This window comes from Paraburkholderia franconis (assembly GCF_009362735.1).
Lineage (GTDB): Bacteria > Pseudomonadota > Gammaproteobacteria > Burkholderiales > Burkholderiaceae > Paraburkholderia > Paraburkholderia franconis.
Window position 1 is genome coordinate 1 of the sequence record NZ_WHNP01000039.1, and the last position, 55,929, is coordinate 55,929.

Sequence of the window (55,929 nt, forward strand, 5' to 3'; positions counted from 1 at the left end):
ACCGACACGATCGCGATCCAGTTGGCCCATGCGCTGATGAAGCCCACCAGCGCGCCATGCGAATAGCGCGCGTAGCGCACCATGCCACCCGACTCGGGGAACATCGACCCCAGCTCCGCATACGTCAGCGCGATCGCGAGAATCACCACCGCGCCAATCACCCACGCGCAGATCGCCGCGGGACCTGCGATCTTGGCCGCCTTCCAGGCGCCGAACAGCCAGCCCGATCCGATGATCGAGCCAAGCCCCGTCAGCATCAGCGCGAATGGGCCGATGTGCCGTTGAATAGAACTATTCACGTCTTCTCCTGTGTCGACGGGAGTTAGGCTTTAGCGCTTGCTCCCGTCCCATGCAAGATGGTTACCTATCTGAAAGCACGCCGCTGCCGCGTGCCACGAGAGACGGCTGAAGGTCATCCAAAAGACTAGGGCATACGGCGGGCGGGCGCGAGTCCGGGTTCCGGGTTATGCCAGGTGCAACCGGTCGCGCGCGGGGCGTAGTTTAACGGTTGCACCGCCCGATTGGAGTCAAAAAGCGTATGCGACCTACAAAAAAATCAAGAACATAGCAAGCTTTGTAAGACAAGCCGTGCGGCGCTGATACCCCCGTCCTATATGGGGATTTAAAAGATTGCGGTTGACCTTCTCTCGAAATGCCCGTATAAAGAACACGCAGGATTTCAAGCGGCGAGTGAATTGGTCTTTCGTAGTTCGCCCATCAACGGTACTCCGGTTGGTCCCATTACCCTTCCTTGATTTTCATGCACCCTCGGGCTACGGCCTTTTTTTTGGCTTCGGCCTTGTTCACCATTTTTAGGAAAAAGTAATATGGAAACCGGTACCGTCAAGTGGTTCAACGACGCAAAGGGCTTTGGCTTCATCACGCCGGACGCCGGCGGTGAAGATCTGTTCGCGCATTTCTCGGAAATCCGCGTCGAAGGCTTCAAGACGCTGCAGGAAAACCAAAAGGTTACCTACGACGTCAAGACGGGCCCGAAGGGCAAGCAAGCCGCTAACATCAAGCCGGCTTAAGCTTCGCCTCCTTCTGGAACGCAAAAAACCCCGCCTCGGCGGGGTTTTTTGTTTATTGCCCGACGCGATTATCGGCGCGCGATTTGAAATCTTTATCTGAATACGCGTCGCGCGTGAATGCCCAAACCTGTTGCGACGCTGGCGAGCCGGTCGCCGAAAACGGGACGCGCATCGGGAAACGCCGCCGCCAGCGCGCCCGACAGAAATGCGAGCCCCGTCGATCCGCCCGTGAAATACAGCGCGTCGACGTCGCGCGGCGCGACGCCCGCCCGTTGCACCGTTTCGCGCGCAGCCTGCACGATGCGCTGCGTCTCGTCCTTGCCGGCCGTAATCAGTTGCGCTTCGTCGAAGGCAAGGCGCAAGTCCTCCTCGACGATCTCCAGATCGATCAGCGTCTCGCCGCCCGCTGCGACGCCGATCTTCGCTTCCTCCGCGTGCGCCGCGAGCGCATGGCCAAAGCGCTGCTCGACGACGCGCATCAGCCGGTCGTGATGACGCGTGTCCGAGTAAAGGTGCCGCATCAGCCCCAGTTCCGACACGCGTTTCGGCGTGTAAATCGTGTTGATCAGATGCCACGTCGCGAGGTCGAAATAGACGCGGTTCGGCACTTCGCGGCCTTCGGGATCGAGCGACTGATAGCCGAGCTCGCGCAGAATCGTCGCTAGCTCGACGCGCCGGTCGAAATCCGTTCCGGCGACGTGCACGCCGTGGTGCGCCAGCACATCGTCCTTGCGATCCAGGCGCTTCATCCGATCCGGGCCGACGCGCACCAGCGAGAAGTCCGAGGTGCCGCCGCCGATATCCGCGACCAGCACGAGCCCTTCCTGTGTCAGATGCGCCTCGTAGTCGAACGCGGCCGCGATCGGCTCGTACTGGAAGTGAATCTCCTGCAGCCCGACCGAACGCGCCGCCGCTTCCAGTTGCTGTTGCGCGAGCAGGTCGGCGCGCGGATCGTCGTCGACGAAAAAGACTGGACGCCCAAGCACTGCGCGGCTGATCGGCGTGCCCGCCGCCTGCTCCGCGCAGCGCTTCAGATGCGTGATGAAGATCGCGATGACGTCGGTGTACCTGATCGCGCTGCCGTCGCCGAGATCGGTCGTGGTCTCGGCGAGCGGCGAGCCGAGAATGCTCTTCATCGAGCGCATCAGGCGGCCGTCGAAGCCGTCGATATACGCGTCGAGCGCCGCGCGGCCGTACTCGCGAGTGTTTTCGTCGGTGTTGAAGAAGACGGCGGTGGGCAGCGTCGTGTACGCGGCTTCGACGGGCGCCAGCTTCAATACAGCCTGCTCAGCCGACGGGCCGCCGACAGGGACGGCAACTGCCGAGTTAGACGTGCCGAAGTCAATCGCGCAATAGGTCATGGCAGGAAACGCCGCTCGCGCTGGCGCGCACAGAAAGAGGACGGGCTTTGTAACATGAAAGCGGTGACACCATCAACCGACTGCAACCCCGACAGCGCCCCATCGCGCGCTCACCTTGCCGGCGCCGCGGAACGCAATTTGCTCCATCGAAGGGTCGCGCTGCGCACGGATGAATCCAACAGGATACCCCGTCAGATTGCCAGCTTGCAGAACCTTCCGACCACTCAACGACTCACATTCGAATATTCAGGAGACTCGATGGAGGAATCCTCCGCCGCCACGGTTCGCACCGACTCGACGACCATCGTCGAGACCGATCTGCCATCCCGGCTCGACCGCTTGCCCTGGGGACGCTTTCATACGCTGATCGTCGTCGCGCTCGGCGTGACCTGGCTGCTCGACGGGCTGGAGGTGACGCTCGCGGGCTCGGTGGCGAGCGCGCTGAAGTCGAGCACAGTGCTGCGCTTCTCGAACGCGGACGTCGGCCTCGCGGGCAGCGCGTATATTGCCGGCGCGGTGCTTGGCGCGCTCGGCTTCGGCTGGCTGACCGACCGGCTCGGGCGGCGCAAGCTGTTTTTCATCACGCTCGCGCTGTATCTGGCGGCCACTGCGGCGACGGCTTTTTCGTGGAATCTCGCGAGTTTTCTCGTCTTTCGCTTTCTGACGGGCGCGGGCATCGGCGGCGAATACACGGCGATCAACTCGACGATCCAGGAGTTCACGCCCGCCCGCGTGCGCGGCCACACCGATCTCGCGATCAACGGCACGTTCTGGATCGGCGCGGCGCTGGGCGCGTTCGGCTCGCTGGTCCTGCTCGATCCGCATCTGCTGCCCGGCGACTGGGGCTGGCGCGCGTGCTTTTTCATCGGCGCGGCGCTCGCGCTGGCGATTCTGCCGATGCGCGCCTGGATACCCGAAAGCCCGCGCTGGCTGCTGACGCACGGCGCAGAAAAACATGCGCGCTCGGTTGTCGAAGGCATCGAAGCACGCTTTCGCGCGGACAATCACACGCTCGCCGACGACGGCCTGAACCGCCTGCGTCTGCGGGCTCGCGAGCGCACGACGCTGCGCGAGGTTTTCCACACGCTGTTCATGCTGCACCGGCGTCGCGCGCTGGTCGGGCTGTCATTGATGACGGCGCAGGCGTTCTTCTACAACGCGATCTTCTTCACCTACGCGCTCGTGCTGACCGACTTCTATCACGTGCCGGGCGAGCACATCGGCTGGTACATCCTGCCGTTCGCGTTCGGCAATTTCGCGGGGCCGCTGTTGATCGGCAGGCTGTTCGACGTGATCGGGCGACGCAAGATGATCGCCGCGACGTACGCGCTGTCGGGAATCCTGCTGACCGTCAGCGGCTATATGTTCGAAAAGGAAATGCTGTCCGTGACGACACAGACGATCTCGTGGATGGTGATTTTCTTTTTCGCTTCGGCGGCCGCGAGCTCGGCGTATCTGACCGTCAGCGAATCGTTCCCGCTCGAAATCCGCGCGCTCGCGATCGCAGTGTTCTACGCGTTCGGAACGGCGCTCGGCGGCATCGCAGGGCCCGCCTTCTTTGGCCGGCTGATCGACACGCACCAGCGCAGCGAAGTCTTTTCGGGCTATCTGGTCGGCTCCGCGCTGATGCTCGCCGCCGCGCTGATCGCCGCGATCTGGGGCGTCGACGCAGAACGGCGGTCGCTCGAAACCGTCGCGACGCCGCTGTCCGCCGTCGACAACGAGTAATCGCGCGCCCATGAAAAACGCGGCCATCGGGCCGCGTCGGGTCGTCATGAGAACGCGGCTCGCGGATCGATCAGAAAGCCTTGTTCCACGCGCCCGCATAGGCGACGTCGCCGAGCGGCAGACGCGCGCGCGCCGACTTCTCGCGCTCACGCAGCACAGGGTCGAGCTTGTCGATATCGCCGTAGTGCGCAAGCGAAATCATCGCGATCACTTCGACGTCGTCGGGCACCGTGAACGCCTTGCGGAATGCGTTCACGTCGAAGCCGCTCATCTGGTGCGCGGCGAGTCCGAGCGCGTGCGCCTGCAAGACCAGCGACATCGCCGCCGCACCCGCGTCGTACGGCGCGCAGCGGTTCACGTCGCCCTTCGACGTCAGCGTGTGCGTCGTCACGCAGATCAGCACCGGCGCATTCGCGTTCCAGGCCTGATTGAACGGCACGAGCGTGTCGAATGCTTTCTTGAAGGCCACTTCGTCCGTCGAGCGATCGAACACGACAAAGCGCCACGGCTGCATGTTGTACGACGAAGGCGCCCAGCGCGCCGCTTCGAGCACCGCGCGCAGATGCTCGCGGCTCACAGGCTCGCTTGAATACGCGCGCGGGCTCCAGCGGCCGGCGATCAGTTCATGAATGGGAACGTCGGTGGGTGCGGGTTTGTTGGTCATGCGCATCTCTCGGTCGAAATTCATGAATGGCGGGCCGCAGCCCGAGGGCCCACTAGGATAACCGACGTGTCCCGATCCCGCTTCGCTCTTCGCTCTTCGCGCGTCGCGCGTGCACATGAGGAAAGCGCGCCGCGGCTCTTCGGCCGCGACGCGCTGTGGCGTGGCTCGAAACGGTTGCTTCTGCATCGAAACGCGGCGCCTAAAGGGAGGACGCAAACGGACGCAGCAACGCAACCGTCAGGCGGCGGCCTGGCTCGCCACGCGGCGTTCGCCGCGATTGATCCGCAGCACGATGATCGACGCGACGAGGCACAAGCCGCCCGAGATCATCGACGCAACCGTGTACGTGCCGAGGCTCGCGCGCAGCATGCCCGCGCCGAGCGCCGCGAACGCCGCGCCGAGCTGGTGCCCCGCAACGACCCAGCCGAACACGACGGGCGCCGACTCCTTGCCGTACACATCGGTGGCGAGACGCACGGTCGGCGGAACGGTGGCGATCCAGTCGAGGCCGTAGAACACCGCGAAAAGCGGCAAGCCGAAGAAGTCGATTCCGAACGCGTGCGGCAGATAGATCAGCGACAGGCCGCGCAGCCCGTAGTACCAGAACAGCAGCACGCGAGCGTTGAAGCGGTCCGACAGCCAGCCCGACAGCGTCGTGCCGAACAGATCGAAGATGCCCATTGCCGCGAGCAGCGATGCGCCCTGCACTTCCGTCATCCCGTAGTCGCCGCACATCGCGATCAGGTGCGTGCCGACATAACCGTTCGTGCTCGCGCCGCAAATGAAGAAGCTGAAGAACAGCAGCCAAAAGTCGCGCGTCTTGCTTGCGGAGGCCAGCGTGCCGAATGTGATCGTAAGCGGGTTTTGCTTACTCATGTCGGACCGGATGGGCGCGTCGGCGGGTGAGCCGTACGGACGCAGCGCCATGTCGGCTGGACGCTCCGGCAACAGAAACGCGACGAGCGGCAGCACGACGGCCGCGGCCACTGCGACCGTCCACACGACGGGCCGCCAGCCCTGATGCTGCGCGATCGCCGCAAGCAGCGGCAGGAACACGAGCTGGCCCGTCGCCGAGCTGGCGGTAAGTATGCCCATCACGAGACCGCGATGCGTCGTGAACCAGCGGTTGACGACCGTCGCCGACAGTGTCAGCGCCGCCACGCCCGTCGCGCCGCCGACCATCACGCCCCACACGAGGATCATCTGCCACGGGTGCGTCATCAGCGACGACAAGCCGACGCCCGCCGCCATCGTGCCGAGCGCCGTCAGAATAGTCGGGCGCACGCCGAAGCGCTGCATCGCCGCCGCCGCGAATGGGCCCATCAGCCCATACAGCGCGATATTCACCGAAATCGCCAGCGAGATCGTCGCCCGGCTCCAACCGAAATCATGTTCGAGCGGCACCATCATCACGCTCGGCGTCGCGCGCGTTCCGGCCGCGGCGAGCAACACCAGAAAGACCACCGCCACGGCCAGCCAGCCGTAGTGGAAACGCCCACCTATTATTCTTGCTGCCCAGTTCATCGGTTCTCCAATGGGTTCGCCGTACTTGATGTTTCGCTTCACGGATTCTTACCAACTTCGTAAAGGCCTTGTGACTGATCTGTCACAATCGGTCTTGCGATGTTAGTTACCGATCGGTAACATGTCAAGGCGTCTTACTCATGGATCACAAGACCATGGCCAATTCCGACACCACCAAATCCGCGCCGAGCCGCCGCACGCAGACGGCCGGTTCCGAAGCGCAGCGGCATCTGCTACGCGCCGCCGCCGATCTGTTCTACCGCGAAGGCGTGCGTGCGGTGGGCGTCGATGCTGTCGTCGAGCGCGCGGGCGTCAACAAGATGAGCCTGTATCGCCAGTTCTCGTCAAAGGACGATCTGGTCGTCGCATACCTCGAACAGTCGGACCGGCATTTTTTCAAACGCTTCGACGAGAGCATCGCGAAACATCCCGGCGAGCCGAAGAAGCAGATCGCGCAATATTTCGAAGATCTGTCCGGACGCGCGTCGAAAGACGACTACCGCGGCTGCCCGTTCGTCAACGTGTCGGCGGAATTTCCGGACCCTTCGCATCCGGCCCGGCTATGCGTGCTCAACAACAAAACCAGGCTGATGCAGCGGTTGAACGCGCTTTGCACCGCTGCGGGCGCGCGCGATCCGGGCGAACTCGCGAACGCGCTTGCGCTGCTGATCGAAGGCGTTTATGCGTCGAGCCAGACATATGGCCCGGGCTGTGGGCCGATCAAGGTCGCGCCGCTCGTCGCTGCGCAGCTTGTCGCACTGGCATGCAGAGAGGCGCCCGTAAAATAGCGGTTTGAATTCCGCATTTGCCGCCCGCCTCACACCATGTCTTCGACGCCCACCGAATCGCACAACACCAGCCACGACGCCATTCTCGACGCCACCCGCCACTGGCTGACACGGGCCGTCATTGGGCTGAATCTGTGCCCGTTCGCGAAAGCAGTACACGTGAAGAACCAGATTCGCTACGCGATCAGCGAAGCAACCGACATGGAAGGCGTGCTCGCCGATCTGGAAACGGAACTGCGCACGCTGGCGGAATCCGATCCCGCCGATATCGACACGACGCTGCTGATCATCCCGCACGCGCTCGCCGAATTTCTCGAGTACAACGATTGCCTGTTCTTCGCGGACCGGATGCTGAAACAGTTGCGGCTGGCAGGCACGCTGCAGATCGCGAGCTTTCATCCGCATTATCAGTTCGAGGGCAGCGGCCCCGACGATATCGAGAACTACACGAACCGTTCGCCGTGGCCGATCCTGCATCTGCTGCGTGAAGCGAGCATCGCGCGCGCGGTCGACGCCTTTCCGGACGCCGCCGACATTTACGAACGCAACGAGGAAACCATGCGACGCCTCGGCCCGGAGGGCTGGCTCAAGTGGATGAGCGGGCCCGCCAAAGACTGACGGGCTATAACGCCCGCCGCATCTCAGGCCTCGACGTAGAAACGCTCTCGCAACTCGCCGATGCCGAGCGTTTCCATCACTTCATTGAGCCGTTCCGTCGGACGACGGCGCGGCAAGTCCTTATAGGTCGCGATGATGAGCTCGTTCTTCATCGAGTGCTCCCAGCCGACCAGTTCCGTCACGTTGACCTGATAGCCGTGCGCTTCCAGTTGCAGGCAGCGCAGCACATTGGTGATCTGGCTGCCGAACTCGCGCGTGTGCAGCGGATGCCGCCAGATCTCCGTCAGCGCATTGCCGAGCGATTTGCCCTTGTTCTTGCGCAGCACGCCCGCCACTTCCGCCTGGCAGCACGGCACGACGACGATGTACTTCGCGTGCTTTTCCAGCGCGAAGCGGATCGCGTCGTCCGTGGCCGTGTTGCACGCGTGCAAGGCCGTGACAATGTCGACGTTCGCCGGCAGTTTGTCCGAAACGATCGACTCCGCTACGGAAAGATTCAGAAACGACATCCCCTTGAAACCAAGGCGCGCGGCAAGCTCTTCGGATTTCGTGACCAGTTCCTCGCGCGTCTCAATGCCGTAAATGTGCGAGTTATCCCGCAGTTCCTTGACGAACAGGTCGTAGAGAATAAACCCAAGGTAGGACTTGCCTGCGCCATGATCGACGAGGGTGAGTTCCCCCTTCGTCTCCTTCACGTCCTGGAGCAGCGGCTCGATGAACTGGAACAGGTGATAGACCTGCTTGAGCTTGCGGCGGCTGTCCTGGTTCATCTTGCCGTCGCGCGTCAGGATATGGAGTTCTTTCAGCAGTTCGATCGACTGGTTTGGACGGACTTCGTAAGTTTTGCTGGACATCGAATGAGCACGCCACCGATTGCATCGCGAACGTGCGTCAGGTGACGGAAAAAGGGAAAAGTGTCTGTCAGTTTACCCAAAGCGCGGTGGACGGTCCCGGTTCTTCCGCGTCGACGGCGATACCGCGCCCTGCCAGGAACAGTTCGTGCAGCAAAGTGCTGACGCCGGACGTGCTGGGCAAAGCGTGTCGCGATGCAGGAACCGTCTGTCGCGGGCCCGAGGCAAGCCGTATGGTGCGCCTGACGGCCGCGGGACGCATGACAAGAGACAAGCGACCGGCCGCTGCGGCGTCGAAAAAACGCCGGTACGCGTGGGGAGGGTCGAACGGCAAGATGGTTCGAACGTTACGTAACCTGAAGTGCGCCGGGACTGCAACGAAGCGCGCTCGGATCTGATGAGGCGGCAAATGGATACGACACCCAACGGAAACGCCGAGCGCAAGTTTCAGGAGCTCATGGCGAAACTGCTGGCCACGCCCGAATGGACGGAAAAGCAGCAGCTGGAACTCGAAATGGCGCGTGACATCTCGGTCGAGATGTTGCATCTCGCGGAAGCCATGCGCGACGGCAGCGTCGATCTCGAGACGTGCCTGACGCTACTCAAATATGCGAAAGTGCTGGACTTCGTGATGACGACACTCGCGTCGCGTCGCGACATCAAGCCTCAGACGCTGCGCGTGATCTTCAAACTCGCGGGACTCAAGGTCGACGAAGCCTATCCGGGCTGAGGCCGTCACCGGCTGCGCGGTGCGTCGCGCAGCCGCTTGCTTCTTGCCTGTGACCTGCTTGTGGCCGCACGTGCCTCTCGCCAGGTCGGCGCAGTGATCTGAACGCCGCGCCTAAGCTCACGCATACGCTATGCAGCGGCGGCAGGTGCGCCGAGCGGCGGCGTGCCATCGTGGAACAACGACTTCAATTGCTCGCGCAGCTCTGGCGTATCGCTGTGCTTGTGCGCCTGGACTGCATGTCCGACGGCGGCTTCGAGCAGTTCGCTTTCCGAATCGGCGGATAGCGCGACTGTGCAGTTGATGTCGCTCGGGAATTCGCGGCAATCGATGTATTTGCGACCCATGACAGTCTCCTCAGACCAAAAATATCGCGCGCAACGCGTGCGCTGGCGCGGCCTCGCCGTATCGATTGGCGAAGCTGAGGGCAGCGGCGAATGCGTGAGTCGCGCGCGACAGGACGGCGCGGAGTGCGCCGGAACGGAAGGGATGTGAGAAAAGTATAGGTCGCGTGTGCCGCCGCGTGAGCCCGGTGCGAGCCCGCTGCGCGTTTGCCGCGGGTTTGCCGCACTTCCAGGCCGGTGGGACAATACCGGCCTTCGCACCGCGCGCTTTGCCCCGCTTCTCCATTCACGCCTTCACTGCCCCAAGCCGATGTCGAACTCGCCCGATCATGTCCAGGATCACGTCCGCGTTGCCGTTATCGGCGGCGGCCCAGCGGGGCTGATGGCCGCCGAAGCGCTGGCGCGCGGCGGCGTGCGCGCCGATGTGTACGACGCGATGCCGTCCGTCGGCCGCAAGTTTCTGATGGCGGGCAAAGGCGGCATGAACATCACGCACTCGGAGCCGATCGAGCCGTTTCTCGATCGCTACGGCAAGCGCCGCGCGGACATCGCGCCGCTGCTCGACGCGTTCGGACCGCATGCGCTGCGCGCGTGGCTCGATGGTCTGGGCGTCGAGACGTTCGTCGGCAGTTCGGGACGCGTGTTTCCGACCGACATGAAAGCCGCGCCGATGCTGCGCGCGTGGCTGCATCGGCTGAGGGAATCGGGCGTGCGCTTTCATATGCGGCACAAGTGGACCGGTTGGTCGTCGTCCGATGACGCGCACAGCGTGCGCTTCTCGACACCCGCAGGCGAGCTGGACATCGCTGCCGACGCCGTGCTGCTCGCGCTGGGCGGCGGCAGCTGGGCGCGCCTCGGCTCCGATGCCGCGTGGGTCGCGCTGATGGAAGAGCGCGATGTCCCCGTCGCACCGCTGTTGCCCGCGAACTGCGGCTTCGACGCCGACTGGAGCGACTACTTCCGCGAGCGCTACGCGGGCCAGCCGGTGAAGCCCGTGTCGATGAGCGTCGAAGGCGTTGTCCAGCATCGACAAGGTGAGTTCGTCGTGACGTCGACGGGAATCGAAGGGAGTCTCGTGTATGCGCTTTCCTCGACGATTCGCGACCGCCTGCTCGCCGAAGGCGAAGCGACGATACAGCTCGATCTCGCGCCTGGCTTGACGGCGCAGCGCGTGATCGACGAAGTGACGCGGCCGCGCGGCTCACGCTCGATGTCGAGTCATCTGCATAGCCGCATCGGGATTGCGGGCGTGAAGCTCGGCTTGCTGCACGAATGCCTGTCGAAGGAAGACTTCGCCGATGCGGCAAAGCTCGCCCACGCGATCAAGTCCCTGCCGCTGCGGCTTGCGCGCCCCCGCCCGATCGACGAAGCGATTAGCAGCGCAGGGGGCGTTCCGTTCGAAGCGCTCGATCGCGCGCTGATGGTCAGGCAGTTGCCCGGAGTGTTCTGCGCGGGCGAGATGCTCGACTGGGAGGCGCCCACAGGCGGCTATCTGTTGACGGCCTGTTTAGCTAGCGGCCTCGTTGCGGGGCGCGGCGCGCTGGATTACGTCGAGGCGTCGAAGCGCTGAGTCGTGGCTCGCTTTTGCCCGTTCGCGCCCGTTTGCGCATTCCGCGCTTCATTTGCCCTTGAGCCGCCACAGCGATGTGACTTCGGCGACGCGCGCCGTGTGCAACGGGTCCGTCGCGTCCGTCGCCTTCGGATGACGCGGCTTGATATCCTCGCGCCCAGCGACGGTGAGACCCGCGTTGTCGATTGCGGCCAGTAGCCAGTCGCGCGTGCGCATGCCGAGATGCTCCGCGAAATCGGACAGAATCAGCCAGCCTTCGCCGTCCGGCTCGAGATGATCGGCGAGGCCGCTCAGAAAACCGAGCAGCATCCGATTCTCATAGTCGTACACCGCGTTCTCGATCGGCGATGCCGGACGCGCCGGCACCCACGGCGGATTGCAGACGACGAGCGGCGCGCGTCCCTCCGGAAACAGATCGGCTGCGATGATTTCGACCTGTCTGTCATAACCGAGACGCGTCAGGTTTTCTTTCGCGCATGCCAGCGCGCGAGGGTCCTGATCGGTCGCGACGATACGCTTGACGCCGCGCTTCGCGAGAACGGCCGACAGCACGCCCGTGCCGACACCGATATCGAACGCCTTTTCGAGCGACGGCAATGGCGTCCGCGCGACGAGATCCACATACTCGCCGCGTACCGGCGAGAACACGCCGTAGTGCGGGTGAATGCGTTCCGGAAGCGCGGGAATCTCGACGCCCTTCTTGCGCCATTCGTGCGCGCCGATCAGGCCAAGCAGTTCGCGCAACGAAACGATTGACGCCTCCTGCGTCGGCGGTCCGTAGACTTCTTCGCACGCCTCTTGAACACTGGGCGCACGGCGCAACGGGATCGTGTAGTCGCCTTCGAGTGGAATCAGTAGCATGCCGAGCGTGCGTGCGCGCTGCGACTGTGCTTGCCGGTGGAGATTGAACGCATCGAGCGGACTGGCGGCCTGCTTGCGAGGCTTGCGCTCCAGACGGCGAGTCATCGCCTGCAGCAGTTGGCGCGCGTTCTGGAAATCGCCGCGCCACAACAGCGCGGTGCCCTCGCAGGCGAGGCGATAGGCAGCGTCGGCCGTCGTGCGATCGTCGGCGATCACGACGCGCTTGGCGGGCGGGACGGCGGCTTCGGAGCGCCAACGCGCGGAATGCGGGCCGTCAGCTTCGGGCCAGGTCAAGGTGGGGAAATCGGTCATAGAGGTGGTTTGTGGCGCGGGAGACGATGCAAGCACTTATGCGCCGCGTGCTCTCGTTTCGACGCCCGTATTGTATTGAACGTTCCGGCGAAGCCGCGCGCTTTCGCCGTCGATGTCGCGACCACGCGTGCAGCACTGCGAAGACAAAGGGCCACGCGATCGACCGCAATCCGACGCGCGCGTGATGTCAGCACAACATCGACTCCAGTCCGGGGCGCCATGCCAGCGCCGTCGGTTCGAGCCAGTTACGCTGTCTGACGGTAACGGTCCACTGGCCGACTGGCGGCGCGAATTCGATTGGGCTCTCCTCTTCGGATCGATGGTGCTGGAGCCGTCCGTCGCATAGCGTTCCAGCATCGACGTCGAGAACCGACTGATCCGCAGCGCCCCACCGGTTGCGCACGTCACGGGCAGTTGCAGCAGCTGCAATGTCAGCGGATGGGTCATTGCCGGGCGAAACGCGGCAGGCAAATATTCGCCGCGTTATTGCGAGTTGCCGAAATCTACTGGGTCTGGAGGGTCTGAAAATAGAAAAGGGGTTGCAGACAAAATGTCTGCAACCCCTTGGTCATACTGGTGCCGGCTGCAGGACTCGAACCCGCCACCTGATGATTACAAATCAACTGCTCTACCAGATGAGCTAAGCCGGCATAAGACCGCGATTCTACTTCATTTCACGACTTTGAGGTGGCCTCTTCCGCCGCCCTTGGTTCCATCGTCGTCGGGACGCGGTTCTTCATCGGTTTCGCTGACTTTTTCCGCCGCCGCGGTCGCTTCCGGCTCATCGGCGATCACGGTTTCGTCGTCCGCGGAATCCGTCGCCTCGCCACCCGCCGATTCGACCGGGAACGCCATACCCTGCCCGTTCTCCCGCGCGTAGATGGCGAGCACGTTCGCGACAGGCACCTCGATCTTGTGCGACTTGCCCGAAAAGCGCGCGTGGAACTCGATCCACTCGTTGCCCATCTGCAGCTGGCTCGTCGCCTCGAAGCTGATGTTCAACACGATCTCGTTGTCGCGCACGAACTGGCGCGGCACGCGCGTCTGGTTATCGACACGCACCGCGATATGCGGCGTATAGCCGTTGTCGGTGCACCATTCGTACAGCGCGCGCAGCAGGTACGGCTTCGTGGAAATCTCTTGCATCAACTGTCCTCGTGCCGGGCAGACGCGTGGACCGAACCACCGCCACACGCCTCACCCGAAGCCAATCTCAAACTCAGCGGCGCATCACCTTTTCCGACGGCGTCAGCGCTTCGATATAGGCCGGACGGCTGAAAATACGCTCGGCGTACTTCATCAGCGGCGCGGCGTTCTTCGACAGTTCGATGCCGTAGTGATCCAGACGCCACAGCAGCGGCGCGATCGCGACGTCGAGCATCGAGAACTCTTCGCCGAGCATGTACTTGTTCTTCAGGAAAATCGGCGCAAGTTGCGTCAGGCGGTCGCGGATCGCGAGGCGTGCCTTCTCGTGATTCTTCTCTGCAGCCTTGCCCTTCTCGTTTTCGAGCGTGCCGACGTGGACGAACAGCTCCTTCTCGAAGTTCAGCAAGAACAGGCGCGCGCGGGCACGCTGGACGGGGTCCGCGGGCATCAGCTGCGGATGCGGGAAGCGCTCGTCGATATACTCGTTGATGATGTTCGATTCATAGAGGATCAGGTCCCGTTCGACGAGAATCGGCACCTGACCATACGGATTCATCACGGCGATGTCTTCCGGTTTATTGAACAGGTCGACGTCGCGGATTTCGAAGTCCATGCCCTTTTCGAACAACACCAGCCGGCAGCGCTGGGAGAACGGGCAAGTAGTGCCGGAATACAGAACCATCATGTTTGCGTTTCCTCAAAAAACTTAAAGGGCCAGCGAGCGGGAAAACCGTCCTGCAGGTCTTCCCTTGCGCCGGCCCCACACCCGTCACGGTGTGACTATTTGATATCTTTCCAGTACGCGGCGTTCAGTCGCCAGGCGAAAAAGCTCAGAACGCCGAGGAACAGCAGCACCCACACGCCAAGCTGACGACGGGTTTTCTGCGTCGGTTCGGACATCCATGAAAGGTACGACACGAGGTCGGCCACAGCAGAATCATAATCCACCGGTGACATCGTCCCCGGCGTGACCTGCTGGAAGCCCACGAATTTCTTGACCTTTTCCTTCGTCTCTTCGTCGACTTCGTCTTCGAACTTCGCCGTTCGTTGCCCCTGAAGCTGCCACAGCACGTGAGGCATGCTCACGTTTTCGTACACGATATTGTTCCAGCCTGTCGGCCGTGTGTCATCGCGGTAGAAACCGCGCAAATACGTGTACAGCCAGTCACGGTTCTTTGCGCGCGCTTCCACGGACAGATCCGGCGGCGTCGCGCCAAACCACGCTTTCGCGTCGTCGGGGCGCATTGCGACCGTCATCGTGTTGCCGACTTTATCTGTCGTGAACAACAGGTTTTTTTCAATTTCCTTCTGCGAAATGCCGATATCCTGCAATCGGCTGTAACGCATCAGGCTCGCGCTGTGGCAATTCAGGCAGTAGTTTACAAACAATTGGGCGCCGTGCTGCAACGAGGCAATATTTTCGGTGTTGTCGGGCGCGCGGTCGAGCGGGATTTCGTCCGCGCGAACGGGTGCCGTGGACAGCGCCAGCGCCGTTGCGCCGAGCAGCGCGAGCGTCGAAAGCAGTTTTTTCATCTTCGTTTTCTCCTGGCTCGCGGTTAGTGGGGTTTGAACCGCACTCGTTCTGGCGGCTGCTTGAACTTGCCAAGCGGCGTCCAGAACGGCATGCCAAGGAAGAACGCGAAGTAGATCAGTGCGCAAATCTGCGCGATCAGCGTCGCGGCCGGCGACGGCGGCTTCGTTCCGAGGAACGCCAGCGTCAGGAAGGCCAGCACGAAGATCGCGTAAAACACCTTGTGGAAGAACGGCCGGTAACGGATCGACTTCACAGGCGACCGGTCGAGCCACGGCAGGAAGAACAGCGACACCACCGCGCTGCCCATCACCACCACGCCCCAGAACTTCGACTCGGTGAACGCCATCGCCAGAATCACGAGAACTGCGAGCACGGGCAGACCGAACTTCCACTTACCGCGTGCACGCACCAGCGCAAACAGGCCCAACAGGCCGATCACGATCATCAGCACGATCTTGAACGGGTCCGTGGTCGCGCGCAGCATCGCGTAGAACGCGGTGAAGTACCAGACGGGAGCGATTTCAGGCGGCGTCTGCAGCGGATTCGCCGGAATGAAATTGTTCGCTTCGAGGAAGTACCCGCCCATCTCTGGCGCGAAGAAGATGATCGCCGCGAACACCATCAGGAAGATGCACACGCCCATGAAGTCGTGCACCGAGTAGTACGGATGGAACGGAATGCCGTCGAGAGGAATGCCCTTCGAATCCTTCTTCGCCTTGATCTCGATGCCGTCGGGATTGTTCGACCCCACTTCGTGCAGCGCGACGATGTGCACGAACACGAGCAGCAGCAGCACCAGCGGAATCGCGATCACATGGAACGCGAAGAAGCGGTTCAGCGTGACGTCCGACACGACGTAGTCGCCGCGAATCCACAGCGACAGGTCCGGGCCGATGAACGGAATCGCCGAGAACAGGTTCACGATCACCTGCGCGCCCCAGAAGGACATCTGGCCCCACGGCAGCAGATAGCCGAAGAACGCTTCCGCCATCAGGCTAAGGAAGATCGCGCAGCCGAAGATCCACACGAGCTCGCGCGGCTTGCGGTACGAACCGTACAGCAGCCCGCGGAACATGTGCAGATACACGACGACGAAGAACATCGATGCGCCCGTCGAGTGCATGTAGCGGATCAGCCAGCCCCACGGCACTTCGCGCATGATGTACTCGACCGATGCGAACGCCGTCATCGAGTCGGGCTTGTAGTTCATCGTCAGGAAGATGCCGGTGACGATCTGATTCACCAGCACCAGCAGCGCGAGCGAGCCGAAGAAGTACCAGAAGTTGAAGTTCTTCGGCGCGTAGTACTCGGAGACGTGCGCTTTCCACGTCGCCGTCATTGGAAAACGGCGATCGATCCAGCCCGTCAGCCCCGTCGTTTCCAACTCTTTTTCGGTTGTCGCCATTACGCTTCTCCTTTCTCGTCCTTGCCGATCACGAGCGTGGTGCCGGTGATCATATAAGGCGGGATATCGAGGTTTTGCGGCGCAGGTTTGTTCTTGAAGACGCGGCCGGCCATGTCATAGGTCGAGCCGTGGCACGGGCAGAGGAAGCCGCCGGGCCAGTCGTCGGGCAGGTTTGGCTGCGCGCCTTCCTGGAAGCGGGGTGTCGGCGTGCAGCCAAGGTGGGTGCACACCGCGACGGCAACGAAAAGGTTCTTATGATCGGCACGCGAGCGGAACTCGTTCTTGCAGTAATCGGGCTCGGGCAGCGAAAAAGGGTTCTTGGTTTCGGGGTCAGCGACTTCTTTGTCTGCCTTCTGGACGTCGGCCAGCATCTTGTCGGTGCGGTTGATGATCCACACAGGCTTGCCGCGCCATGCGACGGTCAGCATGTCGCCGGGCTTCAGGTTGGAGATATCGACTTCGACGGGGGCTCCCGCCGCCTTGGCCTTTTCGGATGGTGCAAATGAACTAACAAAGGGTACGACGGTGGCGACTCCTCCGATGCCACCTGCTACGGTCGTCGCAATCAGCCAGCTACGGCGGCTGCCATCGACGCGTTCATCTTCCTTGTCTCGCATCACACGCCCCACTTCTGAGTTGGATTTTTCCTTCACGTCGGCTCTACCGCCGCTAGTTTGCTCGAATGGAGTCAGCATTTACAAGGGCCGATTGCCAAAAACCGTGCGAAGTCATTGATAAATCAGGGTTTTCCCGCACGGATCTCAAACATTTTTGCGGCCTTTATTAAGCACGTCCTCCGTTTTTAAAGCTTTTTTGTCGCGTAATCGGATCGTTATTCAGACCGGATTATGAATATCGATAAAGAGGTGTTCGATTTCGAACTGTTCGGACAGATGCGCGCCGAGCGCCTGCACGCCGTAGCGCTCGGTGGCGTGGTGGCCGGCGGCGAGAAAGGCGACGCCGCTTTCCGCCGACATATGCGTGATCGGCTCAGAAATCTCGCCCGTCAGATAGACGTCCGCGCCCGCTTCGATCGCGGCCTCGAAATAGCCTTGCGCGGCGCCCGTGCACCATGCAACACGCCGTAATTCCTGGTCGGGATCGCCGAGCACCAGGGGAGCCCGAGCAAGCGTATGCTCAACTTGTGCGGCAAAGTGAGCGAGCGTGACCGGCATCGGCAGCGTGGTCATCCAGCCGATGTCGTTCTCGCCGAAGTGCGATTCACCGATCAGTCCAAGCTTCGCGCCAAGTTGCGCGTTGTTGCCGTAGACGGGGTGATCGTCGAGTGGCAAATGGAAGGCAAACAGACTCAGATCGTTGGCGATCAGCGCCTTGAGCCGCTGGTATTTCCGGCCGGTGATCTGCGGCGGCTCGTTGCGCCAGAAGTAGCCGTGATGGACCAGCACGGCATCGGCGCCCCACTCCAGCGCGGCCTCCAGAAAGGCCAACGACGCGGTCACACCTGTCGCAATCTTGTCGATCTTGCGCCGCCCTTCGACCTGCAGGCCGTTCGGGCAATAGTCCTTGAAGCGCGAAGTTTCAAGGAGATTGTTCAAGTACAATTCGAGTTCGATCCGATCCATATATCCCTCTAATTTTTCAGATGCTCAGACGCTTTTGGCTGTTCTTCGCCCAAGCGGTGACCGTGCTGCTGGCGCTGATGTTCATCATTGCGACGCTCAAACCACAATGGCTGCAACGTCAAGGGCAGTTCGGCAAGCAACTGGCCGAGCCGATCGTCGCGTTGCGCGAGGTAGCACCCGGGATCGGCAACGGCGGCGCTGTGCAAAATTCCTATGCCGACGCGGCGCAAAAGGCAATGCCCGCCGTCGTCAACGTGTTCTCTAGCAAGGACGGATCGCTTCCGCCCGATCCGCGCGCCAAAGACCCTCTCTTTCGCTACTTCTTCGGCGACCGGAACCGCAAGCAGCAGGAGCAACCCGCAGCCAACCTGGGCTCGGGAGTTATCGTGAGTTCGGAAGGTTACATTCTAACGAACCAGCACGTCGTGGACGGCGCGGATCAGATCGAAATCGCGCTCGCTGACGGCCGCACGACGGACGCGAAGGTGATCGGCGTCGATCCCGAAACCGATCTCGCCGTGCTCAAGGTCAACATGACCAATCTGCCGACCATCACGCTCGGCCGCATGGACCAGACGCGCGTGGGCGACGTCGTGCTCGCGATCGGCAATCCGTTCGGCGTCGGGCAGACGGTCACGATGGGCATCGTCAGCGCGCTCGGCCGCAATCACCTCGGCATCAACACGTTCGAGAACTTCATCCAGACCGACGCGCCGATCAATCCCGGCAACTCGGGCGGCGCGCTCGTCGACGTGAACGGCAATCTGCTCGGCATCAATACGGCCATCTACTCGCGCTCGGGCGGCTCGCTCGGCATCGGTTTCGCCATTCCCGTGTCGACGGCGCGCAGCGTGCTGGAGAGCATCATTACGACGGGCACCGTAACGCGCGGCTGGATCGGCGTCGAACCGCAGGACGTGACGCCTGAGATCGCCGAATCGTTCGGGCTCGACCAGAAATCGGGCGCGATCGTTGCGGGCGTGCTGAAGGGCGGCCCCGCCGACAAGGCGGGCATCAAGCCCGGCGACATCCTGGTATCGGTCAACGGCCAGGACATCACCGACACGACGCGCCTGCTAAACGTCATCGCGCAGATCAAGCCCGGTACGGGCGCGAAAGTGCATCTGGTGCGAAAGAACAAGGAAATGGATCTGACGGTGATGATCGGCAAGCGCCCGCCGCCACCGAAGCAGCCGTCCGACGAAGGCGACGATCAGGGCGACGACGGCGGCTAGAGCCTGCTGAACCAAAACCACCAGCCGCGGCGATGTGACGCGCCTCACAAGCGCGAAACCGGCTGCAACGCAAAGAAAAAGGGCAGTCTCCGATGGAGCACTGCCCTTTTTGCTGTCCGCTGCTTTGTCGGCTTACTGTGTCAACTGCCACTCGGCCCGGGAGCCTTCGCCAGTATGACCGGCCGGGCCGTCAGCTCGCCGCCTTCTCTTCGTTCTCCGCGGTCACCGGCTTGCTTACGAAGAGGCGCGCCGCGATGATCCCCGCTTCGTAGAGCACGATCAGCGGAATCGCGAGAATCAGCTGCGAGAACACGTCCGGCGGCGTCACCACGGCCGATATGACGAACGCGCCGACGATCACATACGGCCGGATCTCCTTGAGCTTTTTCACCGTCAGCACGCCCATCCGCACGAGCAGCACGACGACGATCGGCACTTCGAACGTCACGCCGAAGGCAATGAACATCGTCAGCACGAAGCTCAGATAGTTGTCGATGTCCGTCGTCATTTCCGCGCCGAGCGGCGCGTTGTAATGCGCCATCACGCGAAAGATGGTCGGAAACACCACGAAGTACGCGAACGCCATGCCGCACAGAAACAGCGTGTAGCTGCTGCCGACGAGCGGCCCGACCAGCTTCTTCTCATGCTGATAGAGACCGGGCGCGACGAACGCCCAGATCTGATACAGCACGAACGGCAATGCGATCACGAAGGCGACGAGCATCGTCACTTTCATCGGCACGAAGAACGAGCCGGTGACGTCGGTGACGATCATCTTGCCGTCCTTCGGCAGATTGTTCATCAGCGGACGGGCAAGCAGCCGGAAGATGTCCGGCGCCCAATACACGAGCCCGACGAACACGACGATCACCGAAATGCCGGCGCGAATGATGCGGTCGCGCAGCTCGACGAGATGCGAGATGAAGGTCTCTTCAGCGCCTTCGTTCTGATTTTGGGGGTCGCTCACACCGGCCCTCGGTTGGAGATTGATGCGCGGGACATCGGAAGATCAGAAGAAACGTGTCGGCCGGCGCAGACTAACGGGCGTATGCCGTGCAACGCGCGCCGCCCCCGATTGGACACGCGTGCGCCGCAACGTGGCGCGTTTGTACCAGGTCGGCGCGGCTGTCTGCTTGACGCGCCAGTTCTTGCGTTTGGCTGCGGACGCGCTGTTGCTGTGCCAGGACGTGCCGTCCGACGCGGCGGACGAATCCGCCGTGGCCAACGCCTCGCTTTCCACCGCGCCGCCTGCAATGCTCGGCGACACCGACGTGCCCTGCGCCCACGCCTCGTTCAGTTCGGCTTCATGCTTGCGCAGATTCTCGTGAATCGTCGACTGGACGTTTTGCGCCGCCGATTCGAAGTCCGTCTTCATGCGGCGCAATTCGTCGAGTTCGATTTCGCGTGTGACTTCGGCCTTCACGTCATTGATATAGCGCTGCGCGCGGCCGAACAGCGCGCCGGCCGTGCGCGCGACGCGCGGCAGCCGCTCCGGCCCGAGCACGACCAGCGCGACAACGCCGATCAACGCCATCTTGGTCAAACCGAGGTCCAGCATGGATTGGGCTTCCCCTCAGTGCGCGCCTCGTCAGCGCGAGCGTGCGGCTTACGCCGGATTAGCGGGAATCGCCGGAATGCGGCGCCTTTTCCTTTGCGTCGACATCGACGGTATTCGAGCGCGACAGCTGGTCACGCTGCTGCGCCTCAGACGATTCGCTTTCCTTCATCCCTTCCTTGAAGCCCTTCACCGCGCCGCCCAGATCGCTGCCGATATTGCGCAGCTTCTTGGTGCCGAACACCAGTGCGACGATCAGCAGAACGATCAGCCAGTGCCAAATACTCAATGAACCCATGAAAAATCTCCTTAACCCCCGCCGTCGTGCCTGGCGACGGCAATCGTGTGCCTTGCGGCGTGAATCGAAGCGCGGCGTTCCGAATGCGCCCCGTGTGTAAAACCTGCCGACCAGGCGGAATTCGTGTCGGCGCCCGTTAGCCTGGACCCTCGCTCATTATGAGCATGTCTGCGGGTCGCTGTCGTTACATCCCTACATAGAACAGCGACTTCGGCTATGGGTTTCGCCATTGTGCGCAGTCAAAATGCCTGGGCGGCGAATTAATGCTGTCTGGGTCAGCGCCGAACGGGCGGCAGCACAAGCGCCCTGCGGCCGGCACGCGTTCAGCCCATCCGCAGCCACGGACGCGGCCCCGCCAGCAGATGGGCGTGCAGGTGGTAGACCTCCTGCCCGCCGCCCGGCCCCGTGTTGATGACCGTGCGGAAGCCCGTCTGGCCGCCCTTGTATGCGACGCCCAGCTGTTCGGCGAGACGCGCAACCAATATCAACATTTTACCAAGCAGAGCGGCATCGCCTTCGGTGCAATTCGACAGCGTTTCGATGTGCTTGCGCGGTATCACGAGCACATGCGTCTCCGCCGCGGGGCGGATGTCGCGGAACGCGACAAACTCGTCGTCCTCGTGGACTTTCGTCGACGGAATCTCGCCCGCGGCGATCTTGCAGAAAAGGCAGTTCGGATCGTGGCTCATGGTCTCGATGGACGCCAAACGCAGCGCGCAGCACTCGGCGAGTGTCAGAACCAGCTGCGCGGATTCGCCAGCGGCTTGTTGTCGTACAGGAACAGCCAGCCTTTGATGATACGGTACAACGTCCATATCGCGACAGCCCACAAGATGGGCACGCCGATCAGCACGATAAAGAGCGCGACGCCGATCAGATGCCCGATCAGCCCCATCCAGAACGTGCGGATCTGCCAGTCGAAGTGCGCTTCGTACGGCGTGCCGATTGTCTCCGGCCGCTTGATGTAGTTGAGGATGATCGCGATCAGCACCGAAATCCCGCCCGTCAGCCAATAGACGGCGTAGAGCGCGTAGATGATATGCGTCAGCGTGCGCAGGCTGCGCTGCCGGTCGATTTCGATTGCGCTCTGATACGACGGTGGCGGATATCCGCCCTGCGACTGTTCCATGTATGCGTCCTCCTCGAGGGTGCGACTGGATACTGTTGCTGTGCCGGTGCTGCGTCGCCTTGTCTCGCCGATCCTGAACCCGAGCCTGCTATTGCTTGAATCGGACGAGTTCAGTCGCCGTTGCGCTCGCGTTCGCGGCTCTTGCGCAAGGCCTTTTCCTCGATGCCCGACAGGCCTTCGCGGCGCTCCAGCTCGGCGAGCACGTCGGCGGGATTCAGGTCGAAGTGCGACAGCATCACGAGGCAGTGAAACCACAAGTCGGCGACTTCGCCGACGAGCGCCTTGCGTTCCGCGCCCAGACGCACGTCCTTCGCGGCGAGCACGACTTCCGTGGCCTCTTCGCCGATCTTCTTAAGCACCGCGTCGTCGCCTTTATGGAAGAGGCGCGACACGTACGAAACGTCGGGATCGCCACCCTTGCGGCTGTCGATGACGGCCGCGAGACGCTGAAGCGTGTCGCCCGTCGATTGCGAGTTTTGCGTCATTTGTAGATGTGTTCGGGGTCTTTCAGTACGGGATCGACGGCAACCCAGTTGCCGGAATCGGCCGAGCCTTCGAATTTCTGGAAAAAGCACGAGTGCCGGCCGGTATGGCACGCGATGCCCGATATCTGCTCGACCTTCAGCAGCACGACGTCTTCGTCGCAGTCTAGGCGCACTTCGCGCACATGCTGCACGTGGCCCGACTCTTCGCCCTTGAACCACAGGCGCTGCCGCGAGCGCGAAAAATAGACCGCGCGGCCCGTTTCGATCGTCTTCGACAGCGCTTCGCGGTTCATCCACGCGAACATCAGCACGTCGTTAGTCGACGCTTCCTGCGCGATCGCCGGCACGAGACCATTCGCGTCCCACTTCACCTTGTCGAGCCAGCTGACTTCAGACGGATTGACCACGTTACAACCTCACCGAAATGCCTTGATCGGCCATGAAGCGCTTGCACTCGCCGACCGTGTGCTCGCCATAGTGGAAGATGCTCGCGGCCAGCACGGCATCCGCGCGGCCTTGCTTGATGCCGTCGGCGAGATGCTGCAGCGAGCCGACGCCGCCCGACGCGATCACGGGGACGGGCACCGCGTCCGACACGGCGCGCGTCAGCGCAATGTCGAAGCCGCTCTTCGTGCCGTCGCGGTCCATGCTGGTCAGCAGGATTTCGCCAGCGCCGAATTCGGCCATCTTGCGCGCCCACTCCACTGCGTCGAGGCCCGTATTCTTGCGGCCGCCGTGCGTGAACACTTCCCAGCGCGGCGTCTCGCCGTCCGCCGACACGCGCTTCGCGTCGATCGCGACGACGATGCACTGCGAACCGTATTTGTCCGTCGCGTCGCGCACGAGCTGCGGATTCGCCACTGCCGACGAATTCATGCTGACCTTGTCGGCGCCCGCGTTCAAGAGGCGCCGCACGTCTTCGACGGCGCGCACGCCGCCGCCGACCGTCAGCGGAATGAACACCTGCGAGGCCACCGCTTCGATGATCGGCAGGATCAGGTCGCGCTGGTCAGACGTAGCCGTAATGTCGAGGAACGTGAGTTCGTCTGCGCCCTGCTCGTCGTAGCGGCGCGCGATTTCGACGGGATCGCCCGCGTCGCGCAGCTCGACGAAATTGACACCCTTGACCACGCGGCCAGCCGTGACGTCCAGACAGGGGATGATGCGTTTAGCTAAAGCCATGATCTTGCGAGTTCTTGCCAATACCGCTGGTGAGGGCGCTCATCCATTCGCGATTCGCAGGAGAGCGGAAAAAGTCCGACTTCGGGCCGGCACACGGGCCGCCGCGCAACGTGCGCTCACACATATCGGGCGTAGCCGTTTGCGCAAAACGCCCGACGCTCAGGCGTCATCCGATTCGCGCAAACGGTCCGCGCGCGTCTGCGCCGCGGCAAAGTCGAGGTCGCCCGAATAGATCGCGCGGCCGCAGATCACGCCTTCGATCCCTTCGGCTTCCACTTCGCACAGCGCTTCGATATCGCCCATGTTCGACAGGCCGCCGCTCGCGATCACAGGGATCTTCACCGCGCGCGCGAGGCGCACCGTCGCTTCGATGTTGATGCCCTGGAGCATGCCGTCGCGGCCGATGTCCGTGTAGATGATCGATTCGCAGCCGTAGTCCTCGAACTTGCGCGCGAGATCGGCTACTTCGTGACCCGTCAGCTTGCTCCAGCCGTCGGTGGCCACCTTGCCGTCCTTCGCGTCGAGGCCGACGATGATATGTCCGCCAAACGCCGTGCACGCTTCGAGCAGGAAGCCCGGATTCTTCACCGCCGCCGTGCCGATGATCACGTACTCGAGGCCGTCGTCCAGATAGCGCTCGATCGTGTTCAGATCGCGGATGCCGCCGCCGAGCTGCACGGGAATCTCGCCACCGACTTCCTCGATGATCGCTCTGATCGCGTCTTCGTTCTTCGGCTTGCCGGCAAACGCGCCATTCAGGTCGACGAGGTGCAGGCGCCGCGCGCCACGATCGACCCAATGCCGGGCCATCACCTGCGGTTCCTCGTGGAAAATCGTCGCCTGGTCCATATCGCCCTGTTTGAGGCGTACACACTGACCGTCTTTCAGGTCGATGGCGGGGATCAGCAGCATAGCAATCGGGTGGTATCTGGGAAGAAAGTTGAAGTTCGGCTGGCGGGAAATCCGGCTGTGGCCCGCGCCAGGCCGTTCCGCTAGTTTAGTACATGTCTTTCGGCGAGCTTGCCAACGGGCAGCGTATGCATATGCATCTGAGCAAGGCAGTCGGACCGGAAGGGAAACATGGACGGTTCAAGATGCTGACGACAGGGATCAGGGATTCCAGTGTACGAAGTTGCGATACACGCGCAAACCCGCGTCGGCGCTCTTTTCCGGATGGAATTGGGTCGCAAAAATGTTATCCCGCGCCACCGCCGAGGTAAAGGGCACGCCGTACACCGTCTCGCCCGACGTGTGCGACGCGTTCTCGGGCACGACGTAATAACTGTGCACGAAATAGAAGAACGCGTTGTCGGGGACGCCATCCCACAGCGGGTGCTGCACGACCTGACGGACGCGGTTCCAGCCCATTTGCGGCACCTTGAAGCGCGAGCCGTCGTCCTGCAGCTGGCCGTCCAGCTCGAAGCGCACGACCTTGCCCGGCAGCAGGCCGAGGCCCTTCGTGTCGCCTTCCGCGCTCCAGTCGAACAGCATCTGCTCGCCGACGCACACGCCCATCAGCGGCTTGGTACGCGACGCTTCGACGACGGCATCCTGCAAGCCGGATTCGCCGAGCGAGCGCATGCAGTCGGGCATCGCGCCCTGGCCCGGCAGCACCACTCGGTCTGCCGAACGGATGGCTTCAGGCTTGTCGACGATCGCCACGTCCGCTTCCGGCGCAGCTTTCTTCAACGCCTGCGCGACCGAGCGCAGGTTGCCCATTCCGTAATCTACAATCGCAATCGAAGTTTTCATTTCAAGTTAGGCAGCAACGCCTTCAATCCGTCGACGATGAACTCCACCGCCAGCGCCGACAACATCAAACCCATCAACCGCGTGCCGATATTGATGCCCGTCCGGCCGACCCAGCGGGCGATCGGTTCGGCAAGACTCAGCGACCCGAAACAGAGCGCCGCAATCACGGCACCGATGACGATCAGACTAACGCGGTCGTACCAATGATGAAAGCTGGCCGAATAGACAATGACCGTACTGATCGAGCCCGGGCCCGTCAGCAGCGGAATCGCGAGCGGCACGACGGCGACGTTGTCCTTCAGTTCGGCTTCGTGACGCTCTTCGGGCGTCGAGCGGGCATTGCCGATCTGCGCGTTCAGCATGTTGATCGACATCAGCAACATGATGATGCCGCCGCCAACTTCAAGCGATCCGACCGAAATGCCGAAGAAGCTGATGATCTGCTGCCCCAGCAGCGTCGTCACGGCGATTACGCAGAACACAGAAATCGATGCGATCCGGATCGTGCGGCGCTGCTCGGCGGCCGATTGCTGCGACGTCAGACTCAGAAAGAACGGTATCGCGCCGACGGGATTGATCAGCGCCAGCAGCGAAATAAACGACTTGAGGATATCCATCGCAAGCCGGACGCGCGCGGCGCGGCCGGTCCGGTTCTGTCGCTCAGAGGCTGCCCTTGGTCGACGGAATCTGCCCCGCCGCGCGTTCGTCCAGTTCGACGGCCATGCGCAGCGCGCGGCCGAACGCCTTGAACACCGTTTCCATCTGGTGATGCGCGTTCAGTCCGCGCAGGTTGTCGATATGCAGCGTCACGCCCGCATGATTCACGAAGCCGCGGAAAAACTCGATGGAAAGATCGACGTCGAACGTGCCGATGCGCGCGCGCGTGAACGGCACATGGAATTCGAGCCCCGGACGGCCGGAAAAGTCGATCACGACGCGCGACAGCGCTTCGTCCAGCGGCACGTACGAATGGCCGTAGCGGCGAATGCCCTTCTTGTCGCCGACCGCTTTCGCAATGGCCTGGCCCAGCGTGATGCCGACGTCTTCGACGGTATGGTGGTCGTCGATATGCGTATCGCCATGCGCTTCGATGTCCAGATCGATCAGCCCGTGACGGGCGATCTGGTCGAGCATGTGATCGAGGAACGGCACGCCCGTGGCCAGCTTCTGCTGACCGGTGCCGTCCAGGTTGATCTTCACACGGATCTGCGTTTCGCTGGTGTTGCGAACGACTTCCGCAAGGCGCATGGCAATTCCTCGAATCTGACTTTTGAAAGTATGGGGTTGAGAAGTGCTGAAGTGAGAGATCAGTTCAGCACGAGTTTCAGCGCCGCGAGCATTTGCGCGTTTTCTTCCGGAGAACCGACTGTCAAACGCACACAATTCGCGAGCAATGGATGCATTTTACTCACGTTTTTGATCAAAACCCGCGATGTGAGCAGGGTTTCGAAGGTCGCCGACGCGTCCGGCACGCGCACGAGCAGGAAATTGCCCGCGCTCGGGAACACTTCGGCGCCCGGCAACGCGGCCACGGCCTGCGCGAGCTTCGCGCGTTCGTCGCGCAGTTGCGTGGCCTGTGCGTCGAGCACTTCGATGTGATCGAGCAGGAAATCAGCCGTCGCCTGCGTCAGCACGTTGACGTTGTACGGCGGGCGCACCTTGTCGAACTCGTTGATCCATTCCGTGCGGCCCGCCATATAGCCGAGCCGGATGCCAGCCAGACCGAGCTTCGACACGGTGCGCATCACGACGACGTTGTCGAACTCGCCCGCGCGCGGCATCCAGCTGTGCTGCGCAAACGGCTGATACGCCTCGTCGATCACGACGAGGCTCTTGTTCGCCGCAGCGATGATGCGCTCCATATCGGCGGCGTCGTACAGCGTGCCCGTCGGGTTGTTCGGATACGCGAGATAAATGACGGCGGGCCGATGCTCGGCGATCGCGGCAAGCATCGCATCCGTGTCGAGCGTGAAATCGGCATTGAGCGGCACGCCGACGAACTCCATATGCGCAAGCTTCGCCGACAGCGCGTACATCACGAAGCCCGGCACAGGCGCGAGCACCTTTGCGCCCGGCGTCGAGCACGCGACGGAAATCATGCTGATCAATTCGTCCGAACCGTTGCCGAGCAGCACCTCGCAGTTCGCCGGCACGTTCATCACGCGCTTGAGCTTGTCGAGCAGCGCCTCTGGGCGCGGCGCGGGGTAGCGGTTCAGCGCGACGCCCGCCAGGTGCTCGCCGAGTTCCGCAGCGAGCGCTTCCGGCAGCAGAAACGGATTTTCCATCGCGTCGAGCTTCACGAGGCCCGTTGCGTCGGGAACGGGATAGCTCGTCATCGCGAGCACGTCGCGGCGAATGATGTCTTGAGGTGTCGTCATGGCGTTGAGCGCGGCCGCCCTCTCCGGCAGGCCAAAGCGCAAATGGGGCGGCTCGCCGGCCGCCCGGGTTGAGTTTTCTGTAGTTCTCTATCGATCTCGCAACGGCGTCTGCGTTGGATAGAGCACGCGTGATGCCCGTCCGACGCAGCAAACTCGCCGCCGGTTCAGCCCATGTTCTTCATCCGGTATTCGGCGCTGCGCGCATGCGCCTGCAGGCCTTCGCCGTATGCGAGTTCGGCGGCGATTTCACCGAGCGTCTGCGCGCCGTCCGCGCTCACTTCGATCAGGCTCGAACGCTTGAAGAAATCATAGACGCCGAGTGGCGACGAGAAACGTGCGGTACGAGACGTAGGCAGCACGTGGTTGGGCCCTGCGCAGTAGTCGCCGAGGCTTTCGCTCGTATAGCGGCCGAGGAAGATCGCGCCCGCGTGGCGAATCTGCCGCGCCCACTGCTGCGGCTCCAGCGCGGAAATTTCTAGGTGCTCCGGCGCGATGTCGTTGGCGATCGCGCAGGCTTGCTCCATGTCGCGCACCTTCACCAGCGCGCCGCGCCCTTCGAGCGAAGCCCGGATCACGTCGCGGCGCGGCATCGCCGGCAGCAGTTCGTCGATCGCCTCTTCGACGCGCGCGATGAAGCCGTCGTCCGGGCACAGCAAAATGGATTGCGCGAGCTCGTCGTGCTCGGCCTGCGAGAACAGGTCCATCGCGACCCAGCGCGGATCGGTCGTGCCGTCGCACAGCACGAGGATTTCCGACGGCCCCGCGATCATGTCGATACCGACCGTGCCGAACACGCGGCGCTTCGCCGACGCGACATACGCATTGCCCGGCCCGCAGATCTTGTCGACAGGGGGAATGGTCTGCGTACCATACGCGAGCGCGCCGACGGCCTGCGCGCCGCCGATCGTGAACACGCGATCGACGCCGCCCAAGAGCGCAGCAGCCAGCACGAGCGGGTTCTTCACGCCGTCCGGCGTCGGCACGACCATGACGATTTCGCGCACGCCGGCGACGCGCGCGGGAATCGCATTCATCAGCACCGACGACGGATACGCCGCCTTGCCGCCCGGCACATAGATGCCTGCGCGATCGAGCGGCGTCACCTTCTGGCCGAGCACGGTGCCGTCGGCTTCCGTGTACTGCCAGCTATGGCTGCCGCATTCGATCTTCTGCTTCTCGTGATACCCGCGCACGCGCGCCGCCGCCGCTTCGAGTGCCGCGCGGCGCTTCGGCTCGAGCCCTTCCAGTGCTGCTTCCAGTTCGGTCATCGGCAGTTCGAGCGCGGCCACATCCCGCGCGTTCAGGCGGTCGAAACGGTTCGTGTATTCGAGGACGGCGGCATCGCCGCGCGCCTTCACGTCGCCCAGGATCTGCGCGACCGAGCGCTCGATCGCTTCGTCTTCGCTCGCTTCGAACGCGAGCACCGCATGCAGCGACTTCTGGAAATCTTCAGTGCTGGAATCGAGTTTGCGAATCTTGATAGACATGCTGGTATCCGTTTCGGTAAGGCGCGCGAGTGAGCCGCGAATCGAGAGCTTTCGTCAGGCCGATGCGTCGGTGCGTTGCGACGCGCGTTCGAACGCGTCGAGGATCGGGGCCAGCACGGCTCGCTTGAGCTTCAGCGCCGCCTGGTTCACGACGAGGCGCGACGAGATCTGCATGATCTCTTCGACCTCGACTAGATTGTTGGCGCGCAGCGTGCCACCCGAGCTGACCAGGTCGACGATCGCGTCGGCGAGGCCGACCAGCGGCGCGAGTTCCATCGAGCCGTACAGCTTGATCAGATCGACGTGCACGCCCTTGGCCGCGAAGTGCTCGCGCGCGGTTTCCACATACTTCGTGGCGACGCGCACGCGCGCGCCCTGGCGCACCGCGTTCGCGTAGTCGAAGCCCGCCGCGACGGCCACCGACATCCGGCAGCGCGCGATGTCCAGATCGATTGGCTGATAGAGGCCGCTGCCGCCGTGCTCGATCAGCACGTCCTTGCCCGCGACGCCGAAATCGGCGGCGCCGTATTCGACGTACGTGGGCACGTCCGTCGCGCGCACGATGATCACGCGCAGGTTCGGATCGGTGGTCGGCAGAATCAGCTTGCGCGACGTTTCCGGGTCTTCCGTCACTTCGATGCCCGCAGCCGCGAGCAGCGGCACCGTTTCCTCGAAGATGCGGCCCTTCGACAGCGCGAGCGTCAGCGGCTTGCCCACTGCTGGCGACAACGACGTTTGCGGCAATTCGCTCATGCCTGATTACCCTTGATGCGGCGCACCTTCGCGCCGACTGCGGTGAGTTTCGATTCCATCCGGTCGTAGCCGCGATCGAGGTGGTAGATGCGGTCGATCAGCGTTTCGCCGTCCGCGCACAGGCCCGCGATCACGAGGCTCGCCGACGCGCGCAGGTCGGTCGCCATCACCTTCGCACCCGACAGTTTCTCGACGCCATTGACGAGCGCCGTATTGCCGTCGATCGTGATGTGCGCGCCGAGACGGTTCAGCTCCTGCACGTGCATGAAGCGGTTTTCGAAGATCGTCTCGACGACTTGCGACGTGCCGTCCGCCAGCGCGTTGAGCGCCATGAACTGCGCCTGCATGTCGGTCGGGAACGCCGGGTACTCGGACGTGCGGAACGACACGGCCTTCGGACGCTGGTTCATGCGCACGCGCATCCAGTCGTCGCCTTCCTCGATCGTGACGCCTGCGTCGCGCAGCTTGTCCGTCACAGCTTCGAGAATCTGCGGACGCACATGGCGCAATGTGACATCGCCGCCAGCTGCCGCGACCGCGCACAGGAACGTGCCCGCTTCGATGCGGTCCGGCACGACCGCGTGCTGCGCGCCGTGAAGCTTGTCGACGCCTTGAATGACAAGGCGGTCGGTGCCGATGCCGTCGATCTTCGCGCCCATCGCGACGAGCAGATTCGCCAGATCGCCGACTTCCGGCTCGCGCGCCGCGTTTTCGATGACCGTTTCGCCTTCCGCGAGAACCGCCGCCATCAGCAGGTTTTCAGTGCCCGTGACGGTGATCATATCGGTGATGATGCGCGCGCCCTTCAGACGCTTCGCGCGCGCTTCGATGAAGCCGTGCTCGATGTTGATCTCGGCGCCCATCGCCTGCAGCCCCTTGATGTGCTGGTCGACGGGACGCGCGCCGATCGCGCAGCCGCCCGGCAGCGACACCTTCGCCTCGCCGAAACGCGCGACGAGCGGACCGAGCACGAGTATCGACGCGCGCATCGTCTTCACGAGCTCGTACGGCGCGACGAGGTTGTCGACCTTCGACGCATCGAGCGACACCTTGCCGTCGCCGCTTTCCGCGCGCACGCCCATCTGGCCAAGCAGCTTCAGCGTGGTGCGCACGTCCTGCAGATCGGGCACGTTATCGAGGTGAACCGGCTCCGCGCTCAACAAGCCTGCGCAGAGAATCGGCAGCGCCGCGTTCTTCGCACCCGAAACGACGATCTCACCAGCGAGCTTCTGCCCGCCTTCAATCACGAGTTTGTCCATGCCTGTTTGTTCCTGATCTGCCCGTCCGCCAACAGGCGTCTTATGGGCGGTTGCTGCGGCACCGTGCGCGGCGTCGCGACTCTCTTTTGTAATTCGCACTTATGTTCCAGCTAAATTGCAGCTACATCCGAAGCTTATTGTGCAGCTTGTTGTTCCGCTCTTTCTTGCAGCCGGGTTATTGAGCGCTGTCCCCCGACAGACAGCTTTTTTCCGCCTTCGGTTACGCGCCTGGTGAGGCGCTTTGCCATTCGGCGGGCGTCAGCGTTTTCATGCTGAGCGCGTGGATTTCTTCGCGCATGCGGTCGCCGAGCGCCGCATACACGAGTTGATGCCGCTGAATCAGTCGCTTGCCTTCGAAGCTCGGCGACACGATGGTCGCGAAAAAATGCTGGCCGTCGCCTTCGACTTCGAGATGCTCGCAAGGAAGCGCAGCCGCGATGTAGTTCTTGACCTGTTCGGGAGTGGGTAGCATGAGTGCTCCTGTCAGTGACGCAGCTTATAGCCGGACGCGAGCATACGCATTGCCAGCACGGCCAGCACGACGAAGAAACCGCCGACGATCGCGAGGCTCCACAGCGGATCAATATCCGACATGCCGAAGAAGCCGTAGCGAAAGCCGTCGATCATGTAGAAAAACGGATTCAGCCTGGAGATTTCGCGCCACACAGGCGGCAGCGTATGCGTCGAGTAGAACACGCCCGAGAGGAACGTGAGCGGCATGATCAAAAAGTTCTGGAACGCGGCGAGCTGGTCGAACTTCTCCGCCCAGATGCCGGCGATCAGACCGAGCGTGCCGAGAATCGCCGAACCGAGCACCGCGAACGCGACGATGTAGAACGGCGCCGTGAAGCTCACAGGAATGAACCAGATCGTCACGATGAACACGCCGAAGCCGACGCACATTCCGCGCACGACGGCCGCAAGCACGTAGGCGGCGTACATCTCCCAGTGCGACAGCGGCGGCAGCAGCACGAACACGAGATTGCCCGTGATCTTCGATTGAATCAGCGACGACGAGCTGTTCGCGAACGCGTTCTGCAGCACGCTCATCATCACGAGGCCGGGCACGAGGAAACTCGTGTACAACACGCCCGGATAGACCTGCACATGGTCGCGCAGCGCGTGGCCGAAGATCGTCAGATACAGCAGCGCCGTAATGACAGGCGCGAGCACCGTCTGGAACGACACTTTCCAGAAGCGCAACAGCTCTTTGTAAAGCAGGGTACGGAAGCCGCTCATGCCAGTCCCTCGACCATTTCCGGTCCGTTCATCACCTGCAGGAACACGTCTTCGAGATCGGCCTTGCGCACTTCGATTTCCTCGAACGTACAGCCCGCGGCGCGGCATTGAGCGAGGATGCGCTCGACGTCGTCATAGCTCGACAGGCGCAGCAGATGCTGACGTCCGTTGACGGCGCCCGGATCGACTTCGAGCGAGCGCAGTTCGGCGGGCAGAACACCTTGTGCGAAGCGGACGAAAAGCTGTGTGCCCGCGAAACGCTGCAGCAGCGTGCTCGTGCGTTCCAGCGCGACGACTTCGCCACGCCGCAGCATCGCGATGCGGTCGCACAGCGACTCGGCTTCTTCCAGATAGTGCGTGGTCAGCACGATCGTGTGGCCTTCGCGGTTCAGGCGCGAGATGAATTTCCACAGTGTCTGGCGCAATTCGACGTCGACGCCCGCCGTCGGCTCGTCGAGCACGATCACGGGTGGCCGGTGCACGAGCGCCTGCGCGACCAGCACGCGGCGCTTCATCCCGCCCGAAAGCGCACGCATGTTCGCGTCGGCTTTTTCGGTGAGATCGAGATTGGCCATCACTTCGTCGATCCAGTCGTCGTTGTTGCGCAGGCCGAAGTAGCCGGACTGGAGGCGCAGCGTCTCGCGTACGGTGAAGAACGGGTCGAACACGAGTTCCTGCGGCACGACGCCGAGCGCGCGGCGCGCGAGGCGGAAATCGTCGACGACATCGTGACCGTGAACCGTGATGCTGCCTTCATCGGCGCGCGCGAGACCGGCGAGTATGCTGATGAGCGTGGTCTTGCCGGCGCCGTTCGGACCGAGCAGCCCGAAGAACTCGCCTTGCTCGACGGTGAAGCTGACGCCTTTGAGCGCTTGCAGATCCTTGTAGCGCTTCTTGACGTTACGAATTTCGATCGCTGACATGACTGTGCGCCGTCGACGTCGACAGCGCCTGATAGATCGCCCGCCAAGGGCGCGAAAGCTGGGGAAACGGAATTGGGGCCCGGTGCACGGCCACCGCCCGAGCAGCCGCGAGAGCCGCTACGAACCGACTGCCAACCGCTTCCGCAACGCAAACTGGAACGGCCAGGCGCCAAAAAACGTTTGATTATAGGGCAAAAGTCGCGTTGGCCGACTTGCCTTGAGAGAACGCGAGCCGGCGCGTGCAGTGTAAGGCGACGCGTGGCTCACCGACGTGTGAGCGTCAATGTCGTGCGGAAAGCAGAGTGTCGACGCCGTAGGCTTGCGCGAGACTGGACAGTCCCGCAGGCAGATTGACGATGGAAAGCGGCGTGCCGCGGGCGGTCGCCGCGCGCTGCCATGCGAGCAGCACGGCGAGCGCCGACGAATCGAACTGCGTGAGCGGCGCGCAATCGACAGCCGTCGCGCCGCCGCCGATGCGCGCAAGGCCCACCGCGAGCGCGGCTTTCGCGCTCACGTGGGTCAGCATGGCGCCTGTTTCGAACGTATTGACCGACGACGTCGTCACCGGCGCAGTCGAAAAGTTGTTCACGACTGTTTGCCGTTTGCGAGTTGCTGGTTGCGAGCCGTGAGGAACTGGATCAGGCCGTCGACGCCGTTCTTCTGGATCTGCTCGTTGAACTGCTGCTGGTACGCCTGGATCAGCCATGCACCGAGCACGTTCAGGTCATACACGCGCCAGCCTTGCGCCGTCTTGTACAGACGGTAGTCGAGCTCGACGGGCGAACCGTTGTTCATCACGACGGAGCGCACGACCACGTCGGTGTCGTCCGGGTTCGCGCGGAATGGCTTGTACTGGATCTCCTGGTCCTTCACCTGCGCGAGCGCGCCCGAGTAGGTGCGGATCAGCAACGTCTTGAACTGCTCGACGACGGCGCTCTGCTGCTCCGGCGTCGCGGTACGCCAGTTGCGGCCCATCGCCAGCTGCGTCGTGCGGCGGAAGTCCGTGTACGGGAGGATCTTTTCGTTCACGAGTTTCGTGACGGCAGAGATGTTCCCGGTCTGGATCGTCTTGTCCGCGCGCACTGCGTCGATCACCTGCTGCGTGACCGTCTTGACCATCGCGTCGGGATTGCTCGTATCCACAGTTTGTGCGGACGCAGCGCCGCCGAACGCAAAGAGAGCTGCAAAAAACGGGATAAAGAAGAAGAATTTTTTCATTTCCAGTCCTGCGAAAAAAATAAGCTTAACGTTGGAGGCGACAATACCACGCGAGTTCAGCCGCGATCCACGTGCAAACTGCGAGAGTCGTATCCGAGTGTTACGGTAGCCCAACAGGCGACTCTCAATCATCTGACATTAGCGCAGCTTCAGCGACGGATAGCCGAAATGCGCGGGCGGCACGATCTGGCCGCCGGGAACGGTCGGCGGCACGTCGGCGGGAGGCGTCGTCGGCTGCGCGCCCGATGCCGGCTCGGTGCCGCCCGCCGTCGCGCCCGAAGCCGCTTGCGGCGCGGACGCGGGCGCAGCGGGCTTCGCGGACAGTCCAGCGCCGGGCGCAGCGCCAGCCGCCGGCGCTGCCGCCGCGGCGCCGCCCTCGACGTCTTCGTACTTCGGCGGCGGCGCTTCGTTGCCGTAGTCCGGCAGGCCCGTCGCAGCGCTCCCATCCGACAGCAGATAACGGCGGCGCTGCAGGTACGCGTTACGCACGAACGAGTATTTGTCGAGCGCCGCGCCTTCGAGCACGTCGCTCGCGCCCAGCAGGTTCGCGCGCACGTTGACGAGATTCAGGCCGTAGAGCGCCCAGCTCACGCTGTCGGGCTTCACGTACGTCAGCGGGTTGATGAAGTAGTTGCCCACCATGCCGACGCCGTCACGCACCGTGCTCGGCCCGAACAGCGGCAGCACGAGATACGGACCCGACGGCACGCCGTAATGACCGAGCGTCAGGCCGAAGTCGTTGTCGTGCTTCGGCAGCTTCGCAATCGTCGCGACGTCGAACAGGCCGCCGACACCGAACACCGTGTTGATCACGATCCGCATGATGTCCGACACACCATCGGCGATCTTCAACTGCAACAGGTTGTTCGCGGCGATGTACACGTCGCCGATGTTCGAGAAGAAGTTCGTCACGCTATCGCGCACCGGTTGCGGCGTCACGAACACGTAGCCCTTCGCGACAGGCTTCACGGCGTACCGATCGACCGTGTCGTTGAAGGTGAAGATCGTGCGGTTGAAACCTTCGAGCGGATCTTCCTTCGTCGGATTCTGAACGGTTGCGCAACCTGCAAGCATTGTCGCGGCGAGCGCGAGCGCCGCGACACGTCGGCGTGTCGTCTTCATTTCTTGTTCTCCTTATTGACCGGACGCGCCCGAAGCAGCCGGAGCCGCGGGAGCCGGCGCTCCGGGTGCGGGCGCCGCAGCAGACGCACCAGGTTTGGCAGCCCCCGAATCCGCCGCCTTGCTATAGAGGAACTGCCCGATCAGATTCTCCAGGACGATGGCTGACTGGGTCATCGTGATCGTGTCGCCGGCCTTCAGCATTTCGCTGTCGCCGCCCGGCTCGAGACCGATGTACTGCTCACCCAGCAAGCCCGCCGTCAGAATCTTCGCGGACGTGTCCTTCGGAAACTGATATTGCTTGTCGATATCGAGCGTCACGAGCGCCTGATACGAGTTGGTGTCGAAGCCGATCGACGCCACGCGGCCCACCGTCACGCCCGCGCTCTTGACGGGCGCGCGCGGCTTGAGTCCACCGATATTGTCGAATTTCAGCTTGACGGGATACGTCGCCTGAAACGACAGCGAGCTCATGTTGCCGGCTTTCAGCGCGAGGAACAGCAGCGCGATGAACCCCAGCACCACGAACAGACCGACCCAGAAATCGAGAGCAGTTTTTTTCATCGTCATCCCAAAGAGAATCTGTCGCAGCGGCGTGACACCCGTGCGGCGCAGCTGGATCTGCGCGCCGCATCGCGGTTCACACCGCGCAAGTCTTGGCTGAATACCGCCTAGCTGAACATCAGAGCGGTCAGCAGGAAATCGAGACCGAGCACCGCGAGCGACGCATAGACGACTGTCTTCGTCGTCGCGCGCGACACGCCTTCCGGCGTGGCTTTCGCTTCGTAGCCCTGGTAGAGGGCGATGAACGTCACCGCGAAGCCGAACACGATGCTTTTGATCACGCCGTTGCCGACGTCGCGATATGCATCGACGCCGCTTTGCATCTGCGACCAGAACGAGCCCGCATCGACGCCGATCATCAGCACGCCCACGACATAGCCGCCCAGCACGCCGACGGCGCTGAAGATCGCGGCGAGTACCGGCATCGCGATGATGCCCGCCCACATGCGCGGCGCCACGACCACCTTGAGCGGATCGACAGCCATCATTTCCATTGCCGTCAGTTGCTCGCCCGCCTTCATCAGGCCGATTTCAGCCGTCAGCGACGTGCCCGCACGCCCGGCGAACAGCAGCGCCGTCACGACGGGCCCGAGTTCGCGCACGAGCGACAGGGCGACCAGCAAGCCCAGCGCCTGCTCGGAACCATAGCGGTTGAGCGTGTAGTAGCCCTGCAGCCCCAGCACGAAGCCCACGAACAGCCCCGACACCGCGATGATCACCAGCGAATAGTTACCGACGAAGTGGACCTGCTTCGTGACAAGACGCGGACGGCGCAGCAGCGGGAAAAATTCCAACACGAGGCGCACGAACATGCGGGTCGCATAACCCGTCTGGCCGAGGCCGCAGATGACGGTACGACCGATGGTGCTGATCATGCGCGGCCTCCGCCGATGCCGAAATCCGCCGCGAGTGGCGTGCTGCTCGGGTAGTGAAATTTGAACGGACCGTCGGGCGCGCCGTCGATGAACTGGCGCACGGTCGGATCGGTCGACTCGCGCAGCTCGGCGGGCGTGCCTTCGGCGAGGACGCCGCCGTTCGCGAGGAAGTAGACGTAATCGGCGATCGCGAACGATTCGGGCACGTCGTGCGTGACGAGGATGGACGTGGCGCCGAGCGCCTGATTCAGCGCGCGGATCAGGTTCGCCGTAATGCCGAGCGAGATAGGGTCGAGACCGGCGAACGGCTCGTCGTACATCATCAGTTCGGGATCGAGCGCGATCGCGCGTGCGAGCGCGACGCGGCGCGCCATGCCGCCCGAAATCTCCGACGGCGCGAGATCGCGCGCGCCGCGCAGACCGACCGCGTTCAGCTTCATCAGCACGAGGTCACGGATCAGTTCTTCGGGGAGGTCGGTGTGCTCGCGCAGCGCGAAGGCGACGTTCTCGAACACCGACATGTCGGTGAAGAGCGCGCCGAACTGGAACAGCATGCCCATCTTGCGGCGCAGCGCATACAGGCCGTCGCGTGTCTGCGCGCCGAGGTCCTGTCCGTGGAACAGCACCTGGCCGCGCTTCGCTCGCACGAGGCCGCCGATCAGCCGCAGCACGGTGGTCTTCCCGCACCCCGATCCGCCCATGACCGCGACCACCTGGCCGCGTTTGAAGCGCAGATTCAGGTTCGACAGGACGAGGCGCTCGCCATAGCCGAAGTCGACGTCGCGCAGCTCGAGAAGTGTCTCGGAAGAGGATGGCACGTAACGGACAGTCCTTTTACACGGAAGGCCGAATTATAGGGCCTTCGTGCAAACCCTGCCTTGACGGCGCCACGATTTAACCTTTCGAACCCTTCTTCCAACTTTTGGGCTACGCAAAAGCCCGCTGCAATGATGCAACCGCAGCGGCGGGGTCGGCGGCTTCCGTCACAGCGCGCACAACGGCTGCGCTTTTCACGCCGGTCGACAGCACTTGCGGCAGCACATCGGCGCTGATGCCGCCGATCGCGACGAGCGGCACGACGCCGTCCAGCAATTTCACGTAGCGCGCGAGCCTTGCGAGACCTTGCGGCGCCGTCGGCATCACCTTCGTCGTGGTCGGGAACACGGCGCCGAGCGCGATGTAGCTCGGACGGAAATGCAGCGCAGTCAGCATTTCGTAGTAGCCGTGCGTCGAGAGGCCGAGGCGCACGCCCGCTGCCGCAAGCGCGTGCAGGTCGGCCGTGTGCACGTCTTCCTGGCCGAGGTGCACGCCGTAAGCGCCAGCGTCGATGGCGGCCTGCCAATGATCGTTGATGAACACTTGCGCGCCGTGCTCGTGTCCTGCCGCGACGGAGCGCGCGATTTCCTTTTTCAGCTCGTCGGGTTCCGCGGTCTTGCGGCGCAACTGCACCGTCTTCACGCCGAAGCCGACCACGCGTTCGACCCACTGCGCCGTCGGCAGCACCGGATAGAGGCCGAGCGCGTCGGGGCATGCGGCGAACGGCTGCGCCGGCGCGTCCGGCAAACCGGTGACGCGCGGAAAGCGCGACAGATCACACGGCCAGGCATCGTCGGATTTCGTTTCGTCGCCGTCGCGCCATGCGAGCGCGAGCGCGAGCGCGTCGTGCGGATCGAAGCCGCAATCGAGGAACGCCGCCAGCGCGGGAATCCAGTCTTCGGCCAGATGGCCTTCGAGCTGATAGCGCACGCCGCCCAGATGCAGCACCGCGCGGTCTGCTGCCGCTTCGATCACGCCCGCGCCCTGCGTCATCCAGCGCGCGATCTGTTCGCCGTGCTGCTGCAGATCAGCGACGACGATCAGATCGCCGCCGTTCGCGTCATCGGGCGCCGTCAGGCAGATGCGCCAGTTGACGTGCGTCGGCGGCCAGTCGCCGAGGCGCGCGCGGATGCGCTCGGCGGCTTCCGTGAGTTCGTCGGCGGGCGGCCAGAACAAGTCGCGGCCCGCGAGTTTCAGGGTCTCGGTCATGCAGCGGCGCTCCCATCCTGGTGCCAGAACGGCATGCCGACGACGGGCGTGCTCGCGTGGGCGGTTTCACGTTCGGACATCGGGCCGGCCAGATAGGCCTCGCGGCCCGCTTCGACGCCCAGCGCGAACGCGCGCGCCATGGTCTCGGGGTGCGTCGCCTGCGACACAGCCGTATTCAGCAGCACGCCGTCGAAGCCCCACTCCATCACCTGGCTCGCATGCGACGGCACGCCGAGCCCCGCGTCGACGATCAGCGGCACGCCGGGCAGACGTTCGCGCAGCACGCGCAAACCATACGGATTCAGCACACCCTTGCCGGTGCCGATGGGCGCGCCCCACGGCATCAGCGCTTCACAGCCGGCATCGAGCAGACGCCTGCCGATCACGAGATCCTCGGTGCAATACGGCAGCACCTTGAAGCCATCCTTGACCAGTTGCGCGGCCGCTTCGATCAGGCCGACGGGATCGGGCTGCAGCGTGTAGTCATCGCCGATCAGCTCGAGCTTGATCCAGTCGGTCTCGAAGATCTCGCGCGCCATGTGCGCCGTCGTGACCGCCTCGCCGACCGTCTGGCATCCCGCCGTGTTCGGCAGCAGCGGCACGCCGTGGCGCTTGATCAGATCGAAGAAGCAGGCTTCCGCGCCGCCCTCGTTCATCTGCCGGCGCAGCGCAATCGTCACCATGCCCGGCTTCGCCGCCGCGATCGAATCCGACAGTGACTGCAGCGACGGATAGCGCGACGTGCCCAGCAGCACGCGGCTCTGGAAGGTTTCGCCGTATAGCGTCAGCGCGTCGGCGGGGGCCAGCGCGGGTGGGTTCGCGTGTGAGTTCATGCGTAAGTCCTTGGCTTGGGTCACCTGCTTGTATTGCGTGCTTGCGTCGCCTGCTTGCGTCGCCTGCTTGTGTCGCCTGCTTGTGTCGCCTGCTTGCGTCGCGTGCTTGCGTCGCCTGCTTGCGTCGCCTGCTTATGTCGCCTGCTTATGTCGCCTGCTTGTGTCGCCTGCTTGCGTCGCCTGCTTGCGTCGCGTGCTTGCGTCGCTTGCTTGCGTCGCGTGCTTGCGTCGCCTGCTTCGGTTGCTCGTAGCAGGCGTCGCCCGCGTCAGCCGCCCGCGACAGGGTGCACGACGTCGAGCTTGTCGCCCGCCTGCAAGGCGCGCGCGGCATGCTGCGTGCGCGCGACGAAATTGCCGTTCAGCGCGACGGCGAACGGCGGCCGCGCGCCGAAAGCGTTGAGCGCATCGGCAACCGTCGCGCCCTCGGGCAGCGACAGCGGCTTCTGGTTGATCTGGATATCCATGTCTTTCGTTCAAACGTTGAGAGTGGCGGCAGGCTGCGCGTCGCCACGGACCTGCCCGCGATCCAGCTGGAACAGCTCGCTCCAGCGCGCGTTGCTGCGCCAGTCGGCGAAGGCGTCGTCATCGGCGACGCGGCCATCCAGCAGCGCCGACGCGAAGCGCACCGCTTCGCCCGCGACTTCGGGCACGATCATGTAGCCGTGCCGGTACAGCCCGTTCACGCGCAGCGTGTTCGCGCCATCCCACATCAGGGCGGGACGATGGTCGGGCAGCGTCGGCCGGCACTGCGAGTTGAGTTCGAGAATGCGCGCCTCGCCGAAAGCCGGGTGGACGGAGAACGCCGCGCTAAGCAGTTCCAGCGCCGAGCGCACGCTGACGGGCGACATGTCCTCGCCCTCCACCTCCGTCGCGCCGATCACGTACAGATCGTTCTCCTTCGGCGCGATATAGAGCGGATAGCGCGGATGCAGCAGCCGCACCGGGCGCGTCAGGCCGATGCCGGGCGCGTGCACGCGCGCGACCTCGCCGCGAATGCCGCGCAGCGTCGGCATGACAGGCTTCGCGCCTAGCCCGCGGCAATCGATCGTGATGCGCGCGGCCGGTAATGCGTTGTCGTCGACGGACGTATTCCAGTGCGTCTCGACGCCGCGCGCCGCGAGGCCCGCCGCGAGCGCCGCCAGCAGTTGACGGTTGTCGAGTTGTCCCTCGTGCGGCAACAGCCAGCCCTGATTGAAACGGCCGCCCAGCGCTGGTTCGGCCGCGCTGACCTGAGCGCCCGCCAACGGCACGAGGCCGCCGTCGAGCAGTTCCGCGGGCGCGTTCGCGCGCAGGCGGCGCTCGAACAGCGGCGCTTCGGCGCGATCGCTGTGATGCCAGACGATCAGCGAGCCGTTGCGCTGGAAAAAGACCCGCTCGGGCAACTGGTCGAGCAGCGTCGGCCACGTTTCCAGCGACGCCGCGCCCAGCCGCGTGATCAGCAGTTCGGCGCTGGCCGCCTCGGCGAGCGGCGCGAGCATGGCCGCAGCGACCCACGCGGCCGCCTGCGAGCCCGACGCATCGCCGCGCTCGTACAGCGCGACGCGATGCCCATCGCCTGCGAGTTGCCATGCGACGAGACGCCCGCACAGCCCGCCGCCGATCACGGCGAAATCCGGTTGAGCAGAGGTCGTCATCGCGCGGCTCCCCGGCGCGCCGCGAACGGCGCGCGCATGACGAAGCAACCGGCAGAAGCCGGGCTAACGAAGCAAATAACTGAAGAATGAGCGGTCATCGAATCCTTTCCGTACGGCAGACGTGCGCACGTACCCAAGGACGAAACCGGCGGGCGAGGCCGGCCGGGCATGGGCGTTCACGGTTGAACGGGAACGCCGCCCAGCGGAAGGAGAACTTCCAGGAAATACTTCCCGAAAACTTCCCGCGCCGGTATTACCCGGATCGGGTGCGAAGGGTCTCTCTCAGCCTCGCTGCAACGACTGCTTGCGCACGAAGCACCCCTGTTTCGTCCGGACCATTAGACCATAAAAGCCGCGCGCGCCGCAAACCCGGAAGGAACGCAATCGGCCGGGGCTTATTTTGTCGTGGCCTTCGCCGGGTCTGGCACAATGGCACGCGTCAATGCGGACGGAAGCACGCCCCGCTGTCAGGCCGCTGCCCGGCTACAGGCGGCGAACTCGCGGCGCTGTGCATCGTCTGCTTAAGTTCAGATTAAGCCGCTGCCGGGACAATCGCAGCCCGAGCCGCGACGCGACGAGGCATAGCGCGCGACACAAAACCGCACCACGAAGGCATCGCGCCGCCACTCGCGACGACCGTTTGAAAGGACGCATATGGCCAACAACTCGACCAGCTCCGCGGACATCACCGCGTGGGGTCTCATCAAGCCCTACTGGGTGTCCGAGGACAAATGGAAAGCGCGGGGACTCCTCGCGCTCGTCATTGCGATGAACATGACGATGGTCGCGGCCAACGTCTGGTTCAACACATGGCAGCGCACGTTCTTCGACGCGATCCAGCAATACAACTACCCTGTCTTCAAGTATTCGCTGCTTCAGTTCACCGTTATCGCGCTCGCGCTGATCCTGCTCGGCTCGTACCGCACGTACTTTCGCCAGATGCTCGAATTCCGCTGGCGGCAATGGCTCACGAACCGCTATCTGAACGAATGGCTCGGCGACCGCGCGTACTACCGGATCGAGCGCGACAATCTTGCCGACAACCCCGACCAGCGTGTGTCCGCCGACCTGCAAGGGCTCGCCAGCTCGACGCTGAATCTGTCGCTCGGCCTGCTGTCGACCACTGTCACGCTGTTCTCGTTCATCGTGATCCTGTGGAACCTGTCGGGCGCGCTGTCGTTCAACCTCCTCGGCACGCAGATGTCGATCCCCGGCTACATGGTGTGGGTCGCGCTGATCTACGCGGCGCTCGGCTCGTGGGTCACGCACAAGGTGAACCACCCGCTCGTGTCGATCAACTACCAGCAGCAGCGCGTCGAAGCAGACTTCCGTTTCTCGCTGATCCGCATCCGCGAGAACGCCGACCAGATCGCACTGTACCAGGGCGAGCCGTCGGAAGAGCGCGCGCTCAAGGGCGTGTTCGGTCATATCCGCGACAACTGGCGTCTCATCATGCGCTTCACGCGGCGCTTCAACATCGTCGTGATCAGCTACTCGCAGCTGGCCATCGTCTTTCCGTACATCGCGGCCGCGCCGAAGTACTTTTCGAAGAGCATTTCGTTCGGTGTCTATCAGCAGCTGACGGGCGCGTTCGGCACGGTCAGCGATTCGTTTTCGTGGTTCATCAACAATTACGATTCGCTCGCCGAATGGCGCGCCACCGTCAACCGTCTGCGGGAATTCAATCGCGTGATGCGCTCGCAGCATCTGCATGAATCGGTGGTCGAAGGCACCGCGCACGGCGGCATCAACATTCACCTCACCGATACCGACTCGCTCGACGTGACGAACCTGGGCCTTCAGCGTCCGAACGGCGAACCGATGGCGAACATCGGCTCGTTCCGCATCGCGCCGAAGTCCCACTGGCTCGTGCGCGGTCCGTCGGGCGCGGGCAAGAGCACGCTGATGCGCACGCTCGCGGGCTTGTGGCCGTTCGGCGAAGGCACGATCGAGATGCCCGCCGGCGCGAAGCTGCTCTTCATTCCGCAGCGAAGCTATCTGCCCATCGGCACGCTGAAGGCCGCGCTCTGCTATCCATCGGAGGCGTCCGCGTTCTCCGACGAAGCGTGCCGCGAAGTGCTCGCGGTGTGCCGCCTGTCGGAGTTCGCGGACCGGCTCGGCGAAGCGGCGCATTGGGAACGGTCGCTGTCGCCGGGTGAGCAGCAGCGTCTCGCGGCCGCGCGCGCGCTGCTGCAAAAGCCCGACTTCCTGTTCCTCGACGAAGCGACGAGCGCGCTCGATCCGGACAACGAAAGCATCATCTACAACGCGCTAATCGAGCGTCTGCCGAATGCGGCGATCGTCAGCGTCGCGCATCGCAAGACGCTCGAAGCGTTCCACGATCAGACGCTGTTCGTCGAGCGCGCCGTCGAGCGCGTGGCTGCATGAGCGACGCGTCGTTCGATCGCGTGGTGCTCGTCACAGGCGCGGGTTCCGGGATCGGCGCCGCGCTCGCCCGGCGCATTGCCACGCCGCGTGTCGCGCTGATGCTGCATGCGCGCGGCGCGGACACGGCATCGCGCGAACGGCTGGAGCAAGTTGCGGCCACCTGCGCATCGAGCGGCGCAATGTGCTCGACCGTGTACGGCGATCTCGCCGAACGCGGCGCGCCCGAACACGCGGTGCATCAGACGCTCGCGCAATTCGGCGCGCTCGATCAGATCGTCGCCAACGCGGGACATGCGCAGCGTCAATCGCTCGGCTCGCTCGATGTCGAATCGCTCACCGAATCGTTCGCGGCGATGCCCGCTGCGTTTGCGGCGCTCGTCAAACGCGCGGCGTCCGCGCTCGAAACGTCGAAGCGCGCGCGAGTCGTGGCCGTGAGTTCGTTCGTCGCACATCGCTATCGCGCGGACTCGCCGTTCGCAGCGACGGCCGCCGCAAAAGCCGCGCTCGAATCGCTCGTCAAAACGGCAGCGGCAGAACTGGCGCCGCACGGCGTCACGGTGAATTGCGTCGCGCCGGGTTATACGCGCAAGGATCGCGGGCCGAGCGCGAACAACGCGGCCGCATGGACACGCGCGGCCGAAGCGACGCCGCTCGGGCAGATCGCGGAGCCCAACGACATCGCCGCGCTGATCGCATTTCTGCTCTCCGACGAAGCACGTCATATCACGGGGCAAGTGATTCATATCGATGGCGGGCTGACGCTCGGCTGATCGAAGCGCGCGATCACGCTTGCCTGTTTTTTCGTCTCGATATTGGATACGCACCGGCCGCGCATGTCGGTTCGCTTGCCGCGCAAGCCGATATAGGTCGAGATTCCGGCCGACATTCCTCCTCATCCGCGCTTGGTTATCCACGCCCAGTGGACACGCTTTTTTGCGCGCATTGGCTCGCAGCCAAAGCGGACCGTAGAATACGACCCACCCGAGACGCACCGGACGAACCGCTTAGATCAAAACGGCAAGCAACTTGCATGGGACGGGAGTAAAGCGTGCCGCTTGATCCCGTGAAGAGCTATTCGGCGACGTTGCAGGTCGTCGACGACAAAAAGGCGCCGCACGCCGCGCTGATGGACGAATCGCTGAAGACGGCAATCACGCGCTTCGGGCCGAATCCGCGCGTCGCGGGCACGGCCGAGCTGGGCAATCGCAAGACGACGCTGCGCGAACAGCATTGCAGACGCTGATGAAAGTGCTCGACGACTGGTTCCCGCACGCGACGGCGCCTCTTCTGCGCGGTTCTGGGTCGGCCGCCGCCGATGACGCCCGACGGCGCGCCGCTGCTCGGGCCGTCCGGGCATCGACAGGCTGTGGCTCAATCTCGGACACGGCTCGACGGGCTGGGCGATGTCGCTGGGCTCGGGGCTTGCGGTCGCCGATCTCGTCACGCAGCGCAAGCCGGACATCGATCTCGACGGGCTGACGCTGGCGCTATCGCACGTGATGAACGGCGTGCGGAGGTCCGCGTCGCACGTCATGCATAGACGACGTGCACGCTCGCCAGCGACCGGTACCGCGCGCCATTGCGGGCCAATGTGCTCGAATACAGTGTCAGCGAATCGAAACGCGCGATCAGTTCGCCTTGCAACTCGGTTGCGGGACCGACGGCCGCTGCGTCGTGCCGGTATCGCGCAAGCGTCACATGTGGCCGGAAAGTGCGGGCATCGACGGGCAGGCCGAGCGCGATCATCGACGAGCGCACGCGCCAGTCCAGCGCGACGAACTCATCGGACATCGCGAGCGTCGCGACCGTCAGACGCGGATGCGATGCGCGCGGCCAATGTTCGATCTTCGTGACAGGGGTGAGTTGTAGCGGCACCGTCTCGCGCGTCAGTGCATCGATCAGCGCCGCGCTTTTCTCGTGCGGCAACATGCCGATAAACGTCACGGTCAGATGCAGTTGTTCGTAAGGCACGCGGCGCGCCGTCGAAGGAACGGCGATCGACGTGAGCGCATCGCGCGTCGCGGCGTCGGGCACGAGCGCGATGAAGCAGCGCTGATAGTCCTGCTGCGTGTCCTGTCCGGCCGGATCGCCGTTCGCGGACGCATTGTCGAATGCCGTGTCTGCGCTTTCTTCTGGATCAGGCTGCGGATCGGTGCGTTGCATCGTTCTGTCTCCGTACGCTTTCCCGCTCATCGACACATTATCGCCTGATGCAAAGAAAAAACCGGGTCGCTCTTGCGAGCGCCCGGTTTTCTTCTGCTTGTACTACTGCGCGGCACGGTTTAATGCGTCCGCGTCTGTCTCCACTTCCTCTGTCGACCGGAGTTGGTGCTTTAGCGCCTTACTCCGGTCCCACGCAGAGCGCATTAGGAGCAGCGAGCCCGCGATGCATGCCGCGCGCCCACGCCCGAACGCGAGGCTTAACGCGGCAGCTCCGAATGCCCCATCAGGTACGCATCGACGGAGCGCGCGCACTGGCGGCCTTCGCGGATCGCCCACACGACGAGCGACTGGCCGCGGCGCATGTCACCTGCCGTGAACACCTTGTCGATGGACGTGTAATAGGCCTTGTCGCCTTCCGTCGACGCGCGCACGTTGCCGCGCGCATCCTTGTCGACGCCGAACGCCTCCAGCACGGGCGACACCGGCTGCGTGAAGCCCATTGCAAGCAGCACGAGATCGGCCTTCATTTCGAACTCGGAGCCCGGCACTTCCTGCATCTTGCCGTCCTTCCATTCGACGCGCGCCGCGATCAGCTTCTCGACCTTGCCGTTCTTGCCTTCGAAGCGCTTCGTCGCGACAGCCCAGTCGCGCTCGCAGCCTTCCTCATGCGACGACGACGTGCGCAGCTTCACCGGCCAGTACGGCCACACGAGCGGCTTGTTTTCCTCTTCCGGCGGTTGCGGCAACAGCTCGAACTGCGTGACGCCCTTCGCACCATGACGGTTCGACGTGCCGACGCAGTCCGAACCCGTATCGCCGCCGCCGATCACGACGACATGCTTGCCCTTCGCGAGCAGTTGATCGGCCACCTTGTCGCCCGCGTTGACCTTGTTCTGCTGCGGCAGGAACTCCATCGCATAGTGGATGCCCGCGAGTTCGCGGCCCGGCACCGGGAGATCGCGCGGCGTTTCGGAGCCGCCCGTCAGGATCACCGCGTCGAACTGTTCCTTCAGCTGGTCCGGCGTGATGGTTTCCTTCGCGGTGTTGCCGATGTGCGCCGGAATCGCGTCCTTGCCGACGAACACGCTCGCGCGGAACGTCACGCCTTCCGCTTCCATCTGGCGCATGCGGCGGTCGATCAGCCACTTCTCCAGCTTGAAATCGGGGATGCCGTAACGCAGCAGGCCGCCGATGCGGTCGTTCTTTTCGAACACCGTCACGTCATGACCGGCGCGCGCGAGTTGCTGCGCGGCGGCGAGACCCGCAGGGCCCGAACCGACGATCGCGATCTTCTTGCCTGTCTTGTGCTTCGGCGGCTGCGGCGCGACCCAGCCTTCGGCCCAGGCCTTGTCGATGATCGCGTGCTCGATCGACTTGATGCCGACCGGGTCGTCGTTGATGCCGAGCGTGCACGCCGCTTCGCACGGCGCCGGGCAAATGCGGCCCGTGAATTCGGGGAAGTTGTTCGTCGAGTGCAGGACTTCGATCGCGTTCTTCCAGTCCTGGCGGAACACCAGATCGTTGAAGTCCGGGATGATGTTGTTCACCGGGCAGCCGTTGTTGCAGAACGGGATGCCGCAGTCCATGCAACGAGCGCCTTGAATCTTCGCTTCGTCGTCGGTCAGCGCCGAGACGAATTCCTTGTAGTGCTTCACACGCGTGAGGGGTGCTTCGTACGCCTCGTGGCGGCGTTCGAACTCGAGAAAACCGGTTGCCTTGCCCATGTGGTTCTCTATGTCTATCTGAATCGGTGAGGGGATCGGCGCCCGCCGCCTGCGTTTCCGGTGCGTCCGGTTCGCAGGTGGCGGGTGCGCTTCGTTATGTCGTCAGTGGCTTTGTCAGGAAACGATCAGGCCGCGAGCACTTCCTTGCTGGCCTTCTTCGCGCCCATTTCGCCCAGCGCGCGCTTGTATTCGGTCGGGAACACCTTCACGAACTGACGGCGCGACGCATCCCAGTTTTCAAGCAGCGCCTTTGCGCGCGGCGAACCCGTGAACTGGAAGTGACGTTCGATGAGCCCCTTGAGCAGCGCTTCGTCGGTCTGGCCCGTGTGCCACAGTGCCTTGTCGACCGTGCGTTCCTGTTCGGCCTGTTGCAGCACCGGTTCGAGCGCGACCATCGACTTGTTGCACTTCGCAGCGAACGTGCCGTCCGGGTCGTACATGTAAGCGATGCCGCCCGACATGCCCGCCGCGAAGTTGCGGCCCGTCTCGCCGAGCACGATGACCGTGCCGCCCGTCATGTATTCGCAGCCGTGATCGCCCGTGCCTTCGACGACGGCTGTCGCGCCCGAGTTACGCACGCAGAAGCGCTCGCCCGCGACGCCGCGGAAGAACGATTCGCCTTCGATTGCGCCGTACATCACCGTGTTGCCGATGATGATGTTCTCTTCGGACTTGCCGCGGAAATCGTTGGTCGGACGCACGATGATGCGGCCGCCCGACAGGCCCTTGCCGACGTAGTCGTTGCCGTCGCCGACGAGATCGAGCGTGACGCCCTTCGCGAGGAACGCGCCGAAGCTCTGGCCCGCCGTGCCCTTCAGCTGGATGTGCACCGTGTCGTCGGGCAGGCCGTCGTGGCCGTACTTCTTCGCGATCGTGCCGGACAGCATCGCGCCGACCGTACGGTTCACGTTGCGCACCGGCTGGATGAACGACACGTGCTCGCCCTTCTCGATCGCGGCCTTCGCCTTTTCGATCAGCGTGTGATCGAGTGCGCGGTCCAGACCGTGATCTTGCGATTCGACGTGCAGACGCGCGACGCTCGCCGGCACGCTCGGCTGGTAGAACACGCGCGAGAAGTCGAGACCCTTCGCCTTCCAGTGCTCGATGCCCTTCTTCATATCGAGGAATTCGCTGTGGCCGATCAGGTCGTCGAACTTGCGCACGCCCAGTTGCGCCATGATTTCGCGCACTTCTTCGGCGATGAAGAAGAAGAAGTTCACGACGTGTTCCGGCTGGCCCTGGAATTTCGCGCGCAGTACGGGGTCTTGCGTCGCGACACCGACCGGGCACGTGTTCAAGTGACACTTGCGCATCATGATGCAGCCTTCGACGACGAGCGGCGCCGTCGCAAAGCCGAATTCATCCGCACCGAGCAGCGCGCCGATCACGACGTCGCGGCCCGTCTTCATCTGGCCGTCGGCCTGCACGCGGATACGGCCGCGCAACTGGTTCAGCACGAGAGTTTGCTGCGTTTCCGCGAGGCCCAGTTCCCACGGCGTGCCTGCATGCTTGATCGACGAGAGCGGCGATGCGCCCGTGCCGCCATCGTGGCCCGCGATCACGACGTGATCGGCCTTCGCCTTCGCGACACCTGCAGCGACCGTGCCGACGCCCACTTCCGACACGAGCTTCACCGAAATGCTCGCCGACGAGTTCGCGTTCTTCAGATCGTGAATGAGCTGCGCGAGGTCTTCGATCGAGTAGATGTCGTGGTGCGGCGGCGGCGAAATGAGGCCGACGCCCGGCACCGAATAACGCAGCTTGCCGATGTACTCGGACACCTTATGGCCCGGCAACTGGCCGCCTTCGCCCGGCTTCGCGCCTTGCGCCATCTTGATCTGGATCTGGTCCGCCGACGCGAGGTATTCCGCCGTCACGCCGAAACGGCCCGACGCGACCTGCTTGATCTTCGAGCGCAGCGAATCGCCGTCCTTCAACGGGATGTCGGTGACAACCTCGTCGCCGAGAATGGCCTTCATCGTGTCGCCGTTCTTGATCGGGATACCGCGCAGTTCGTTGCGATAGCGGTTTTCGTCCTCGCCGCCTTCACCCGTGTTCGACTTGCCGCCGATACGGTTCATCGCGACGGCCAACGTCGCGTGCGCTTCCGTCGAGATCGAGCCGAGCGACATCGCGCCCGTCGCAAAGCGCTTGACGATTTCCTTCGCCGATTCCACTTCGTCGAGCGGGATCGCCTTCGACGGATCGACCTTGAATTCGAACAGGCCGCGGAACGTCATGTGGCGTTTGGTCTGGTCGTTGATCAGATGCGCGTATTCCTTGTACGTCTGATACGAGTTGCTGCGCGCCGAGTGTTGCAGCTTCGCGATCGCATCGGGCGTCCACATGTGGTCTTCGCCGCGCACGCGGTACGCGTACTCGCCGCCCGCTTCGAGCATGTTCGCGAGAACCGGGCTGTCGCCGAACGCTTCGCGATGCAGGCGAATCGCTTCTTCAGCCACTTCGAAGAGACCAATGCCGCTGACCTTCGACGCCGTGCCCTTGAAGTACTTGTTCACGAGATCTTCGGCGAGACCGACTGCTTCGAAAATCTGCGCGCCCGTGTACGACATGTACGTCGAAATGCCCATCTTCGACATGACCTTCTGCAGGCCCTTGCCGACTGCCTTCGTGAAGTTGTAGACGGCCTTTTCCGCCGACAGGTCGCCCTTCATGCCCGCTGCCATCTGCGCGAGCGTTTCCATCGCGAGGTACGGATGCACGGCTTCCGCGCCGTAGCCCGCGAGCAGCGCGAAGTGATGCGTCTCACGCGCCGAGCCCGTCTCGACGACGAGGCCCGTGCTCGTGCGCAGACCTTGCTGCACGAGGTGCGTATGGATCGCGGACGTGGCGAGCAGCGCCGGAATCGCGACGTTGTCGCGGTCAGTCTTGCGGTCCGACACGATCAGCATGTTGTAGCCGGACTTCACCGCATCGACAGCTTCCGCGCACAGCGACGCGAGGCGCGCTTCGATGCCTTCCTTGCCCCAGCCGACCGGGTAGCAGATATTCAGTTCGTACGAGCTGAACTTGCCGCCCGTGTACTGATCGATCGCGCGGATCTTCGCAATGTCCTTGAAGTCAAGCACCGGCTGCGACACTTCGAGCCGCATCGGCGGGTTGATGTTGTTCGTGTCGAGCAGGTTCGGCTTCGGACCGACGAACGACACCAGCGACATCACCATGTTTTCACGGATCGGGTCGATCGGCGGGTTCGTGACTTGCGCGAACAGCTGCTTGAAGTAGTGATAGAGCGTCTTGTTCTTGTTGGACATGACGGCGAGCGGCGAGTCGTTGCCCATCGAGCCGACTGCTTCCTCGCCTGCCTGCGCCATCGGCGCCATCAGGAACTTGAGGTCTTCCTGCGTGTAGCCGAACGCCTGCTGGCGATCAAGCAGCGCAGCCGCTTCGCGGCGCTCCGTGACGACGTCCTCCGCGCTCGGCTCGATTTCGTCGAGCTTGATGCGCACGGCGTCGATCCAGCTCTTGTACGGCTTCGCGTTCGCGAGGTTGTCCTTCAGCTCCTTGTCGTCGATGATGCGGCCGTGCTCCATGTCGATCAGGAACATCTTGCCCGGCTGCAGGCGCCACTTCTTGACGATCTTCGATTCGGGAATGGGCAGCACGCCCGCTTCCGACGCCATGATCACGAGATCGTCGTCGGTGATGATGTAGCGCGCCGGACGCAGGCCGTTGCGGTCGAGCGTCGCGCCGATCTGGCGGCCGTCGGTGAATGCGATCGCAGCGGGACCGTCCCACGGCTCCATCATCGCGGCGTGATATTCGTAGAACGCGCGGCGGTTGTCGTCCATCAGCGTGTGCTGTTCCCACGCTTCCGGAATCATCATCATCACCGCGTGGACGAGCGGGTAGCCTGCCATCACGAGTAGTTCGAGACAGTTGTCGAACGACGCCGTATCCGACTGGCCCGGATAGATCAGCGGCCACAGCTTCGGCAGGTCGTCGCCGAGCACGTGCGACGCGATCGCGCCCGTACGCGCGTTCAGCCAGTTGACGTTGCCCTTCACCGTGTTGATTTCGCCATTGTGGGCGATCATCCGGTACGGGTGAGCCAGCTCCCATGCCGGGAACGTATTGGTCGAGAAGCGCTGGTGCACGAGCGCCAGCGCCGACACAACGCGCTCGTCCTGCAGATCGCGGTAGTACACGCCGACCTGGCCCGCGAGCAGCAGGCCCTTGTAGACAACCGTGCGCGCCGAGCACGACGGCACGAAGTATTCCTTGCCGTGCTTGAGCTTGAGCGCCTGGATACGGTGGCTCGCCGTCTTGCGGATCACGTACAGCTTCCGCTCGAGCGCGTCCGTCACCATGATGTCCTTACCGCGGCCGATGAAGATCATGCGGATCAGCGGCTCGCTCGCCTTGACGGTCGGCGAAATCGGCATGTTGTGGTCGACAGGGACGTCGCGCCAGCCGAGCACGACCTGGCCTTCGGCCTTCACCGTACGCTCCAGCTCCTGTTCGCACGCGAGACGCGATGCATGCTCCTTCGGCAGGAAGATCATGCCGACGCCATATTCGCCCGACGGCGGCAGCGTCACGCCCTGCTTCGCCATTTCCTCGCGGTAGAACGCGTCCGGAATCTGGATCAGGATGCCCGCGCCGTCGCCCATCAGCGGATCGGCGCCGACGGCGCCCCGGTGATCGAGGTTCTCGAGGATCTTCAGGCCTTGCTGGATGATCTCGTGGCTCTTTTTGCCCTTGATATGCGCAACAAAGCCGACGCCGCATGCGTCGTGCTCGTTCTGCGGGTCGTAAAGACCCTGCGCGGCGGGAACCGTGGAAATCGGCTGCTGGTGGTCGTTCATGGGGACACCGTCTGTCAGGGGCCGTGGGGCCGTTAAACCGTTTTGTTGTTGCCCGCAGTTTCAACTTCAACTGCGCGGGCGGCCGCTTAGTCGTGCGACATGCGCGATATTGCAGTTGCACATTCGGACGCCGGAAGTCGAAATATACGCGACGAATCAAAGGAATAGCAAACAAAATCTGATGTTCGAGCCCCTATTATCAATGTGGTGCATTTTTCTCTGAATTAATTGGTTCCACATCAAAAAGGGGCAAAAGAAAACGGCATTCGCAGATGCCGTTCGCTTTCTCTTACTGCTGACAAACCCTTGATCACAAAAGGCTTTATTGGGTTTGCGGCGTCTCGCGGACCTTGCGCGGCCGGCCTCGCGGCAGCGGCGACACGCGCCGGTTCGCCGCCCGCGCCGCCCACTCGCGATACGAGTCGCTGCCGAGCACCCACCCCTTCAGCGTGGCCTGCTGAAGCTGGCTCGCTTCGCGTTCGTCGAGCGGCTGCTCGCACAGTTCGCGGTAAGCGCGCTGTCGTTCGAACGGTGTATTCCCGAGCGACCAGTACAAGCGATGGTCGGTAATGAGACTGTCTAAGGTCAGCCCGATGTGATGCCGATAACTGGACCATCGATAATCTTCGGGCGCGCTCACCAACTGGTTGCGCACCGGCGACATTTCGACGACGCGGCTCGCGAGCAGGAAGTACTTCTCGCCTTCGATGACCGTCGCGCGATAACGGCCTTCCCACAACGTGCCGCGTCGCGAGTAACGACGGTTGAAGTGCGCGACGTAGCGCCGGCCGACTGCCTGCATTGCTTTGGGCAAGCTCGATTCGTCGGTGGGCGTGACGAGCAGTTGCACCGCACCTGGCATCAGCGCGTATGCGTGAACGGACAGATGGTGATCGCGCGAAGCCGCCTTCAGGCAATCGATGAACAGTTCGTAATCCTGGTCGTCGACGAATGCGGGCTGCTGGTCGAGTCCGCGCAGGATCACGTGCTGCGGCTGGTCGGGGACATAAAGACGTGCAAGCCGTGCCATGCTGGATTATCCAAAGTCGCGTTGGTACATACCCGAAGGTCCGAAAAGCTGCGCCGGCGCGACCTCACGCGCCGTACGGGTCTGCCGGAAACGGCATAAAGCCCAGGCAGAACGCTCTAACCGGCGCCATGGTTTGTTTGAAACGTTGTGGTCATAATTAGCGGGCCTTTTTTGGAGGAGCACAAATGAAATTAAAACAGGCCTTTGGGATCGCGACGCTAGCTTGCATGACAACCGCAGCGCACGCGCAATCGGCCGGCAGTATTTACGTTACAACCGGGTGGTTCCATCTTGCGCCGCAATCCAGCAGTCAGCCGTTGAGAGAGACAAACGTCGGCGGTTCGCCCGTCAACGTCACGGTACCTAACTCTGGCGCCTCGCTTGGCGATGGCGACACCCTTGGTTTCACGGCCGGCTATTTCATTACCGACCACATCGCCACCCAGTTCGACATCGGCATTCCGCCGCAATTCGATCTGAAAGGCACAGGCGCATTTGCGCAGTACGGCAAGATCGGCTCGGCCAAACAGTGGAGCCCGACACTGCTGCTGAAGTACTACTTCAATCAGCCGCAAGCGAAGTTCCGCCCGTATGTCGGCATCGGCGTGAGCCGCATCTGGTTCACCGACGAGCACATCACGAACGGCACCTTCCAGAACAACGTCCTGCATGGTCCGACCACGGTGACCACGGATAGTTCGTGGGAGCCCGTGTTTAATGCCGGCTTCACGTACGCGTTCACGGATCACTGGTTCGCCGGCTTCTCGATTTCGTACCTGCCGCTCAGCACGACAGCCAAGCTGAACACCACGGCGAGCACACCCGTCGGCCCGTTGACCGTGCAATCCGAAACGAAGATCCGCCTGAACCCGATCGTCACGTACGTGAGCCTCGGATACCGCTTCTAACACAACAGGTTAGTCGAGATTTTCGGGCTTGAACAACGCCGTCACGTTAATCCGCGACGGCGTTCTGCTTTCAATCCCATCACGATACTCGTATGGACGTGCCTTCGTCTCCGGCGTATCGCGACATCGTTTCCGCCACTTGCGACCATGCCTGCTCGCGCGCGCGAGTCGTTGTAAATTTGACTGACACGCAAAGCCTGCCGGCGCAATTTCTGCCGCATGCTGTGCGCATCATCTGACGCAAAGCGCGTCGTCGATGCATGTTATGGCGCAGGTTGCGGAGCCTCGCGCCAGGCGGGCACCGAAGTTGCGTCAGATGAGATTTCCCGCGCTGTGTTGCGGGCATGTTCAACCACCCTCATCGACGGAGCGACCATGACAGCACTACCTAATACGCGAGATGCCATCGGCGAATCCTGGACAACGACGGGGCGTCGTGCGCGCCGCATCGCGCGCCATAGCCGGCATGCCGCTGAAGACATTGCCAGTGAACTGCGCACACTGATGGCGGAACTCGAGAACTCGCTCGGCGACGGCACGCAGGCCGATGCCGCGGCCATCAGGACGCAATTGCGCAAACGGCTCGACGATGCGCGCTCACGCCTGAACGATACGCGCGACGTAATGCGCGACCGCGCACAAGCAGCGTTTCACGATGCCGACGACTACGTGCACGAAAACCCATGGCGGACAATTGCGCTCGTCGGCGGCGTCGCGCTGATCGCGGGAGCGCTCATCGCACGAGGCGGCATGCGTTGATGTGCTGATGTGCTGATGTGCTGATGTGCTGATGTGCGTGCTAATGCGCTGACTGAACGAACCAGGCTGAACGGTCAGGCAACTGGATCGGCTGGACATCGGATCGGCTGGACATCGGATCGCGGCAAAGGACAGGAC

The 55,929-nt window shown here is 63.2% G+C and carries 57 protein-coding genes, 1 tRNA gene, 1 pseudogene and 1 riboswitch; of the genes and pseudogenes, 12 read left to right on the plus strand and 47 right to left on the minus strand.

The features are described from left to right. On the minus strand, positions 1–299 hold a 299-nt coding region (locus GCT13_RS30890; RefSeq protein WP_152767368.1), incomplete at its 3' end, for an amino acid permease. A 528-nt stretch (positions 300–827) separates the two neighbouring features. Between GCT13_RS30890 and GCT13_RS30895 the strand changes: the two genes are divergently transcribed. After that, positions 828–1,031: a cold-shock protein gene (locus tag GCT13_RS30895; RefSeq protein WP_012402098.1), complete on the plus strand. Its 204-nt coding sequence runs from the start codon at positions 828–830 to the stop codon at positions 1,029–1,031. 92 nt (positions 1,032–1,123) lie between these two features. Here GCT13_RS30895 and GCT13_RS30900 read toward each other — a convergent pair whose 3' ends face one another. Beyond that, positions 1,124–2,392 carry an Hsp70 family protein gene (locus GCT13_RS30900; protein WP_152764621.1) on the minus strand — a complete coding sequence of 423 codons (1,269 nt, stop codon included), beginning with the start codon at positions 2,390–2,392 and terminating at the stop codon, positions 1,124–1,126. 258 nt (positions 2,393–2,650) lie between these two features. Between GCT13_RS30900 and GCT13_RS30905 the strand changes: the two genes are divergently transcribed. Next, positions 2,651–4,120: an MFS transporter gene (locus tag GCT13_RS30905; protein ID WP_152764623.1), complete on the plus strand. Its 1,470-nt coding sequence runs from the start codon at positions 2,651–2,653 to the stop codon at positions 4,118–4,120. Between the two features lie 70 nt (positions 4,121–4,190). Here GCT13_RS30905 and GCT13_RS30910 read toward each other — a convergent pair whose 3' ends face one another. Further along, positions 4,191–4,784, minus strand: coding sequence for a nitroreductase family protein (locus tag GCT13_RS30910; RefSeq protein WP_152764625.1), 594 nt, complete (start codon positions 4,782–4,784; stop codon positions 4,191–4,193). Positions 4,785–5,021: 237 nt separating this feature from the next. Continuing rightward, positions 5,022–6,308, minus strand: coding sequence for an MFS transporter (locus tag GCT13_RS30915; protein ID WP_152764627.1), 1,287 nt, complete (start codon positions 6,306–6,308; stop codon positions 5,022–5,024). Between the two features lie 155 nt (positions 6,309–6,463). Between GCT13_RS30915 and GCT13_RS30920 the strand changes: the two genes are divergently transcribed. Both GCT13_RS30920 and GCT13_RS30925 read left to right on the plus strand, forming a co-directional pair. Then, positions 6,464–7,096, plus strand: a complete 633-nt coding sequence (locus tag GCT13_RS30920) for a TetR/AcrR family transcriptional regulator (RefSeq protein ID WP_152764735.1) — start codon at positions 6,464–6,466, stop codon at positions 7,094–7,096. A gap of 36 nt (positions 7,097–7,132) precedes the next feature. Then, positions 7,133–7,714: a DUF1415 domain-containing protein gene (locus GCT13_RS30925; RefSeq protein ID WP_152764629.1), complete on the plus strand. Its 582-nt coding sequence runs from the start codon at positions 7,133–7,135 to the stop codon at positions 7,712–7,714. A 23-nt stretch (positions 7,715–7,737) separates the two neighbouring features. Here GCT13_RS30925 and GCT13_RS30930 read toward each other — a convergent pair whose 3' ends face one another. Then, positions 7,738–8,568 carry a class I SAM-dependent methyltransferase gene (locus tag GCT13_RS30930; protein ID WP_152764631.1) on the minus strand — a complete coding sequence of 277 codons (831 nt, stop codon included), beginning with the start codon at positions 8,566–8,568 and terminating at the stop codon, positions 7,738–7,740. 406 nt (positions 8,569–8,974) lie between these two features. On the opposite strand from GCT13_RS30930, the gene GCT13_RS30935 reads away from it, so the two are divergent. Further along, on the plus strand, positions 8,975–9,295 hold the full coding sequence (locus GCT13_RS30935) for a type II toxin-antitoxin system HicA family toxin (RefSeq protein ID WP_087736351.1): 321 nt from the start codon (positions 8,975–8,977) through the stop codon (positions 9,293–9,295). 128 nt (positions 9,296–9,423) lie between these two features. On the opposite strand, the gene GCT13_RS30940 is transcribed toward GCT13_RS30935, so the two are convergent. Then, positions 9,424–9,639 carry a DUF1059 domain-containing protein gene (locus GCT13_RS30940; protein ID WP_152764633.1) on the minus strand — a complete coding sequence of 72 codons (216 nt, stop codon included), beginning with the start codon at positions 9,637–9,639 and terminating at the stop codon, positions 9,424–9,426. Positions 9,640–9,946: 307 nt separating this feature from the next. On the opposite strand from GCT13_RS30940, the gene GCT13_RS30945 reads away from it, so the two are divergent. Continuing rightward, positions 9,947–11,206, plus strand: coding sequence for a TIGR03862 family flavoprotein (locus GCT13_RS30945; protein WP_152764635.1), 1,260 nt, complete (start codon positions 9,947–9,949; stop codon positions 11,204–11,206). Between the two features lie 48 nt (positions 11,207–11,254). Here GCT13_RS30945 and GCT13_RS30950 read toward each other — a convergent pair whose 3' ends face one another. The 8 genes from GCT13_RS30950 to GCT13_RS30985 form a co-directional block, all read right to left on the minus strand. Next, complete coding sequence (locus tag GCT13_RS30950) at positions 11,255–12,379, minus strand: methyltransferase (protein ID WP_152764637.1); 1,125 nt, start codon at positions 12,377–12,379, stop codon at positions 11,255–11,257. Positions 12,380–12,953: 574 nt separating this feature from the next. After that, a tRNA-Thr gene (locus GCT13_RS30955) sits at positions 12,954–13,029 on the minus strand. A gap of 19 nt (positions 13,030–13,048) precedes the next feature. Beyond that, positions 13,049–13,525, minus strand: coding sequence for a ClpXP protease specificity-enhancing factor (locus GCT13_RS30960; RefSeq protein WP_152764639.1), 477 nt, complete (start codon positions 13,523–13,525; stop codon positions 13,049–13,051). A gap of 73 nt (positions 13,526–13,598) precedes the next feature. After that, positions 13,599–14,210 carry a glutathione S-transferase N-terminal domain-containing protein gene (locus GCT13_RS30965; RefSeq protein WP_006052302.1) on the minus strand — a complete coding sequence of 204 codons (612 nt, stop codon included), beginning with the start codon at positions 14,208–14,210 and terminating at the stop codon, positions 13,599–13,601. 95 nt (positions 14,211–14,305) lie between these two features. Then, a complete protein-coding gene (locus GCT13_RS30970) occupies positions 14,306–15,058 on the minus strand; it encodes a cytochrome c1 (protein WP_087736354.1) in 753 nt (250 codons plus the stop codon). 23 nt (positions 15,059–15,081) lie between these two features. After that, the gene (locus tag GCT13_RS30975; protein ID WP_152764641.1) at positions 15,082–16,464 is read right to left on the minus strand and encodes a cytochrome b; all 1,383 of its coding nucleotides are present in this window, start codon (positions 16,462–16,464) and stop codon (positions 15,082–15,084) included. Further along, entirely contained in the window at positions 16,464–17,081 is a 618-nt protein-coding gene (gene petA, locus GCT13_RS30980) for a ubiquinol-cytochrome c reductase iron-sulfur subunit (protein WP_152764737.1), read from the minus strand. The genes GCT13_RS30975 and petA overlap by 1 nt, the downstream gene beginning before the upstream one ends. Before the next feature lie 219 nt (positions 17,082–17,300). Next, complete coding sequence (locus GCT13_RS30985) at positions 17,301–18,047, minus strand: Nif3-like dinuclear metal center hexameric protein (protein WP_152764643.1); 747 nt, start codon at positions 18,045–18,047, stop codon at positions 17,301–17,303. A 20-nt stretch (positions 18,048–18,067) separates the two neighbouring features. Between GCT13_RS30985 and GCT13_RS30990 the strand changes: the two genes are divergently transcribed. Beyond that, a complete protein-coding gene (locus GCT13_RS30990) occupies positions 18,068–19,282 on the plus strand; it encodes a Do family serine endopeptidase (protein ID WP_152764645.1) in 1,215 nt (404 codons plus the stop codon). 190 nt (positions 19,283–19,472) lie between these two features. Here the strand turns inward: GCT13_RS30990 and tatC are convergent, their stop codons facing one another. The 29 genes from tatC to GCT13_RS31135 all read right to left on the minus strand — a co-directional run bounded on the left by tatC (position 19,473) and on the right by GCT13_RS31135 (position 41,990). Continuing rightward, positions 19,473–20,249, minus strand: a complete 777-nt coding sequence (tatC, locus tag GCT13_RS30995) for a twin-arginine translocase subunit TatC (protein ID WP_321574738.1) — start codon at positions 20,247–20,249, stop codon at positions 19,473–19,475. 42 nt (positions 20,250–20,291) lie between these two features. Further along, positions 20,292–20,840: a Sec-independent protein translocase protein TatB gene (gene tatB, locus GCT13_RS31000; RefSeq protein ID WP_152764647.1), complete on the minus strand. Its 549-nt coding sequence runs from the start codon at positions 20,838–20,840 to the stop codon at positions 20,292–20,294. Between the two features lie 58 nt (positions 20,841–20,898). Continuing rightward, positions 20,899–21,135, minus strand: coding sequence for a Sec-independent protein translocase subunit TatA (gene tatA / locus GCT13_RS31005; RefSeq protein ID WP_152764649.1), 237 nt, complete (start codon positions 21,133–21,135; stop codon positions 20,899–20,901). A 323-nt stretch (positions 21,136–21,458) separates the two neighbouring features. Beyond that, positions 21,459–21,824 (minus strand): histidine triad nucleotide-binding protein, encoded by a 366-nt coding sequence (locus GCT13_RS31010; RefSeq protein ID WP_152764651.1) that lies wholly within the window; start codon positions 21,822–21,824, stop codon positions 21,459–21,461. A 44-nt stretch (positions 21,825–21,868) separates the two neighbouring features. Further along, positions 21,869–22,264, minus strand: a complete 396-nt coding sequence (locus GCT13_RS31015; RefSeq protein ID WP_152764653.1) for a DUF4870 family protein — start codon at positions 22,262–22,264, stop codon at positions 21,869–21,871. Between the two features lie 110 nt (positions 22,265–22,374). Further along, complete coding sequence (locus tag GCT13_RS31020) at positions 22,375–22,749, minus strand: phosphoribosyl-ATP diphosphatase (protein WP_152764655.1); 375 nt, start codon at positions 22,747–22,749, stop codon at positions 22,375–22,377. Then, a complete protein-coding gene (hisI, locus tag GCT13_RS31025) occupies positions 22,746–23,156 on the minus strand; it encodes a phosphoribosyl-AMP cyclohydrolase (RefSeq protein ID WP_087736364.1) in 411 nt (136 codons plus the stop codon). Before hisI ends, GCT13_RS31020 begins: the two co-directional genes overlap by 4 nt. A gap of 1 nt (position 23,157) precedes the next feature. Continuing rightward, a complete protein-coding gene (gene hisF, locus GCT13_RS31030; protein WP_152764657.1) occupies positions 23,158–23,931 on the minus strand; it encodes an imidazole glycerol phosphate synthase subunit HisF in 774 nt (257 codons plus the stop codon). 159 nt (positions 23,932–24,090) lie between these two features. Next, positions 24,091–24,843: a 1-(5-phosphoribosyl)-5-[(5-phosphoribosylamino)methylideneamino]imidazole-4-carboxamide isomerase gene (hisA, locus tag GCT13_RS31035; RefSeq protein ID WP_087736366.1), complete on the minus strand. Its 753-nt coding sequence runs from the start codon at positions 24,841–24,843 to the stop codon at positions 24,091–24,093. A 198-nt stretch (positions 24,844–25,041) separates the two neighbouring features. Further along, on the minus strand, positions 25,042–25,683 hold the full coding sequence (gene hisH, locus GCT13_RS31040; protein WP_152764659.1) for an imidazole glycerol phosphate synthase subunit HisH: 642 nt from the start codon (positions 25,681–25,683) through the stop codon (positions 25,042–25,044). After that, positions 25,680–26,300, minus strand: a complete 621-nt coding sequence (locus tag GCT13_RS31045; RefSeq protein ID WP_152764661.1) for a MarC family protein — start codon at positions 26,298–26,300, stop codon at positions 25,680–25,682. Before GCT13_RS31045 ends, hisH begins: the two co-directional genes overlap by 4 nt. Before the next feature lie 43 nt (positions 26,301–26,343). Then, entirely contained in the window at positions 26,344–26,931 is a 588-nt protein-coding gene (gene hisB, locus GCT13_RS31050) for an imidazoleglycerol-phosphate dehydratase HisB (protein WP_152764663.1), read from the minus strand. 59 nt (positions 26,932–26,990) lie between these two features. Continuing rightward, positions 26,991–28,061 carry a histidinol-phosphate transaminase gene (gene hisC, locus GCT13_RS31055; protein WP_152764665.1) on the minus strand — a complete coding sequence of 357 codons (1,071 nt, stop codon included), beginning with the start codon at positions 28,059–28,061 and terminating at the stop codon, positions 26,991–26,993. 164 nt (positions 28,062–28,225) lie between these two features. After that, positions 28,226–29,548: a histidinol dehydrogenase gene (hisD, locus tag GCT13_RS31060; RefSeq protein WP_152764670.1), complete on the minus strand. Its 1,323-nt coding sequence runs from the start codon at positions 29,546–29,548 to the stop codon at positions 28,226–28,228. Positions 29,549–29,602: 54 nt separating this feature from the next. Next, a complete protein-coding gene (gene hisG / locus GCT13_RS31065; protein WP_152764672.1) occupies positions 29,603–30,301 on the minus strand; it encodes an ATP phosphoribosyltransferase in 699 nt (232 codons plus the stop codon). Beyond that, complete coding sequence (gene murA, locus GCT13_RS31070) at positions 30,298–31,560, minus strand: UDP-N-acetylglucosamine 1-carboxyvinyltransferase (RefSeq protein ID WP_152764674.1); 1,263 nt, start codon at positions 31,558–31,560, stop codon at positions 30,298–30,300. The genes hisG and murA overlap by 4 nt, the downstream gene beginning before the upstream one ends. A gap of 220 nt (positions 31,561–31,780) precedes the next feature. Then, positions 31,781–32,032 carry a BolA family protein gene (locus GCT13_RS31075; protein ID WP_152764676.1) on the minus strand — a complete coding sequence of 84 codons (252 nt, stop codon included), beginning with the start codon at positions 32,030–32,032 and terminating at the stop codon, positions 31,781–31,783. A gap of 11 nt (positions 32,033–32,043) precedes the next feature. Beyond that, the gene (locus GCT13_RS31080; protein WP_087736374.1) at positions 32,044–32,799 is read right to left on the minus strand and encodes an ABC transporter permease; all 756 of its coding nucleotides are present in this window, start codon (positions 32,797–32,799) and stop codon (positions 32,044–32,046) included. Further along, positions 32,796–33,722, minus strand: coding sequence for an ABC transporter ATP-binding protein (locus GCT13_RS31085; RefSeq protein ID WP_152764678.1), 927 nt, complete (start codon positions 33,720–33,722; stop codon positions 32,796–32,798). The genes GCT13_RS31080 and GCT13_RS31085 overlap by 4 nt, the downstream gene beginning before the upstream one ends. A 280-nt stretch (positions 33,723–34,002) precedes the next feature. Beyond that, positions 34,003–34,248, minus strand: coding sequence for an STAS domain-containing protein (locus GCT13_RS31090; protein WP_227747099.1), 246 nt, complete (start codon positions 34,246–34,248; stop codon positions 34,003–34,005). 59 nt (positions 34,249–34,307) lie between these two features. Continuing rightward, entirely contained in the window at positions 34,308–34,940 is a 633-nt protein-coding gene (locus GCT13_RS31095) for an MlaC/ttg2D family ABC transporter substrate-binding protein (RefSeq protein WP_152764682.1), read from the minus strand. Positions 34,941–35,078: 138 nt separating this feature from the next. Further along, positions 35,079–36,062, minus strand: coding sequence for an MlaA family lipoprotein (locus GCT13_RS31100; protein ID WP_152764684.1), 984 nt, complete (start codon positions 36,060–36,062; stop codon positions 35,079–35,081). Between the two features lie 12 nt (positions 36,063–36,074). Next, complete coding sequence (mlaD, locus tag GCT13_RS31105; protein WP_152764686.1) at positions 36,075–36,623, minus strand: outer membrane lipid asymmetry maintenance protein MlaD; 549 nt, start codon at positions 36,621–36,623, stop codon at positions 36,075–36,077. Between the two features lie 107 nt (positions 36,624–36,730). Continuing rightward, positions 36,731–37,498: a lipid asymmetry maintenance ABC transporter permease subunit MlaE gene (gene mlaE / locus GCT13_RS31110; protein WP_152764688.1), complete on the minus strand. Its 768-nt coding sequence runs from the start codon at positions 37,496–37,498 to the stop codon at positions 36,731–36,733. Next, entirely contained in the window at positions 37,495–38,316 is an 822-nt protein-coding gene (locus GCT13_RS31115; RefSeq protein WP_321574739.1) for an ABC transporter ATP-binding protein, read from the minus strand. The genes mlaE and GCT13_RS31115 overlap by 4 nt, the downstream gene beginning before the upstream one ends. Positions 38,317–38,425: 109 nt before the next feature. Then, positions 38,426–39,523, minus strand: a complete 1,098-nt coding sequence (thiE, locus tag GCT13_RS31120; RefSeq protein ID WP_152764690.1) for a thiamine phosphate synthase — start codon at positions 39,521–39,523, stop codon at positions 38,426–38,428. Further along, positions 39,520–40,356, minus strand: coding sequence for a thiazole synthase (locus GCT13_RS31125; RefSeq protein ID WP_152764692.1), 837 nt, complete (start codon positions 40,354–40,356; stop codon positions 39,520–39,522). Before GCT13_RS31125 ends, thiE begins: the two co-directional genes overlap by 4 nt. 266 nt (positions 40,357–40,622) lie before the next feature. Next, positions 40,623–40,820, minus strand: coding sequence for a sulfur carrier protein ThiS (gene thiS / locus GCT13_RS31130; RefSeq protein WP_152764694.1), 198 nt, complete (start codon positions 40,818–40,820; stop codon positions 40,623–40,625). Positions 40,821–40,829: 9 nt separating this feature from the next. After that, positions 40,830–41,990 carry an FAD-dependent oxidoreductase gene (locus tag GCT13_RS31135; protein ID WP_152764696.1) on the minus strand — a complete coding sequence of 387 codons (1,161 nt, stop codon included), beginning with the start codon at positions 41,988–41,990 and terminating at the stop codon, positions 40,830–40,832. A 222-nt stretch (positions 41,991–42,212) separates the two neighbouring features. After that, positions 42,213–42,323, minus strand: a riboswitch (TPP riboswitch). A gap of 321 nt (positions 42,324–42,644) precedes the next feature. Here GCT13_RS31135 and GCT13_RS31140 point away from each other — a divergent pair. The 3 genes and pseudogenes from GCT13_RS31140 to GCT13_RS31150 all read left to right on the plus strand — a co-directional run. Beyond that, positions 42,645–44,378 (plus strand): ABC transporter ATP-binding protein/permease, encoded by a 1,734-nt coding sequence (locus GCT13_RS31140; RefSeq protein WP_152764698.1) that lies wholly within the window; start codon positions 42,645–42,647, stop codon positions 44,376–44,378. Continuing rightward, positions 44,375–45,148 (plus strand): SDR family NAD(P)-dependent oxidoreductase, encoded by a 774-nt coding sequence (locus GCT13_RS31145; RefSeq protein ID WP_152764700.1) that lies wholly within the window; start codon positions 44,375–44,377, stop codon positions 45,146–45,148. The genes GCT13_RS31140 and GCT13_RS31145 overlap by 4 nt, the downstream gene beginning before the upstream one ends. Before the next feature lie 278 nt (positions 45,149–45,426). After that, positions 45,427–45,865: pseudogene (locus GCT13_RS31150) on the plus strand (FAD-dependent oxidoreductase); the annotation flags it as partial. Between the two features lie 43 nt (positions 45,866–45,908). Here GCT13_RS31150 and thpR read toward each other — a convergent pair. The 4 genes from thpR to GCT13_RS31170 form a co-directional block, all read right to left on the minus strand. Next, positions 45,909–46,541 (minus strand): RNA 2',3'-cyclic phosphodiesterase, encoded by a 633-nt coding sequence (gene thpR / locus GCT13_RS31155; protein WP_152764702.1) that lies wholly within the window; start codon positions 46,539–46,541, stop codon positions 45,909–45,911. Between the two features lie 257 nt (positions 46,542–46,798). After that, a complete protein-coding gene (locus GCT13_RS31160; protein WP_152764704.1) occupies positions 46,799–48,265 on the minus strand; it encodes a glutamate synthase subunit beta in 1,467 nt (488 codons plus the stop codon). 125 nt (positions 48,266–48,390) lie between these two features. Further along, positions 48,391–53,094, minus strand: a complete 4,704-nt coding sequence (locus GCT13_RS31165) for a glutamate synthase-related protein (RefSeq protein ID WP_152764706.1) — start codon at positions 53,092–53,094, stop codon at positions 48,391–48,393. Positions 53,095–53,416: 322 nt separating this feature from the next. Beyond that, positions 53,417–54,124, minus strand: coding sequence for a transposase (locus tag GCT13_RS31170; protein WP_152764708.1), 708 nt, complete (start codon positions 54,122–54,124; stop codon positions 53,417–53,419). 185 nt (positions 54,125–54,309) lie between these two features. Here GCT13_RS31170 and GCT13_RS31175 point away from each other — a divergent pair, with 185 nt between their 5' ends. Further along, positions 54,310–55,032 (plus strand): OmpW/AlkL family protein, encoded by a 723-nt coding sequence (locus tag GCT13_RS31175; RefSeq protein ID WP_152764709.1) that lies wholly within the window; start codon positions 54,310–54,312, stop codon positions 55,030–55,032. A gap of 375 nt (positions 55,033–55,407) precedes the next feature. After that, positions 55,408–55,791, plus strand: coding sequence for a DUF883 family protein (locus tag GCT13_RS31180; protein WP_152764711.1), 384 nt, complete (start codon positions 55,408–55,410; stop codon positions 55,789–55,791). Positions 55,792–55,929 lie beyond the last annotated feature (138 nt).

Coding starts and splice junctions, on each gene's coding strand:
- thiE (WP_152764690.1), bottom strand. CDS start 39,523: ATGACCGAGACCCTGAAACTCGCGGGCCGCGACTTGTTCTGGCCGCCC.
- GCT13_RS31125 (WP_152764692.1), bottom strand. CDS start 40,356: ATGAACTCACACGCGAACCCACCCGCGCTGGCCCCCGCCGACGCGCTG.
- GCT13_RS31010 (WP_152764651.1), bottom strand. CDS start 21,824: ATGAGCCACGATCCGAACTGCCTTTTCTGCAAGATCGCCGCGGGCGAG.
- GCT13_RS30965 (WP_006052302.1), bottom strand. CDS start 14,210: ATGATGGTTCTGTATTCCGGCACTACTTGCCCGTTCTCCCAGCGCTGC.
- mlaD (WP_152764686.1), bottom strand. CDS start 36,623: ATGAAAAAAACTGCTCTCGATTTCTGGGTCGGTCTGTTCGTGGTGCTG.
- GCT13_RS31100 (WP_152764684.1), bottom strand. CDS start 36,062: ATGAAGACGACACGCCGACGTGTCGCGGCGCTCGCGCTCGCCGCGACA.
- hisG (WP_152764672.1), bottom strand. CDS start 30,301: ATGAGCGAATTGCCGCAAACGTCGTTGTCGCCAGCAGTGGGCAAGCCG.
- GCT13_RS30900 (WP_152764621.1), bottom strand. CDS start 2,392: ATGACCTATTGCGCGATTGACTTCGGCACGTCTAACTCGGCAGTTGCC.
- GCT13_RS30915 (WP_152764627.1), bottom strand. CDS start 6,308: ATGAACTGGGCAGCAAGAATAATAGGTGGGCGTTTCCACTACGGCTGG.
- hisH (WP_152764659.1), bottom strand. CDS start 25,683: ATGAAAACTTCGATTGCGATTGTAGATTACGGAATGGGCAACCTGCGC.
- GCT13_RS31175 (WP_152764709.1), top strand. CDS start 54,310: ATGAAATTAAAACAGGCCTTTGGGATCGCGACGCTAGCTTGCATGACA.
- GCT13_RS30950 (WP_152764637.1), bottom strand. CDS start 12,379: ATGACCGATTTCCCCACCTTGACCTGGCCCGAAGCTGACGGCCCGCAT.
- GCT13_RS31085 (WP_152764678.1), bottom strand. CDS start 33,722: ATGTCAGCGATCGAAATTCGTAACGTCAAGAAGCGCTACAAGGATCTG.
- hisD (WP_152764670.1), bottom strand. CDS start 29,548: ATGTCTATCAAGATTCGCAAACTCGATTCCAGCACTGAAGATTTCCAG.
- GCT13_RS31170 (WP_152764708.1), bottom strand. CDS start 54,124: ATGGCACGGCTTGCACGTCTTTATGTCCCCGACCAGCCGCAGCACGTG.
- GCT13_RS31080 (WP_087736374.1), bottom strand. CDS start 32,799: ATGAGCGGCTTCCGTACCCTGCTTTACAAAGAGCTGTTGCGCTTCTGG.
- GCT13_RS30960 (WP_152764639.1), bottom strand. CDS start 13,525: ATGCAAGAGATTTCCACGAAGCCGTACCTGCTGCGCGCGCTGTACGAA.
- GCT13_RS31095 (WP_152764682.1), bottom strand. CDS start 34,940: ATGAAAAAATTCTTCTTCTTTATCCCGTTTTTTGCAGCTCTCTTTGCG.
- GCT13_RS30990 (WP_152764645.1), top strand. CDS start 18,068: ATGCTCAGACGCTTTTGGCTGTTCTTCGCCCAAGCGGTGACCGTGCTG.
- GCT13_RS31160 (WP_152764704.1), bottom strand. CDS start 48,265: ATGGGCAAGGCAACCGGTTTTCTCGAGTTCGAACGCCGCCACGAGGCG.
- GCT13_RS31075 (WP_152764676.1), bottom strand. CDS start 32,032: ATGCTACCCACTCCCGAACAGGTCAAGAACTACATCGCGGCTGCGCTT.
- GCT13_RS31180 (WP_152764711.1), top strand. CDS start 55,408: ATGACAGCACTACCTAATACGCGAGATGCCATCGGCGAATCCTGGACA.
- tatA (WP_152764649.1), bottom strand. CDS start 21,135: ATGGGTTCATTGAGTATTTGGCACTGGCTGATCGTTCTGCTGATCGTC.
- mlaE (WP_152764688.1), bottom strand. CDS start 37,498: ATGATCAGCACCATCGGTCGTACCGTCATCTGCGGCCTCGGCCAGACG.
- GCT13_RS31165 (WP_152764706.1), bottom strand. CDS start 53,094: ATGAACGACCACCAGCAGCCGATTTCCACGGTTCCCGCCGCGCAGGGT.
- GCT13_RS30935 (WP_087736351.1), top strand. CDS start 8,975: ATGGATACGACACCCAACGGAAACGCCGAGCGCAAGTTTCAGGAGCTC.
- thpR (WP_152764702.1), bottom strand. CDS start 46,541: ATGCAACGCACCGATCCGCAGCCTGATCCAGAAGAAAGCGCAGACACG.
- GCT13_RS30985 (WP_152764643.1), bottom strand. CDS start 18,047: ATGGATCGGATCGAACTCGAATTGTACTTGAACAATCTCCTTGAAACT.
- petA (WP_152764737.1), bottom strand. CDS start 17,081: ATGCGAGACAAGGAAGATGAACGCGTCGATGGCAGCCGCCGTAGCTGG.
- hisF (WP_152764657.1), bottom strand. CDS start 23,931: ATGGCTTTAGCTAAACGCATCATCCCCTGTCTGGACGTCACGGCTGGC.
- hisC (WP_152764665.1), bottom strand. CDS start 28,061: ATGACGACACCTCAAGACATCATTCGCCGCGACGTGCTCGCGATGACG.
- GCT13_RS31135 (WP_152764696.1), bottom strand. CDS start 41,990: ATGACGACCTCTGCTCAACCGGATTTCGCCGTGATCGGCGGCGGGCTG.
- GCT13_RS30895 (WP_012402098.1), top strand. CDS start 828: ATGGAAACCGGTACCGTCAAGTGGTTCAACGACGCAAAGGGCTTTGGC.
- GCT13_RS30975 (WP_152764641.1), bottom strand. CDS start 16,464: ATGGCGACAACCGAAAAAGAGTTGGAAACGACGGGGCTGACGGGCTGG.
- GCT13_RS31145 (WP_152764700.1), top strand. CDS start 44,375: ATGAGCGACGCGTCGTTCGATCGCGTGGTGCTCGTCACAGGCGCGGGT.
- tatB (WP_152764647.1), bottom strand. CDS start 20,840: ATGCTGGACCTCGGTTTGACCAAGATGGCGTTGATCGGCGTTGTCGCG.
- murA (WP_152764674.1), bottom strand. CDS start 31,560: ATGGACAAACTCGTGATTGAAGGCGGGCAGAAGCTCGCTGGTGAGATC.
- GCT13_RS30910 (WP_152764625.1), bottom strand. CDS start 4,784: ATGACCAACAAACCCGCACCCACCGACGTTCCCATTCATGAACTGATC.
- thiS (WP_152764694.1), bottom strand. CDS start 40,820: ATGGATATCCAGATCAACCAGAAGCCGCTGTCGCTGCCCGAGGGCGCG.
- GCT13_RS31090 (WP_227747099.1), bottom strand. CDS start 34,248: ATGCTGACCCACGTGAGCGCGAAAGCCGCGCTCGCGGTGGGCCTTGCG.
- GCT13_RS31015 (WP_152764653.1), bottom strand. CDS start 22,264: ATGGAACAGTCGCAGGGCGGATATCCGCCACCGTCGTATCAGAGCGCA.
- GCT13_RS30920 (WP_152764735.1), top strand. CDS start 6,464: ATGGCCAATTCCGACACCACCAAATCCGCGCCGAGCCGCCGCACGCAG.
- GCT13_RS30930 (WP_152764631.1), bottom strand. CDS start 8,568: ATGTCCAGCAAAACTTACGAAGTCCGTCCAAACCAGTCGATCGAACTG.
- GCT13_RS30945 (WP_152764635.1), top strand. CDS start 9,947: ATGTCGAACTCGCCCGATCATGTCCAGGATCACGTCCGCGTTGCCGTT.
- GCT13_RS31045 (WP_152764661.1), bottom strand. CDS start 26,300: ATGGATATCCTCAAGTCGTTTATTTCGCTGCTGGCGCTGATCAATCCC.
- GCT13_RS30970 (WP_087736354.1), bottom strand. CDS start 15,058: ATGAAAAAACTGCTTTCGACGCTCGCGCTGCTCGGCGCAACGGCGCTG.
- GCT13_RS31020 (WP_152764655.1), bottom strand. CDS start 22,749: ATGACGCAAAACTCGCAATCGACGGGCGACACGCTTCAGCGTCTCGCG.
- hisA (WP_087736366.1), bottom strand. CDS start 24,843: ATGCTGCTGATCCCCGCCATCGACCTGAAAGACGGTCAGTGTGTACGC.
- hisB (WP_152764663.1), bottom strand. CDS start 26,931: ATGCGCCTTGCGGAAGTCGTTCGCAACACCAGCGAAACGCAGATCCGT.
- GCT13_RS31140 (WP_152764698.1), top strand. CDS start 42,645: ATGGCCAACAACTCGACCAGCTCCGCGGACATCACCGCGTGGGGTCTC.
- GCT13_RS30925 (WP_152764629.1), top strand. CDS start 7,133: ATGTCTTCGACGCCCACCGAATCGCACAACACCAGCCACGACGCCATT.
- GCT13_RS30905 (WP_152764623.1), top strand. CDS start 2,651: ATGGAGGAATCCTCCGCCGCCACGGTTCGCACCGACTCGACGACCATC.
- GCT13_RS30940 (WP_152764633.1), bottom strand. CDS start 9,639: ATGGGTCGCAAATACATCGATTGCCGCGAATTCCCGAGCGACATCAAC.